This is a genomic window from Candidatus Enterococcus myersii (genome assembly GCF_017316025.1).
GTDB lineage: Bacteria > Bacillota > Bacilli > Lactobacillales > Enterococcaceae > Enterococcus_C > Enterococcus_C montenegrensis.
Map to the genome: position 1 here is coordinate 173,015 of NZ_JAFLVT010000006.1, position 49,336 is coordinate 222,350.

The 49,336-nt window shown below is 38.8% G+C and carries 40 protein-coding genes and 1 other annotated feature (1 of these 41 only partly in view); of the genes, 29 read left to right on the forward strand and 11 right to left on the reverse strand.

Features of this window, described 5'->3' with window-relative positions; translation table 11 throughout:
* Together JZO76_RS04710 and JZO76_RS04715 are read left to right on the forward strand one after the other, a co-directional pair.
* Window positions 1-4,970, forward strand: the 3' portion of a protein-coding gene (locus JZO76_RS04710) for a Spy0128 family protein (protein WP_206903019.1). The gene continues 886 nt to the left of window position 1, outside the view; the window shows 4,970 of its 5,856 coding nt (coding positions 887-5,856); its start codon lies beyond the left edge, outside the window; its stop codon occupies window positions 4,968-4,970.
* Between the two features lie 296 nt (window positions 4,971-5,266).
* The gene (locus tag JZO76_RS04715; RefSeq protein ID WP_206903020.1) at window positions 5,267-5,647 is read left to right on the forward strand and encodes a GNAT family N-acetyltransferase; all 381 of its coding nucleotides are present in this window, start codon (window positions 5,267-5,269) and stop codon (window positions 5,645-5,647) included.
* A gap of 203 nt (window positions 5,648-5,850) precedes the next feature.
* Here JZO76_RS04715 and JZO76_RS04720 read toward each other — a convergent pair whose 3' ends face one another.
* Window positions 5,851-6,891, reverse strand: coding sequence for a DHH family phosphoesterase (locus JZO76_RS04720; protein ID WP_206903021.1), 1,041 nt, complete (start codon window positions 6,889-6,891; stop codon window positions 5,851-5,853).
* A 258-nt stretch (window positions 6,892-7,149) separates the two neighbouring features.
* Here JZO76_RS04720 and JZO76_RS04725 point away from each other — a divergent pair, with 258 nt between their 5' ends.
* The 8 genes from JZO76_RS04725 to JZO76_RS04760 all read left to right on the forward strand — a co-directional run bounded on the left by JZO76_RS04725 (window position 7,150) and on the right by JZO76_RS04760 (window position 15,899).
* Window positions 7,150-8,682: an ABC transporter permease/substrate-binding protein gene (locus JZO76_RS04725; RefSeq protein ID WP_206903022.1), complete on the forward strand. Its 1,533-nt coding sequence runs from the start codon at window positions 7,150-7,152 to the stop codon at window positions 8,680-8,682.
* Window positions 8,679-9,617 carry an ABC transporter ATP-binding protein gene (locus JZO76_RS04730; protein WP_206903023.1) on the forward strand — a complete coding sequence of 313 codons (939 nt, stop codon included), beginning with the start codon at window positions 8,679-8,681 and terminating at the stop codon, window positions 9,615-9,617. The genes JZO76_RS04725 and JZO76_RS04730 overlap by 4 nt, the downstream gene beginning before the upstream one ends.
* Before the next feature lie 90 nt (window positions 9,618-9,707).
* Window positions 9,708-11,096 (forward strand): dihydrolipoyl dehydrogenase family protein, encoded by a 1,389-nt coding sequence (locus tag JZO76_RS04735; protein ID WP_206903024.1) that lies wholly within the window; start codon window positions 9,708-9,710, stop codon window positions 11,094-11,096.
* Between the two features lie 491 nt (window positions 11,097-11,587).
* Window positions 11,588-12,463, forward strand: coding sequence for a DegV family protein (locus JZO76_RS04740; RefSeq protein WP_206903025.1), 876 nt, complete (start codon window positions 11,588-11,590; stop codon window positions 12,461-12,463).
* Window positions 12,464-12,534: 71 nt separating this feature from the next.
* Complete coding sequence (locus tag JZO76_RS04745; protein ID WP_206903026.1) at window positions 12,535-13,179, forward strand: DUF998 domain-containing protein; 645 nt, start codon at window positions 12,535-12,537, stop codon at window positions 13,177-13,179.
* 78 nt (window positions 13,180-13,257) lie between these two features.
* Complete coding sequence (ade, locus tag JZO76_RS04750; RefSeq protein ID WP_206903027.1) at window positions 13,258-14,997, forward strand: adenine deaminase; 1,740 nt, start codon at window positions 13,258-13,260, stop codon at window positions 14,995-14,997.
* 187 nt (window positions 14,998-15,184) lie between these two features.
* Window positions 15,185-15,394, forward strand: coding sequence for a helix-turn-helix transcriptional regulator (locus tag JZO76_RS04755; protein WP_206903028.1), 210 nt, complete (start codon window positions 15,185-15,187; stop codon window positions 15,392-15,394).
* Window positions 15,375-15,899: a DUF3278 domain-containing protein gene (locus JZO76_RS04760; protein WP_206903029.1), complete on the forward strand. Its 525-nt coding sequence runs from the start codon at window positions 15,375-15,377 to the stop codon at window positions 15,897-15,899. The genes JZO76_RS04755 and JZO76_RS04760 overlap by 20 nt, the downstream gene beginning before the upstream one ends.
* 694 nt (window positions 15,900-16,593) lie before the next feature.
* On the opposite strand, the gene JZO76_RS04765 is transcribed toward JZO76_RS04760, so the two are convergent.
* Window positions 16,594-16,890 carry a bacteriocin immunity protein gene (locus JZO76_RS04765; RefSeq protein ID WP_206903030.1) on the reverse strand — a complete coding sequence of 99 codons (297 nt, stop codon included), beginning with the start codon at window positions 16,888-16,890 and terminating at the stop codon, window positions 16,594-16,596.
* 332 nt (window positions 16,891-17,222) lie between these two features.
* Between JZO76_RS04765 and JZO76_RS04770 the strand changes: the two genes are divergently transcribed.
* Window positions 17,223-18,755, forward strand: coding sequence for a zinc ABC transporter substrate-binding protein AdcA (locus JZO76_RS04770; protein WP_206903031.1), 1,533 nt, complete (start codon window positions 17,223-17,225; stop codon window positions 18,753-18,755).
* A 74-nt stretch (window positions 18,756-18,829) separates the two neighbouring features.
* Here the strand turns inward: JZO76_RS04770 and JZO76_RS04775 are convergent, their stop codons facing one another.
* Window positions 18,830-20,452: an ABC-F family ATP-binding cassette domain-containing protein gene (locus JZO76_RS04775; RefSeq protein ID WP_206903032.1), complete on the reverse strand. Its 1,623-nt coding sequence runs from the start codon at window positions 20,450-20,452 to the stop codon at window positions 18,830-18,832.
* 470 nt (window positions 20,453-20,922) lie between these two features.
* On the opposite strand from JZO76_RS04775, the gene JZO76_RS04780 reads away from it, so the two are divergent.
* Window positions 20,923-21,441, forward strand: coding sequence for an HdeD family acid-resistance protein (locus tag JZO76_RS04780; RefSeq protein ID WP_206903033.1), 519 nt, complete (start codon window positions 20,923-20,925; stop codon window positions 21,439-21,441).
* Between the two features lie 87 nt (window positions 21,442-21,528).
* A complete protein-coding gene (locus JZO76_RS04785; RefSeq protein ID WP_206903034.1) occupies window positions 21,529-22,350 on the forward strand; it encodes a ZIP family metal transporter in 822 nt (273 codons plus the stop codon).
* Between the two features lie 368 nt (window positions 22,351-22,718).
* Here JZO76_RS04785 and JZO76_RS04790 read toward each other — a convergent pair whose 3' ends face one another.
* Window positions 22,719-22,925, reverse strand: coding sequence for a hypothetical protein (locus JZO76_RS04790; protein WP_206903035.1), 207 nt, complete (start codon window positions 22,923-22,925; stop codon window positions 22,719-22,721).
* Window positions 22,926-23,216: 291 nt separating this feature from the next.
* On the opposite strand from JZO76_RS04790, the gene JZO76_RS04795 reads away from it, so the two are divergent.
* Window positions 23,217-23,648, forward strand: a complete 432-nt coding sequence (locus JZO76_RS04795) for a GNAT family N-acetyltransferase (RefSeq protein WP_206903036.1) — start codon at window positions 23,217-23,219, stop codon at window positions 23,646-23,648.
* An 89-nt stretch (window positions 23,649-23,737) separates the two neighbouring features.
* Here JZO76_RS04795 and JZO76_RS04800 read toward each other — a convergent pair whose 3' ends face one another.
* Together JZO76_RS04800 and JZO76_RS04805 are read right to left on the reverse strand one after the other, a co-directional pair.
* Window positions 23,738-24,484 carry a YibE/F family protein gene (locus JZO76_RS04800; RefSeq protein ID WP_206903037.1) on the reverse strand — a complete coding sequence of 249 codons (747 nt, stop codon included), beginning with the start codon at window positions 24,482-24,484 and terminating at the stop codon, window positions 23,738-23,740.
* Window positions 24,481-25,506 (reverse strand): YibE/F family protein, encoded by a 1,026-nt coding sequence (locus JZO76_RS04805; protein WP_206903038.1) that lies wholly within the window; start codon window positions 25,504-25,506, stop codon window positions 24,481-24,483. Before JZO76_RS04805 ends, JZO76_RS04800 begins: the two co-directional genes overlap by 4 nt.
* A 303-nt stretch (window positions 25,507-25,809) precedes the next feature.
* Here JZO76_RS04805 and JZO76_RS04810 point away from each other — a divergent pair, with 303 nt between their 5' ends.
* The 5 genes from JZO76_RS04810 to JZO76_RS04830 all read left to right on the forward strand — a co-directional run bounded on the left by JZO76_RS04810 (window position 25,810) and on the right by JZO76_RS04830 (window position 30,807).
* Window positions 25,810-26,289: a PTS sugar transporter subunit IIA gene (locus tag JZO76_RS04810; protein WP_206903039.1), complete on the forward strand. Its 480-nt coding sequence runs from the start codon at window positions 25,810-25,812 to the stop codon at window positions 26,287-26,289.
* 84 nt (window positions 26,290-26,373) lie between these two features.
* The gene (locus JZO76_RS04815; RefSeq protein WP_206903040.1) at window positions 26,374-27,207 is read left to right on the forward strand and encodes a PRD domain-containing protein; all 834 of its coding nucleotides are present in this window, start codon (window positions 26,374-26,376) and stop codon (window positions 27,205-27,207) included.
* Window positions 27,208-27,424: 217 nt separating this feature from the next.
* Window positions 27,425-29,029: a maltose/glucose-specific PTS transporter subunit IIBC gene (gene malX / locus JZO76_RS04820; RefSeq protein ID WP_206903041.1), complete on the forward strand. Its 1,605-nt coding sequence runs from the start codon at window positions 27,425-27,427 to the stop codon at window positions 29,027-29,029.
* Window positions 29,026-30,219, forward strand: a complete 1,194-nt coding sequence (locus tag JZO76_RS04825) for a MalY/PatB family protein (RefSeq protein WP_206903042.1) — start codon at window positions 29,026-29,028, stop codon at window positions 30,217-30,219. Before malX ends, JZO76_RS04825 begins: the two co-directional genes overlap by 4 nt.
* A gap of 180 nt (window positions 30,220-30,399) precedes the next feature.
* Window positions 30,400-30,807 (forward strand): DUF4809 family protein, encoded by a 408-nt coding sequence (locus JZO76_RS04830; RefSeq protein WP_206903043.1) that lies wholly within the window; start codon window positions 30,400-30,402, stop codon window positions 30,805-30,807.
* A 272-nt stretch (window positions 30,808-31,079) separates the two neighbouring features.
* Here the strand turns inward: JZO76_RS04830 and JZO76_RS04835 are convergent, their stop codons facing one another.
* Entirely contained in the window at window positions 31,080-31,229 is a 150-nt protein-coding gene (locus tag JZO76_RS04835; protein WP_173102006.1) for a hypothetical protein, read from the reverse strand.
* Window positions 31,230-31,628: 399 nt separating this feature from the next.
* Between JZO76_RS04835 and JZO76_RS04840 the strand changes: the two genes are divergently transcribed.
* Both JZO76_RS04840 and JZO76_RS04845 read left to right on the forward strand, forming a co-directional pair.
* A complete protein-coding gene (locus JZO76_RS04840) occupies window positions 31,629-32,828 on the forward strand; it encodes an MFS transporter (protein ID WP_206903044.1) in 1,200 nt (399 codons plus the stop codon).
* 340 nt (window positions 32,829-33,168) lie between these two features.
* Entirely contained in the window at window positions 33,169-35,712 is a 2,544-nt protein-coding gene (locus JZO76_RS04845; RefSeq protein WP_206903045.1) for an HAD-IC family P-type ATPase, read from the forward strand.
* On the opposite strand, the gene JZO76_RS04850 is transcribed toward JZO76_RS04845, so the two are convergent.
* Window positions 35,713-37,152, reverse strand: a complete 1,440-nt coding sequence (locus JZO76_RS04850) for a helix-turn-helix domain-containing protein (protein ID WP_206903071.1) — start codon at window positions 37,150-37,152, stop codon at window positions 35,713-35,715.
* 470 nt (window positions 37,153-37,622) lie between these two features.
* Between JZO76_RS04850 and JZO76_RS04855 the strand changes: the two genes are divergently transcribed.
* A complete protein-coding gene (locus JZO76_RS04855; protein ID WP_206903046.1) occupies window positions 37,623-38,825 on the forward strand; it encodes an MFS transporter in 1,203 nt (400 codons plus the stop codon).
* 56 nt (window positions 38,826-38,881) lie between these two features.
* On the opposite strand, the gene JZO76_RS04860 is transcribed toward JZO76_RS04855, so the two are convergent.
* Window positions 38,882-39,184, reverse strand: coding sequence for a hypothetical protein (locus tag JZO76_RS04860; protein WP_206903047.1), 303 nt, complete (start codon window positions 39,182-39,184; stop codon window positions 38,882-38,884).
* 299 nt (window positions 39,185-39,483) lie between these two features.
* Between JZO76_RS04860 and JZO76_RS04865 the strand changes: the two genes are divergently transcribed.
* On the forward strand, window positions 39,484-39,774 hold the full coding sequence (locus tag JZO76_RS04865) for a hypothetical protein (RefSeq protein WP_206903048.1): 291 nt from the start codon (window positions 39,484-39,486) through the stop codon (window positions 39,772-39,774).
* Window positions 39,775-39,887: 113 nt separating this feature from the next.
* Window positions 39,888-40,205 (forward strand): hypothetical protein, encoded by a 318-nt coding sequence (locus JZO76_RS04870; RefSeq protein ID WP_206903049.1) that lies wholly within the window; start codon window positions 39,888-39,890, stop codon window positions 40,203-40,205.
* A gap of 531 nt (window positions 40,206-40,736) precedes the next feature.
* On the opposite strand, the gene JZO76_RS04875 is transcribed toward JZO76_RS04870, so the two are convergent.
* Window positions 40,737-41,984: a glutamate-5-semialdehyde dehydrogenase gene (locus JZO76_RS04875; protein WP_206903050.1), complete on the reverse strand. Its 1,248-nt coding sequence runs from the start codon at window positions 41,982-41,984 to the stop codon at window positions 40,737-40,739.
* A gap of 200 nt (window positions 41,985-42,184) precedes the next feature.
* Entirely contained in the window at window positions 42,185-42,988 is an 804-nt protein-coding gene (gene proB / locus JZO76_RS04880) for a glutamate 5-kinase (RefSeq protein WP_206903051.1), read from the reverse strand.
* Between the two features lie 638 nt (window positions 42,989-43,626).
* Here proB and JZO76_RS04885 point away from each other — a divergent pair.
* The 5 genes from JZO76_RS04885 to gltX all read left to right on the forward strand — a co-directional run bounded on the left by JZO76_RS04885 (window position 43,627) and on the right by gltX (window position 48,892).
* Window positions 43,627-44,139 carry a dUTP diphosphatase gene (locus JZO76_RS04885; protein WP_206903052.1) on the forward strand — a complete coding sequence of 171 codons (513 nt, stop codon included), beginning with the start codon at window positions 43,627-43,629 and terminating at the stop codon, window positions 44,137-44,139.
* A 62-nt stretch (window positions 44,140-44,201) separates the two neighbouring features.
* Complete coding sequence (gene radA / locus JZO76_RS04890) at window positions 44,202-45,572, forward strand: DNA repair protein RadA (protein WP_206903053.1); 1,371 nt, start codon at window positions 44,202-44,204, stop codon at window positions 45,570-45,572.
* Window positions 45,573-45,706: 134 nt separating this feature from the next.
* A complete protein-coding gene (locus JZO76_RS04895; RefSeq protein ID WP_206903054.1) occupies window positions 45,707-46,945 on the forward strand; it encodes a PIN/TRAM domain-containing protein in 1,239 nt (412 codons plus the stop codon).
* Window positions 46,938-47,438, forward strand: coding sequence for a 2-C-methyl-D-erythritol 2,4-cyclodiphosphate synthase (ispF, locus tag JZO76_RS04900; protein ID WP_206903072.1), 501 nt, complete (start codon window positions 46,938-46,940; stop codon window positions 47,436-47,438). The genes JZO76_RS04895 and ispF overlap by 8 nt, the downstream gene beginning before the upstream one ends.
* A complete protein-coding gene (gene gltX / locus JZO76_RS04905) occupies window positions 47,435-48,892 on the forward strand; it encodes a glutamate--tRNA ligase (protein ID WP_206903055.1) in 1,458 nt (485 codons plus the stop codon). Before ispF ends, gltX begins: the two co-directional genes overlap by 4 nt.
* A 68-nt stretch (window positions 48,893-48,960) precedes the next feature.
* Window positions 48,961-49,161 (forward strand) — a binding site (T-box leader).
* Window positions 49,162-49,336 lie beyond the last annotated feature (175 nt).

Below are 49,336 nucleotides of genomic sequence, written 5' to 3' on the forward strand. Positions count from 1 at the left end.
CTGGAGTGAATCTAAGTGATCGCGAAGGGACAATTGATTTACAAACAGAGTTAAAACTTGTCACTGAAAATGAAGAAGTTGAAATTGTCACTGACATCAAAGATGACGATGGTGAAGAAATTAACATCACTATTCCAGTTGTTAAAGGTGATATTAACAAAACGGGCATGATCAATGCCGACAATACGGTATCTTGGACCATCATCGTGAATGAAGATCGTAAAGAATTGAGAAATCCAATTGTGACAGAACATTTTCCAGAAGGAATGAAGCTTTTATACCACAGTTATTTCGTGATGAATGATGCAGGGGTATGGGAGAAGTCGCCAGATGGTTTTATTCAAGGTTGGGAAGTTTCGGAAAAAAGGCAATACGTCTATAAATTATCAAAAGACATTATGAATAAACCAGTAAAAATTGTTGTTAATATGAAAGTTACCGATAAAGAAAAATTAGAGTTTTTAAACAAGGCGACAATTACTGGGGATAATTTTTTAGAAAATGCTGCAGAAGCTAGTGTTTCTTTTAACAATAAAGAAAATTACAAAATGTGTACAGATTATAATGTAAACACGGGTATCTTTAACTGGGAAGCAAAGACTACCTACTCGCAAGATGGTGGAATTTTTAAAGATTGGATGTATCAAAAGTATCAAGATCCTAGTACCGCCAATCACTACTTACTAAAAGATACAATTGAAGTTTATGATGAAAATAATGATTTGGTGACCAATTGGACTTATTCGGAAGAGCCGGATGATTCAAAAACAAAAGATGATAAAATTGTTCATTTTACACTGAAATTTGCTGATAAGGGTGTCTATAAAATCAAGTATACAACACAGTCATTTGTAGTACCTGTACCGATTCAGACTGAAATTTATAATACTGCAACGATTATTGATGGTGATGACTCAGAAGATGTTACCGGCGGAGAAAAGGTTGCTGTCGATGGTACGTTGGGCGTTGATAAGGGAATTAATACTAAGGATTTTGCAAATCATACGTTTGATTGGCAAGTACGCGTGAATAAAAACCGAATTCTAATGAAAGATGCGGTTATTGCAGATAAATTCACATCATTAAACGGTACGAATGTAAGCGCGATGCAGCTAATTGAAGATTCTTTAGAAATTACTGCAGAAAATGGAACAACGAAGAAATTAGTAAAAGGTACTGATTATACTTTAGAAAAATTAGCAGGAGATCCAGATTACAAAACAGGGTTTACCGTTAAGTTAATAAATAATTACGCCGCAACAACTGATTTAATCATTATGAAATATAAAACAAAATATTCGATTGATGAACAAAATAGTGAGACCAATGGTCCTGCCCGAATTAAATTTGATAATAGTGTTCTGGTTACCTACACAGGTGAAGATGGCCGTCCGCACACAGATGGTGATGAGTGTGCCGTATGGTTGCATAAAGATCTAAGTTATAATGGTTTGAAATTTGGGAAATACGTTCCAAAAGGCGGCGAAGTTGCAAGTGCGTATACTCATGAAAATCCTTTTTCAGAAACCATTGCCGAAAAAGACAGTGTTTATTGGACAGCATTGTTCAATACTTGGAAAAGAGAGCTGCCCAAAGATACGACAATTGAAGAAGCATTAGGTGAGGGCCAAACAGCTAGAGATATCGTGATCTATGATGTCAATATAAATCCAAGTGCAGTAATTGTCGCGAGTCTTGGAACAAAGTGGGTTGAAGATACGGATTATAAAATCGAAGAAAAAGATGGCAAATCGGTAATTACGTTATTGAAAGAGAAGAATAATCCTTTTGCAATTTTTGTCGCTGCGGATGCCGCTGAAGAAGTTTATAAATATAAAAACGTGGCAACTATGACTATTCCAGGTATGAAAGATCCATTAAAGGTAGAAGGAATGGCTGAAAAAAGCGATAAGGATGCGTGGATTGATAAAAGCGGCGTGCAAGGCACAGGTGACGATTATCGTAAAATTAATTGGTCGGTTGTATTAAATAAAGATGCCCATAAGATTGTTGAGCCATATATTCAGGACACAATCAGTGTGAACGACCAATCATTTATCTACGATGACGACAAAAATGTCGTAGTAAAAGTTTATAAAGCTAAATCCGATGGTAAAAACGGTTTTGTAAAAGATGGTGACGCACTCATCTTCGCTGAAGATGATAAACCTTATGTGTCAGTTGATGCAGTAAATGGAACACAAACATTGACGATTGACTTAGGCGAATCAATTAGTTCACCATATATTGTTGAGTATCAAACATTGCTTGATCCTGGAATTAAAAATAATGAAAAAATCAGCAATAGTGCGACTCTTTTTGGAAAAGATATTAGTATTCAAAATACTAGTAAGGAAGTTGTAATAAAATCGACAGATGGAGAAGGTACCTCAAGTGGTAAAAACGGATCCCTAACGATTGAAAAACTAGATAAAGATAATAATTTGATTACTAGCGACTCTGCTTTCTTTGATCTTTATCGCAAAGATAATGATGGAAATCTGGCACTCTTGTTCTCTGATATTGAAGTTAAAGGGGATAAGATTATTGAAGATGGTATAGAAGTTAATCAAATTTCAAATCTACGTTATGGAACTTATGTTATCGTGGAAAACACCGCACCAAATGGTTACGTGAAAAACGATCAGAAATCTGAATTTGTTATCTCGAAAGATCAAGTACACTATACGTTTAGTTTAGTTAATCAACGCCAAATTTTACCAGGCAGTGTACAACTAGAAGCGAAGAAAGAATTAAGCGGTCGCCCCTTAAAAGCAGAAGAATTCAGCTTTACCCTAAAAGGTGATGGAAACGTAAATGAAACCAAGAAAAATGACGAAGATGGTAAGATTTTATTTGATGAAATCAAATATGCCAAAGCAGGTACGTACGAATATACAATCACAGAAGCAACACCAAGCACACCAGAACTAGGGATTACGTACGATAGTACGCAATACAAAGTTACCGTAACGGTAACAGAAAAAGCTGGGAAGTTAGAAGCAGACGTAGTATATGAAAACGTCAAATCAGAAGAAGTCCCTGTCTTCAAAAATACGTACAAAGCCATACCAGGTAGTGTACAACTAGAAGCGAAGAAAGAATTAAGCGGACGCCCATTAAAAGCAGAAGAATTCAGCTTTACCTTAAAAGGTGATGGGAACGTAAATGAAACCAAGAAAAATGATGAAGATGGCAAGATTTTATTTGATGAAATCAAATATGACAAAGCAGGTACGTACGAATATACAATCACAGAAGCAATTCCAAGCACACCAGAACTAGGGATTACGTACGATAGTACGCAATACAAAGTTACCGTAACGGTAACAGAAAAAGCTGGGAAGCTAGAAGCAGACGTAGTATATGAAAACGTAAAAGCAGAAGAAATTCCCGTCTTCAAAAATACGTACAAAGCCATACCAGGCAGTGTACAACTAGAAGCGAAGAAAGAATTCAGCGGACGCCCATTAAAAGCAGAAGAATTCAGCTTTACCCTAAAAGGTGATGGGAACGTAAATGAAACCAAGAAAAATGATGAAGACGGCAAGATTTTATTTGATGAAATCAAATATGACAAAGCAGGTACGTACGAATATACGATCACAGAAGAAACACCAAGTACACCAGAACTAGGGATTACGTACGATAGTACGCAATACAAAGTTACCGTAACGGTAACAGAAAAAGCTGGGAAGTTAGAAGCAGACGTAGTATATGAAAACGTAAAAGCAGAAGAAGTCCCTGTCTTCAAAAATACGTACAAAGCCATACCAGGCAGTGTACAACTAGAAGCGAAGAAAGAATTAAGCGGTCGCCCATTAAAAGCAGAAGAATTCAGCTTTACCCTAAAAGGTGATGGGAACGTAAATGAAACCAAGAAAAATGATGAAGACGGTAAGATTTTATTTGATGAAATCAAATATGACAAAGCAGGTACGTACGAATATACAATCACAGAAGCAACACCAAGCACACCAGAACTAGGGGTTACGTACGATAGTACGCAATACAAAGTTACCGTAACGGTAACAGAAAAAGCTGGGAAGCTAGAAGCAGACGTAGTATATGAAAACGTCAAAGAAGAAGAAATCCCCGTCTTCAAAAATACGTATAAAGCCATACCAGGCAGTGTACAACTAGAAGCGAAGAAAGAATTAAGCGGTCGCCCATTAAAAGCAGAAGAATTCAGCTTTACCCTAAAAGGTGATGGGAACGTAAATGAAACCAAGAAAAATGATGAAGACGGTAAGATTTTATTTGATGAAATCAAATATGACAAAGCAGGTACGTACGAATATACAATCACAGAAGCAATTCCAGAAGTAAAAGATCCAAACATTACCTATGATGACACTGAATTTAAAGTAACTGTTAATGTGGAAGAGAAAGCTGGAAAACTAGTGGTGAATGCTAATTATTCAGTAAATGGTCAAAGCGTTGACAATCTATCTTTCAAAAACTCGTATACACCACCAAAAACAGTTAATAAAGGTGAGATTTTATTGAAGAAGGTCGATAGTAAAACTGGGAAAACTTTAGCAAATGCCGAGTTCAAATTATTGACTGTTGATGATAATCCAGTTGTAGGTTATGAAAAAATTGTCACTCGTGAAGATGGAACAATCTTTATCAAAGGTCTTGGAGACGGTAGCTATAAGCTAATCGAGACGAAAGCACCAGCAGGATACCAGATTGATGAAACGCCAATCAGATTTTCAGTAAAAAATAGTCAACCTAGTCAAAAAGAAATCAGCAAAGAAAATACAAGAATTCCATTGTCGAAGACACATGGTACAAATGAAAATAATGAAATTTCGACGAATTTAAATACTACTAGAAAAACAACTACTACCAAGCGTATGCCGGCAACTGGCAGTACAAGTAGTTGGAGCTTGATTTTAATAGGCATATTTTTCTTAGTTTCTTTTGGCTGTGTTTTATTGGGAAAATTAAGAAAGCATAGTTAAATATGTACCGATCCCCAGAAGTTAAATTAGCAAACTAACCTTTGGCGGTCGGTATTTTTATGACGAAATATAGTTTTGAATTAAAGTCGAAAATCATTCATGAGCCTTTAGAAGGCAAAGGAGATCACTGTTATCTGGTTGAGATTCTTGAAACCTCAAAATTTTCGAAAGCAATCTTTATGTATTGGCAAAAAGTGTGGCTTCCTTGTAGTGGTACTCTTAATCAATTTATATAACGGCTGGCAGATTGTGGTGGAATAAAAAATGGCAGGATAATACGTTTAAAGGAGCATTTAATGATAATAAAAAAATACACACAAGCAGATGAAAAAGCCCTCTTTGCACTAATTGAACAAGAAGGTGTCGAATGGGCAGAATATTATGATACTAAAAAAGAACAGTATCAAAAAGCACTGGCACATTCCATCACCTACGTATTATATGAAGAAGAGTTATGCGGGTATTGTCGCTGTCGTAATGATGATGGGTTTGGCATTTATATTTATGATTTACTGGTGGACAAAAATTATCGCGGGAAAAGCTATGGGCGCGCTTTGATGCAGCAGATCAAGCGGGATTATCCACAAGTGGCAGTCTATGTCATGAGTGATGTCAATTCCTATTATGAAAAGCAAGGATACGCGGAAGTAGGCACTATTTTTGCAGTAGAACTTTAGCGTTTTAATTTATAAGTGCAAAAAATAGCTGTAACAAAAATATTTCCCGATAATTTGCGAAAAAAATTTAGTTAGTAAAGCTAACCTAACCTTAAAAGCACTACGACGTCTAAAAAAAGACGCTCCTTTCTGATAGCGACCGCAAAAAGTCTAACTTTTTCGAGCGCTATAGTTTGAAAGGGCGTCTTTTTTGACGAATTAAATTAGCGTTTTACATCCAAAAATAAGTTCAATGGAGCGGCAGGATTTTCACTATCGGAAATAAAATATTGAATTTCAGCAAAGGCACCGCCGGAAGCACGCTTGTGGCCGCCGCCGTTAAAATAACGCGCAGCAAGGACAGATAAGTCGATATCGTCGTTATTGGTACGTAAAGAGACACCTTTACCGTTTAGGACCAAACTAAAATCAACTTCTTTTTTTGTTTCCGGATGTTCTAGCCGAGCCAACGCATTGCCTAAAACAGAAGTGTATTGTTCCCCAAAAGTGTAGGCAAAAGTTTTGCCGTCTAGGACGCCAAATTGGGCTTTTAGTGATTTGCTGCGGACATAATCAGCTTCTTTTTCCTTTAGAGCTGCGATGATTTCGCTGTAATCAAAAAGCAAGTTAAGACCTGCGGACATCACACTGCCCATTAGTTCAATGCGTTTGTCCCAACTGTAGAAGTAAAAAAGATTGTTAAATTCAGCAGCAGATTCTTTGTAAGCGGCATTGGGATTTAACTGCCAATCCCAGCAGTCATAGCAGCGAATAATATCAGCAACATTTGCCAAACGCTGCCATACTTCATCTTGAAATAGTTCGGTGGGCATTTTGCCAACTAAGACTTTAAATAACACACTAGTCGCAGAATGTTTTAAATTTGTCGCCTCGTCTGCCACGATAATAGAAGCATTTTTAGGATAGTTTTCATTAACGTGGACAGAAGTGATGTGGTGATCGAAAATATGCCAGCTAATTTTATTTTCAGCACAATAGGCCGCTAATTGCGCGATCACATCGTCGGAAGGACAAATATCGGTAATGTAAAGCTCTGTTACGGGGTCTTCATTTGTTTGGATAAAGTTTAACACGTGTTTATCAATCGTCCCGTCAGCACCAGGTTCAGAGTAACCCACGGGCAAATAATTTTCTGCCACGTAACCTTTTTGTTCTTGTAAAATGGCTTGTAATAATAAAGCGGACCCCACGCCGTCTAAGTCGGTATGGGAAAATTGTTTGATTAAAGTTGGTTTGTTTTCCATGCTAGTTGCCTACTTTCTTTCTTGATTCTTGCAACGTAATACTACACCATCGGGATAAGTTTTGATAGTAAGAGGAGCGTAAAAGTGATTCCAAAGATATAGGAATGTACAAAAATTATAGTTCAGTAGGTTAAAGATAATTAGCTGTTTTGTCATGCGTATCTTTCGAGTTATTTTCTCCCCTAAGCTACAATGAAAGTATGAAAAAGCTGTTGGCTAAAAATTTTTTTATTTTTAGTGGCAGGAAGGTGGGAAAATATGGAAGCGTTACGGCAAACGTTGATAGAGCGAAAGGGCGAATTGGTTTCAGCGCTAGTTGAGCATATTAGCATTTCGCTAGTCGCCTTATTATTTGCGATGGTAATTGCGATACCGCTAGCGATTTGGTTGGTTAAATATAAGAAGTTAGCAGAAATTATGTTACAAATTACTGGAGTCTTACAAACAATTCCGTCGTTGGCTCTCTTAGGACTATTGATTCCTCTAGTGGGAATCGGGACAGTGCCGGCGATTATTGCACTGGTGATTTACGCTCTCTTGCCGATTTTTCAAAGTACCTACATCGGTTTAAGTGAAATTGATCCTTCATTAGAAGAGGCAGCGGACGCTTTTGGGATGAGTCGGTTTCGCAAGTTGCGCAAAGTGGAGCTGCCGATTGCTTTACCGGTGATTATTTCTGGAATTCGTACGGCGTTAGTTTTAATTATCGGAACGGCAACACTGGCGGCGTTAATTGGCGCCGGCGGTCTGGGGACTTTTATTTTATTGGGAATTGACCGCAATGATACGAGTTTAATTATTATTGGCGCTGTGAGTTCTGCTTTATTGGCCATTATTTTTAGTACGGCTATTCGGCTGTTACAAAAAGTGCGGCCGCGGGTGATTATTACAAGCTTAGCGGCGCTATTTTTGGTAATCGGCGGTATTGGCTTGTCCCAATCAGCGCTTTTTCAACCTGAAAAAGTGACGATTGCCGGAAAATTAGGGGCAGAGCCGGAAATTTTGATTAATATGTACAAAGAATTAATTGAAGAAAATAGTGACGTGCAGGTGGAATTAAAGCCTAATTTTGGTAAAACGACCTTCTTATTCAGTGCTTTAAAAAATGATCAAATCGACATTTACCCTGAATTCACCGGAACAGTTTTGGAATCGTTGGTTCAAGTACCAAAAAAAGATACCGGCAAGCATTCGGCGGAAAAAACCTATACCTTAGCCAAAAATTTATTGGCTAAACAAGCGAAGCTAGAATTTTTAGCGCCAATGGCTTATGAAAATACTTACGCTTTGGCTGTGAAAAAGTCTTTTGCAAAAGAACATGATTTAAAAACAATTAGCGATTTGAAAAAAATCGAAAATCAGGTTCACGCTGGATTTACGTTAGAATTTAACGATCGTAATGATGGCAATAAAGGCTTGAAAGATGTGTATCAATTGCAGTTAAAGGTTAGTCAGATGGAGCCGGCTTTGCGGTATACGGCCATTAATAACGGCGATGTGAATGTCATCGACGCCTATTCAACCGATAGTGAAATTAAGCAATATGATTTAATGACCCTACAAGATGACGCGCATCTTTTTCCACCTTATCAAGGTGCACCTTTAATGCGGCAAGATTTTGCTCAAAAGCATCCTGAAATTGTGAAAAGTTTGAATCGCCTAAAAGGAAAAATTACCGAAGCTGAGATGGTGGCCATGAATTACGCTGTAAATGTTGAAGGGCAAAAACCAGCAAAAGTCGCCAAGGATTATTTAGTGCAAAATGGACTTTTAGGGGGCGAGGGAAAATGAGCGATTTAGTTGTTTTTGACCATGTAGGGAAAAAATTTGATGACAGTACAGCATTAGAAGATGTCACTTTTCAGATTAAAACCGGTGAAATTTTTGTCTTAGTAGGTTCTTCTGGCAGTGGCAAAACGACTTCTTTAAAAATGATCAATGCTTTACATGTGCCTACTAGCGGGGATATTTATTTCAAAGATAAAAAAATTAAAGACTACGATACACAAAAATTACGCTGGCAAATCGGCTATGTGTTGCAGCAGATTGCGCTTTTTCCTACGATGACGGTTTTAGAAAATATTGAAGTTATTCCTGAAATGTTAGGTTGGAGTAAAGAAAAGCGTAAAGAACGGGCCTTTGAATTACTAAAAGCCGTAGAATTGGACCCAGAAGTTTACGCCAAGCGTATGCCGGGAGAATTATCTGGAGGCGAGCAGCAACGAGTGGGGATACTGCGCGCGTTAGCTGCTAAACCAGATGTTATATTGATGGATGAACCATTTAGCGCCCTTGATCCGATTTCAAGAGAGCAATTGCAAAATCTCGTTTTAACACTGCACAAAGATTTGCAAAACACGATTGTTTTTGTTACCCACGATATGAAAGAAGCCATAAAACTAGGCGATCGCATTGCAGTGATGAAAGAAGGAAAGCTGATTCAATGCGATACTCCGGCAGAAATTGCGGCCAATCCGGCAAATGAATTTGTCGCCGAATTCTTTAAAGGGATAAAAGCAGTGGGTCAACCACTACAGACAAAATTAGAAGTTGTCGTAAAAGAGGGCTTTTATACAAAAGATGAAAAAGCTACTTATCCGATTGTGGCACTGGGGGAAACTGTGCAGGCAAGTTTACCGCTGTTAGCAAAAAATAATGTACGGGTGGCAGAGGATAAAATAATTACCCCCGCGGATATCCTCAATTTTTTAGCGGCTAATCCTTAAAAGGTTAACCTGACAAAAAGCACAATAAGATGCCTAAGTAGGCGTTAGCAGGTTTGGGACAATCATTAAAAATTAGTGGAGGGTGACAAGATGGAACATTATGATGTAGCAATTATCGGAGCCGGGCCGGCGTGTTTATCGCTAGCCTATGATTTAAAGGCAGCAGGAAAAACGGTGGCAGTAATAGAGGAAAATCTTTTTGGCGGAACGTGTCCGAATGCAGGCTGTGATCCAAAGAAAATTTTATTTGCAGTCGAAGAAGCCCGTAGTCGCGTTGCCCAATTTGTTGGCAAGGGCTTTTCTGAACAAGCTGTACCTAAAGTTGTTTGGGAAGATTTGATGGCCTATAAAAAAACATACACAGATCCTGTTTCTAAAGAAAGAATTGCGGGCTTTGACGCCAGTGGCATCAAGCATTTTCACGGACGAGCAACACTAGTATCTCAAAGTGAAATCGCCGTAACTGAGCAAAAAGAGCATACAATCGAAACAGACACGCAAGCACTTGTTTCTAAGACGCAGCATTTTACCGCTGAACAAATCGTTTTGGCTACTGGACAACGGGCATATCTGTTGGATATTCCCGGTAAAGAGCACTTTTTAACCAGCACTGATTTTCTAGCCTTGCCTCATTTACCAGCGGAAATGATTTTTCTTGGGGCTGGTTATATCAGCTTTGAATTAGCGGCAATTGCCAATGCCTGTGGCGCTAAAGTGACAATCTTACATCACAACGCCACACCACTGCGGGGCTTTGACCAAGACTTAGCCAAACAGCTCGTGACAGCGTTAGAAAAAAGCGGGATTCAGTTTATTTTTAATGAAAACATTCAACGTGTAGAAAAAAATGATGCCAAAATTTTGACAGTCACCACCGACAAAGCCACGTATCAAACCAATGCTGTCATTTGCGCCACCGGCAGAATAGCCAACGTGGAAAACTTAGGCCTAGAAGAGTTGGGCATTGAAGCGAGCCGTCGCGGCATTGTAGTGGATGGACAACTAAAAACAAGCCAGCCCAATATTTTTGCGATGGGAGACTGCATTGCCAAAAAAGAACCGAAAATGACCCCGGTGGCAGGTTTTGAAGGGCGCTATTTAAGTCAATTGTTGTTAGGAAAAACAAGTGAGGATATTGCCTATCCGCAAGTACCAACAGCTGTCTTTACCCTACCGACATTAGCACAAGTTGGTGTAACCAGTGAAGAGGCTGAAAATAAACCTGATTTGTACAAAACGGAATGGTTTGACATGAGCAAGTGGTACAATTATTTTCGTACCAATGATCCGGTTGCCTTGGCTAAAATTATTTACGCAAAAGACAGCGGTGAAATTGTCGGTGCGGCTACATTAAATCAAAAAGCCGACGAATGGATCAATCTGATGACACTCGTCATCAATCTCGGTATCAAAAAAGAACAATTACAAAATATCATCATGGCTTATCCATCTGTTGGTAGTGATTTGCAGTATTATTAAGTAGAAGTAGAATTAGAAAAAGAAGGTGTGACAAAAGTCTTGTCACACCTTCTTTTGAATATACGAAATTTTTCTAGCAATAAGTAAATCATACCCAAAATATGGAAGACTATTTGCGCATTATTCAAGTAATTGCTGTGAGCGACAGCAATTATTTTGACAGAAGGGATATTACCTACTTGGTTCTTAAAGCTAAATCTTTTTTCCCTTCATTTTTAATCAAGGGTGTGTCTTAGACAGTGAAAATCACGATTTTAATAAATAGAAAAGTTGCATTTTTAGTCTTTTATTCATGAAGACTACACTACTTTGTGAAATTCAATCGTACATAATAAGAAAATTTGTTATTTTAAAAGATGCTTTCTTTTAAAATTTTCAAAGGTAGTGGCAATATGGTAAAATAACAAAGTAGCTAGTTTAAAAACTTTTTTAAACTTTTTTGTCACAAAATATTTGTGAAGTTTTAAAGAGAACATTTAGGGGGTTAAGCCATGTTTCAAATCGTAACGGATTCTTGTTGTGATATTCCGTTTCAATTTTTGGATGAAGCTGGTATTGCATTTTTGCCGATGTTGGTAGAAATTAATGGCAAAGAGTATGAAGATGACTTAGGGAAGACATTTGATGTTGATTTTTTCTATCAAGCCTTGAAAGATAAACAAATGCCAACGACTTCGCAAATTAATGTGGGGCGTTATTTAGAGTTCTTTGAACCCTATGCAAAATCCGACACTCCTGTTATTTATTTGTCTTTTTCATCGGGAATGAGCGGCTCATATTACAGCGCCCTTCAAGCGGTGGATGTTTTAAAAGAAGATTATCCGGATGCCCAAATTGCCGTAGTGGATACCTTGGCGGCGAGCTTAGGGCAAGGCTTATTGGTGTTAGGTGCAAAAAAACAACAAGATGCTGGTAAAACTTTTGCTGAAGTCATCGCGTGGGTGGAAGAGCATAAAATGTTGCTGCAATCTTGGGTAACTGTGGATGATTTAAAGCATTTGGAACGCGGGGGCCGGATTTCAAAATCAGAAGCGGCTTTAGGCGGTTTATTAAAGGTGAAACCAATTATTCATGTGGATGAAAATGGAAAATTACAAAACGTTGATAAAGTGCGCGGCCGGAATAAATCGTTGCAAAAAATTGTAACTGAAACACTGAATAATCTGACTTCACGGGAAAATCAAATTGTTTATATCGCGTATTCGGGGGATGTTGCTGCGGCTGAAACAGTGCTTGCAACCATTGTCGAAGACGTAAGCATTGAAGATATCGCATGTCTGCCGCTGGGGCCGACAATTTCAGCCCATACCGGTTTGGGCTGTGTGGCAATTTTTACCTTTGGAAAAAATCGGAACGAAAAAGTATAACGAATAAAACTTTAGTCTGACAAAACAGGCTAGAGTTTTTTTGTAATTTTGTCTAAAAAGGAGCACAGTACATGAAATTTTATCGCAACTATGGCTGGATCTTACTGCTTTTATTTGTCCTCTGTGATGGCGGAATGCCCTATCTCTTAGGTGGGATGTGGTCACAATTTAGTCAAGCGCACCAAGTTGTTAGTGATTTGGGCAGCGTGACGAGTCCAGTTAAAAATTATTTTGAACACGGTTCAATTTTAACGGGCAGTTTACTGTTAGTTTCATTACCGGCGATTAAATTATATTTTGCTGCCCCAATTTTCCAAGCCATGCGGCGCGAAATTTTCTGGTTACTGCTTAGTATTGCCGCCTTTGCAATTGGTGATTGTATTTTTACTGGCGTTTTTTCCATCGATCATACAACGAGCGGTCTTACTTTAGCGACAATGATTCATGGTCTTGGCTCAGGAGCGGGAATTTTGGGCATGCTGGCAGCACCGTTATTGTTAGCGCGAATTTTTAAGCCAATCAATGCCACCTTTGCCAAAATTTGTGGCCTGATTTTTTTAGGTGCACTGCTAAGTGCAGGGGCCAATGGCTTATCCCAGCTTTTTGCCTTTAGTTATAAAGGAATTATCCAACGGGTTTCACTGGTGTTTTTATATTTACCCCTGGTAGCTTTAGCCCTTAAAATGCAGCAAAGATGGCCAAAATCACGTAACTAATTTCGCTGGTAACGTGTTATACTTTAAAACAATATTTAAAAAAATTGTTGTCACCAAGACCGATAAAGGAGCGAATTTATGAACAAAGAGGCACTAAAACGACTGATTGACACTGCTGCAGGAAGAAGACCGGCTGATTTAGTATTGAAAAATGCTCAAATAATTGATGTGTATCAAGCAGAAATTATGACAGGAGACATTGCACTTGTTGATGGCTTGATTGCAGGAATTGGCGCTGATTATGAAGGAATTAAGACAGTTGATTTAGCCGGCAAATTTGTAGCGCCAGGTTTTATTGATGCCCACATTCACGTAGAATCTGCTTATGTCACACCAGAGGAATTCGGGCGTTTATTGGTACCCCACGGCACAACCACAGTGCTAGCAGACCCCCATGAAATCGTCAATGTGCTGGGTTTAGCAGGATTGGATTACATGGTGGCTGCCGCCAAAAAAACGGCTTTGGATATTCGTTACAACATGCCTTCTTGTGTGCCGGCAACCAATATGGAAAATTCCGGTGCCGTCATTACAGCCGCAGGTATGCTGGCTTCCTTTGAAGAAAAAACAGTAACCGGTTTAGCCGAGTTTATGAATTTTCCAGGAGTAATTGCGGCTGATACTGCTGTTTTAGATAAATTATTAGCAGCTAAAAAATACGGTTTGCAAGTGGACGGACACGCGCCAATGGTAACTGGTAAAGCGCTAAACGCTTATATCGCAGCTGGGATAAAAAACGATCACGAATGTTCAACAGTGGCTGAACTAAAAGACCGCATTGCTCGTGGCATGTATGTTTTACTACGAGAAGGGACTGTCACGCAGAATTTACGTACCCTTTTAAAAGGAGTGACGGATACGAATTACCAGCGTTGTGTTTTAGTTGCCGATGATTTACAGGCTAAAGATATTTTGGCAAAAGGACATTTGGACAATAGCATTCGCATTTGTATAGAAGAAGGAATCACGCCAATTCGTGCCATTCAAATGGCGACAATTAATGCTGCACAATGCTGTCAATTATCCGATCGCGGTGCCATTGCGCCAGGTTTGCGGGGAGATTTGGTCATCTTTTCAGATTTACAGGCGCCAGTTATTGAAGCGACCTATATAAAAGGAGAACGCGTTGCTGAAAATAACACCTATCTTCCAGAAGTAAAACGGGTTGCAACTAAAACGGTTCAGTCTAGTGTTCATATTGAAAAATTTAAAAAAGAACAATTACAACTGCGCTTAACCAGTGATCGTGCGCGGGCGATTGAAGTAATTCCCCAAGAGGCGCTGACAAATGAAGCAATTGTAACCGTGAAACGAGCTGACAATGGTGAATTTGTGTATCAGCCAACAGAAGATGTGGTGAAACTGGCTGTGATTGAACGGCACAAAAATACCGGCAATGTTTTTGTCGGCTTGTTGAAAGATTACGGGTTGAAAAAAGGGGCAATTGGCATTTCAATCGCCCATGATTCCCACAATTTAATTGTCGCTGGCACAAATGACACAGATATGGAAGTGGCAGTTAAAGCCCTAAAGATTCAAGAAGGTGGCGTTGTCTTAGTCGAAGCTGGCAAAGTAATCGGGAGTATGGCATTGCCAATTGCAGGTTTAATGAGTGAGTTGACTGGCGAGGAAGTTGCCCGCCAAGAAGAAGCAATCAACCAATTGGCTCATGAAAAATTAGGCATCTCGCCAAAAGTTGACCCGATTATGACCTTAAGCTTTATGTCACTGGCTGTCATTCCTAACTTAAAGATCACCGACATTGGTTTAGTAGATGTAACCAAATTTGAAATCGTTCCTATTTCAGTTACAGAATAATTGTTTGACCTAGTTTTAAACGATGATGAAGAAGATTTGCACAGTATAATTGCTCACTGTGCAAATCTTTTTTTGTAAAAAATTCGGACATGTTAAATTAAAATGTCAAATATACTTGACGTTATAAAAGATAAGTTTATAATTATTGCTAATAAGTCATATATATATGACACGAAAGAGGAATGTCGTGAATCAAGTAAAAATATACCGTAAAAATATGCAGCTTTCACAATTGGACTTAGCCAATCAAGTCGGAGTGGCACGCCAAACAATCAATATGATTGAAAATGATAAATATAATCCTACGCTTGATTTATGCTTGAGGATTGCCTGGGCATTAGAATCAGATTTAAATACACTGTTTTGGAGGGATAATGATGAAAATAACGCGGGATAATGTAGTAAAGCACTTTTTTGGCATCGAAGGTACGCTGGATGAATATAAACGCAATGAAGCAAATCGCATTGGAAATAATGCGTTCATTGGATTGTATAGTTATCTTTTATTTTCTTCGCTGATTGCACTAATGTTTGGTCTAAATCATCCGGAAAATGCGCTGTATGCACTGCTTGCTTGTAATATTTTAACTGTTGTTTATGGTGTCGGCATCTATATTATGAAGGCTAGTAAAAGTGCTTTGCTGACGGAAAACGAAGTAACCAGCGCCAATGTTGCGAGCGTTCGTAAATACAATCGCAAAAAAGGAATTCAATCTGCAATTTATTTTGGGATTACGATTCATCTTTTACAAGCTGTTTTTTCATGGGTAGCTGGAGATGGTTTTCTGGCGTATATAATTTCACCGTTTGAGCTAATTATTTCCTGTGGTGCGGGCATTTTATTTGGCATAACGACAATTTTTATGATGAATGCCAAAATTAGTGATATTGGCAAAGGGTAGAAAATAAAATGATCAAACAAAAAGTGAAAAGTTATGTAAAGTCGTCTGCTTTTATTGTAGATAGTTGTGTTTTATCACATTATTAATTACCGTCAGGCCTTGGGTTAGTGGCAATCACCAGTTCTTGCGGGCTCTGGTATCCGTGGGGATACCAGCACTACTTGTCGCTCTTTCTTTTAAACGAAAAAAATAAAAACAGCTCTTTTCCAGTGGGGGAGTGGCAATCACGTAACCTTACTGAAAAGAGCTGTTTTTTTGTCGTGTAGTCCATTACATTTTTTGATCTGTCTTAAAGTTGGTGAGTTATGCGAGTGCATCAAGCTTTTCTAGGTGTCTAGCTTCACGAATCACCCCTTCGGCCATAAGCAAAAATTTGCGAAAATGAAAAAAACATTTTAGCAAATTTTAGTCTTATGTCTCAGAGGTATACGATTCCTTTCACTTTTCTATCTGTCTAGCTTCATGTGCCAACACTTTGGGAAAAATTCAAAAACTTAATTCTGATGAAGAGCATCAGAACATAAGTTTCCGATATTTTTCCAATGTGCTAACCGGCACCTTCAGCTTTTCTTCATGTCCAGCTTTCTGCACTAACTCTCGGCGACAATAAGTCAAAATCTTGAGAAATTTGAGGAACAATTTATCAAGCTTTCGTCTTATTGCTGGAGAGCTGACCGAGCGCATAAAGCTTTTCTTAATACCCGTAGCGAATTTCTGCTAGGCTGAGTAGTTTTTTGATCTGGTCGGAGGCTTCTTGGGAAAGTATAATTTTATTTTTAGTTATACAATTAGATACCGAAACTGCCATGCGGCTTAAGATATAGGGGACGGCTGTCACACCTTCGTTAATTTCTTGTGCGTAATCAAAAAGCAGCTGGCGCAATGGCGCAGTGTTTGTGTCGGCGGGGATCAAACCTAAAATTGTCGAAATGTCATTTAAGGCGACTTCTGCACGTTCGCTACCGCCGCTAAACCATTTTATTTCTTTCATTTTCTTTTCACTCCCTTTTTCACAGGGTACTCCTCAATCAAAACAAATGCAAGGCTATTCTAAATTTTTAAAATATTTAGCGGTGATAGATTTTTCATCTGTTTTTTTGTTATCAAATATATTTTCGTCTCGTTTGAAATCAGACTATAAAAGTCATTTAGATGAATGTATAATCATTTGAATAAAATTTCATGTTATTTTTTTATTGACAGCAGAAAAAAGTGTTGCTATTGTTATTGGAGTAAATCGTAATTATTTCGTTTTGATAAAGGTAAATCGTAATGGCAGCAAAAAGTTATCAGAGAGGTTAGAGAATAGAAAGGATTTGAAGCATGAAGAAATTGGGAATTGGTTTAGTAAGTATGGTTGTACTAGGAATGCTGGCTGCTTGTGGGACAAATGCCAAAAGTGCAGAAGAGACAGTTGAAACTAAAAAAGATAAATTGGAAATCGTTACAACTTTTTATCCAATCTATGATTTTACGAAAAATATTGTAGGCGATGAGGCCAACGTCAAATTGATGATTCCGGCGGGTTCTGAACCACATGACTATGAACCGTCCGCCAAAGATATGGCGGCAATTCATGATGCAGATGTATTCGTCTATCACAATGAAAATATGGAAACTTGGGTACCTAAAGCGAAAAAAAGTTTTGCCAAAGATAAGCCAAATGTGATAGAAGGTACCAAAAACATGATTCTTTTGCCTGGTGGTGAAGAAGAACACGATCACGATCATGCAAAAGAAGGACACCATCATGAATTAGATCCTCATACTTGGGTTTCACCTCATCGGGCGATGAAGGAAGTAACGAGTATTAAAGAGCAACTGGCTAAACTTTATCCGCAAAAAGCCAAAGTTTTTGAAACGAATGCGGAAAAATATTTAGCAAAATTAACCCAGTTGGATCAAGAATACAGCGACAGTTTAAAAGACGCAAAACAAAAAAGTTTTGTCACACAACATGCGGCGTTTGGCTATTTAGCTTTAGATTATGGGTTGACACAAGTGCCAATTGCCGGGCTTTCCCCAGAAGAAGAACCTTCTGCGAGTCGCTTGGGTGAGTTGAAGGAGTATGTGAAAGCTAACGACATTCGCTACATTTATTTTGAAGAAAATGCCAGCGATAAAATTGCCAAAACACTGGCAAATGAAGCAAATGTTAAGCTAGCAGTGCTAAATCCATTGGAAAGCTTGACCAAAGAGAAAATCGCTGCTGGTGAAGATTACATTTCCGTGATGAAAGAGAATTTGCAAGCGTTGGAAAAAACGACGAATGTTGCCGGTAAAGACGTGAAACCAGAAGAATCTCACAAGGCGGAAGTGAAAACTGTTGCCAATGGTTATTTTGCCGACAGCGCAGTCAAGGAGCGTAAATTAAGTGACTACACCGGTAAGTGGCAGTCCGTTTATCCATTGCTACAAGCAGGCGGGCTAGATCAAGTCTTTGATTACAAAGCAAAATTAAATCAAGATATGACTGCCACAGAATACAAAAAATATTACGATACCGGCTACAAAACCGATGTAGAAAAAATTGACATTACCGATAATACGATCGATTTTGTGGTAGACGGAAAACATCACAAGTATGAATATGTGGCCAAAGGATATAAGATTTTAAATTATGAAAAAGGTAATCGGGGTGTGCGCTTTTTATTTGAAGCAAAAGGCGCTGCTGGTCGTTTTAAATATGTGCAATTTAGCGATCACAATATTGCACCTGAAAAAGCAGTCCATTATCATATTTTCTTTGGTGGAAAAAGCCAAGCCAGTTTATTTGAAGAAATGCACAACTGGCCGACGTATTACCCAGATAATCTCACTTCCCATGCCATTGCCCAAGAGATGATGGCCCATTAAAAAAAAGCTGTGAAACCTATTTAGGTTTCGCAGCTTTTTTTGACTGTAAGACAAGGATAAAGGCTAAGGGCGATTTAAGCAAAAATCTCCGCCATCCGAGTTTTGACATCCGGGTTTTCTAAGAATTCATCGTAAGTTGTCTCAGAACGATCCACAACACCTTTATCAGAAATCGCAATGATGCGGTTTGCTAATGTTTGGATAAACTGGTGGTCATGAGAGGCAAATAATAATGAACCCGTAAAGGCCATTAAGCCATCATTTAATGCGGTGATTGATTCCAAGTCTAAGTGGTTGGTTGGATCATCTAAAACCAAAACGTTAGATTTAGAAAGCATCAATTTAGAAAGCATGCAACGTACTTTTTCCCCACCGGATAAAACATTGACAGGTTTTAAAACTTCATCACCAGAAAATAACATCCGGCCTAAGAAACTCCGTAAGAAAGTATTGTCGTCTTCTTCTTTTGAAGCGTATTGACGCAACCAGTCTAAAATTGTTAAGTTGCTGGCAAATTCACTGCTGCTGTCTTTTGGCAAATAAGATTGTGTTGTAGTTACGCCCCAACGAACGCTACCTGTATCCGGTGTGATTTCACCCATGATAACTTTGAATAACGTTGTTGTGACAATGTCATTATTAGCAACAAAAGCAACTTTGTCATCTTTGTTTAGTGTGAAGCTGATATTATCCAAGATTTTTTTGCCATCGATTGTGACGCTGACATTATCAACTTGCAATAGGTCGTTACCGATTTCTCGTTCTGGCTTGAAACCGACAAATGGGTAGCGGCGGCTTGAGGGTTTAATATCATCCAAAGTAATTTTATCCAACATTTTTTTCCGTGAAGTCGCTTGTTTTGATTTTGAAGCGTTGGCAGAAAAACGGGCGATAAAGTCTTGCAATTCTTTGATTTGTTCTTCTTTTTTCGCATTTTGTTGCGCTTGCAATTTCGTTGCCAATTGACTTGACTCCAACCAAAAATCGTAGTTTCCGACGTAAAGTTGAATTTTACCAAAGTCTAGGTCGGCCATGTGGGTGCAGACTTTGTTTAAGAAGTGGCGGTCATGGGAAACGACAATGACCGTATTTTCAAAGTTGATCAAAAATTCTTCTAGCCAATTGATCGACTGAATATCAAGTCCGTTGGTTGGTTCGTCTAGTAAAAGCACGTCAGGTTTACCAAATAGTGCTTGTGCTAGTAAAACTTTAACTTTTTGACCGGCTGTTAATTCTTTCATTTGCAAGTGATGCAAATCTTCAGCGATGTTTAACCCTTGTAGTAAAACAGCTGCTTCTGGTTCGGCTTCCCAACCGTTTAATTCAGCAAATTCTCCTTCTAATTCAGCCGCTTTGATACCATCTTCATCGCTAAAATCTTCTTTCATGTAAATGGCATCTTTTTCTTTCATTACATCATATAAGCGTTTATGCCCCATAATAACTGTTTCAATCACTGTATATTCTTCAAAGTCAAAGTGATTTTGGCGTAAAACAGCCATCCGTTCGTCTGGACCAAGGGAGACATTCCCGGTGGATGGTTGCAACTCACCAGATAAAACTTTTAAGAAAGTTGATTTGCCGGCACCATTTGCACCAATTAAGCCGTAGCAGTTCCCCGGCGTAAATTTAATATTCACATCATCAAAAAGTTTGCGGTCTGAAAAATGCAAACTTACGTCACTAACTGTAATCATAAAATAATCCTCCTAATCGATTCTACTCCCCAAAAATTGAGCGGGCAAAAAAAGATGCGGCCGCATAACTTTAAATTTTGGCTTCAGGTAAAGAATTACCTAAAAATTTAAAGGGGTCGCTGATGTTTTTAATTTTCCTACTATATATGTCAGATATATATGCAATCTTATAGCATTATATAGGCGCTGATGGGAAGTTGCAACCATATCTGGACATTTCCTGTTAAATTCAAAGTTTTTATTAGGAAATAGGTGGAAAAAATGGGCTAAAAAGCAAAAAATACAACGTAAAACTAAAAAATAGATGGCCTGTGCCTGTTTTTACTCAAAATCAATTCCCTGCAAAAAAAGCTTAACTTTTGACCGTTTCCAATCACAAGCGTAACATTATTAATGTAGATAAGCGATATGGTGCCGCAATTTTTGGTGTGGCGCTACATCTGGACATTAAAAAAGGAAGGTGAATTGTAATGGAAAAAAGAAGTTTTGACTGGGGTTCTTTGATCTTAGGTATTTTATTTATTATTGTGTCATTAATGTCTTTTCGTGATCCTGTTGGCAATCTCGTTGCAATTGTCATTGTCTTTGGTGTATTGGCAATTTTGAAAGGGATTTTTGAAATATTCTTGCGGAACCGGTTTAAAGATTTAACTGGTTATAAAGCAAAAATGCCCATTTTGGTTGGAGTATTAGATATTTTAATCGGAATTTTCTTGTTGTGGAATATGCAAGCCAGCATTTTGGCATTACCGTTTGTATTTGCGATTTGGTTTATCGTGGATTCGATTTTTGGTTTATTTGGTTTAGAGGCTGCCAGAAAACTGAACAACGGCTATTTCTGGTTTTCGCTAATTGTTAATATTTTGGGTGTCATCGTTGGTTTCATGTTATTATTTAATCCGGTTTCTTCTGCTTTAACGTTAAGTTTCCTAGTTGGTTTTTACTTTATGATGTGGGGTATCACGCATATTTTGTTGGCATTTCGCTAAGAGTAAGCAGTTTAGATGAATAGTAAAATAGTCGCTCTCCTGTTCTTTTTATGCTACAGTTAAATAAAAAGAACGGGAGGTTTTTTTGTGCTGAATTGGATTTTACAACTGCAACCCTGGCAACAAGCCTTAACGGGAACGGCCTTTACTTATTTTATGACAGCACTTGGGGCGGCGTTGGTTTTTTTCTTTAAGGAAATCAAAAAGGATGTTTTAAATTTGATGCTCGGATTTGCCTCTGGGGTAATGATTGCGGCCAGTTTTTGGTCATTACTTGATCCGGCAATTGCACGAGCAGAAGAAAACGGCTCGCAATTTCCTTGGTTAGTTGTAGCGATTGGTTTTGGGGCAGGGGGCTTATTTTTATACATAGCCGACAAGACGATTCCCCATATGCACTTTGGGCCAGATCATGAGCAAGAAGGATTGCCAACACATTTAAAACGGACTATTTTATTGGTCTTTTCAATTACGCTTCACAATATTCCAGAAGGATTAGCTGTAGGTGTGGCATTTGGCGCAGCGGCCAGTGCTGATAATCCAACAGCTGCAGTCTTAGCTGCCATATCCGTTGCTTTGGGAATTGGGATCCAAAACTTTCCAGAAGGCGCAGCCGTGTCAATTCCGTTACGGCAAGAAGGACTTAGTCGGACAAAAGCATTTATTTACGGACAAGCATCAGGGATCGTCGAACCAATTGCCGGGGTCATTGGCGCAATTTTAGTTTCAAGAATGACCGCCATTTTACCTTATGCTTTAGCTTTTGCAGCTGGTGCAATGATTTATGTCGTGGTAGAAGAACTCATCCCAGAAGCACAACAAGAAAGCTCCAGCCATCGCCATTTTGCGGTGTTTGGTACCATGTTAGGCTTTATGATCATGATGATTTTAGATGTAGCACTAGGCTAAAAATTTAATTCTTAAAAAAAGAGCGCCTCAAAACTAGGTTAAAGCCTAATTTTGAGGTGCTCTTTTTTTAAAGGGAGTAATATTTTTTTTCTTGTGAAAAAATATTGCTTTGATTTATTAGTACAAGCTGACTTTTCGAACTAGCTCCCTTCGGCCTTAAGCAGAAATTTCAAGAAATTTGAGAGACAATTTATTGAAATTCCGCTTTATTGCTTGAGAGTTGACCGAGCGCGAAAAGCTTTTCTAATTGTCTAGCTTAACGAACTAGCTCCCTTCGGCCTTAAGCAGAAATTTCAAGAAATTTGAGAGACAATTTATTGAAATTCCATCTTAATGCTCAGAAGCTAAACGAGTTCGTAAAGCTTTTCTTAGTAATAGCGGCGGTTGTTGCGTTTTGTAGAAGTGCCGGTTAAAAAGCGGACGATCACAATTGCAATTAATAACGGAATCCCAAAACGAAAGACCAATGCAATTAATGAACCTGCAATCCCCAACACTAAATTCAAAATGATCCCTGCGACAAAAAGGAAACCAATAAACATCAAAATGCGCATTAACATTGAATTATTTTCCATAATAACTCCTCCATTTATTTAAAAGCTTGCGTCAGCTGCCAAAAGTGATTCTAAAACCAACTTTTCCTGTTCGTAAGTAGCTAGCGGCTCTCTTTTTTTCTATGGATTTATCATAGCAAGGATAACGGTTGTTTTAATCGGCCAAAAGTCCGATATTTTCCTCAGACTATGTGCGGAAAATCTTAGTGCTGCGTTTACTTTAGTAAAAAGGAGTTAAATTTTTGCTTCGGCGTTTTTTTTGTTATGCTAAAGCTAAGCGAAAAAAATTACAAAAAGAAAGTAGGTTTTTTCATGGAACTAAAGCTTGGCAATGAAAACTTTCAACGGGCGGCAAGTTGTTTTATCCGCATGGAAGTCTTTGTTTTGGAACGAAATATTCCGTTAGCAGAAGAGTTTGACAATCTCGATACACCGGAACGTGTTTATGCGGTTGTCTACGATGAAAATTTGCCAGTCGCAACTGGTCGAATTGTTATTGAAGATGAAAAAACGATTCGTCCTACGCGAATCGCTACTTTAAAAGCGTATCGCAAACAAAATTTAGGAGCCAAGATCATGAAAGCAATCGAAGCTTATGGGGTGAAAAATGGCTATATTCATTCTTTGGTGCATGCCGAACAGACGGCGGTTGGTTTTTATCAAAAATTAGGCTACAAGATTTGTTCGGATATTTATTATGAGGATGGTGTACCTTGTCAATCATTGGAAAAAGCTTTGGTTTAAGTTTGATTTCAATTTTTGACAAGCTGGTTAAAAAGTGGGAAAAGCGGTGCTATCGGCTTTTCCCACTTTTTTATTTGACGCTGCTGCGGTTAGCGGGTAAAAAATTTTGCGCCAAAATAAGCAGTGAAAGGTAGTGTGGCCACTGTCATAATTCCAGCTAAAATACTAATCACAAGCTCTGCCACAAAAGCTTTGGCGTTAATGAGTGTTTCAAAAGAATAGTGCAAATCACTAAACCAAAAAATTAAAGCGAGGTTATTGGCGACAAAAGCAAAGAAGAGGGTATGAATACTGGAACCTAAAATTTCTTTAACAACTTTCATGCTTGATTGAAAAAGCGCAGTGGCAGATAAAAGCTGCCCTTGATAGCGTAACTCATAAAGTGAGCTTGCCACCGCCATGCTCGCATCGATCACAGCACCAGCCATACTCATAATAATTAAAACTGCCGTGAGAGCTTGATATGAAATGGGGACAGCAAAGTTCATCGTCGCCAGTTCGTCGATTTCTTCAGGCGTGAAACCAGCAATGGCAATGCTTTTTGTTAAGAGTGGAATCAGTAAAATCATCAACGTAAATGTTATGACCGAGCAGAAAAAAGCGAGTTTGGTCTTTGGATTAAAACCATTCGTATAAAATAAAATAATTCCCGTCAATGCTAGCAAAACGACAAGAAAAATCGGCAGAACAGCAAAGTTGCGACTGATTAAATAAATAGCCACTAAAAATAGACATAATGTCATAAAAATGCCGGTAATTAAGTAAAAAGCGGGTTTTCCTAAAATCAAAAAACTTAAGAGACAAAGAATAAAAAAGAGAAAAAGTAAAACATTCACGCTTTGCGCCTCCTTTCAAAAATAACACATAAAAGACTTGCGGGAATGGAAAGCAAGATGGTAAAGGCACCACAAAAAGCGCGCAATAATTCCAGGGATAAATGAAGCTGTAACGTCGCGACAAATGGCCAGCCATTTTTTAAATAAAAGACCAGCATGGGAATTGAACCGCTCAAATATGCAAATAATAAAACATTAATCATCGAAGATGTGACATCTTGGGCAATGCGCTGTCCAGAGCGTAACAATTCTTTTTGGGTGATGGTGGGTTGTTGATAGATAAGTTCTTTTAATGACGACACCAATGTCACCACCATATCAACAGCTGCGCCAATCCCACCAACAAGTAAGCTTCCATAAAAAACACCTAAATAAGGACGCGTTAAAAATTGCATCTCCTCAAAGCGGATGCCGTTGTTCTCAAAAGCCTTTAAAGCTAGAAAACAAATCAAAAAGCCCCCCAAGACAATGCCGCAAGTTGTGATGATTAAATCACTGCGAAAAGCCTTGATGCCGTAATTGGCCAAAAAGGTAATGATAATGGAGCAGACACCGTAAATAAACATCAAGCCTAATGTTGGTATCTGTAAAAACGAGGTATCTAATTTTAGTAAGGCAAAAAGCAATGCCAAGTTCAGTAATAGCCCTAAGAGTGCCCTCATGCCGGCTACTTCTCCTAAAATCAAAACAAAGCCCAAAAAAATCAATAAAAGACAGACAACGATCCCGTCTTGTTTTTCTGTAATTATTTCTTCTTTGTTGTGATTAAGTAAAAGCTGTTGCCCTTGTTTGAAATCAATTGTAAGGGCAGAAACGGCATTGGTATCCACTTTAATTGTGATATTTTCCTGGTGATGATTGACTAAACGGCCAGAGATCGTAAGCTGATTATCTTGTTTTTGAACATCTTTCACTTTTAAAATAGGCGCTTGATATAAAAGTCCACTATAGTGTTGCACGGCAATGCCAAGTGTAATCGCGCCAATGATCAGCAAAAGCAGTGCAATAAATTTCTTCTTCACAAAAATTTACTCCCTTCTTTTAAGGAATACTAAAAATATACACCTTGCAATTAGTGGTTACAAATGTCGCAATTGTCATTTGAATGAAGATACATGTTATTTTTCATGGGGTGAGTAGAAAATAGAGGTAAAGGACGAAAAAAATAGGAGCACGTATTCTTATATGCGTTATTTTTATTATTTCAACCCAATAAATCATGTTCTAGCAATCAAAATTAAAAAACACGAACCATTTTTATCTTGCATAATCTGAAACCGCATACTATACTTGTTACAAACTTTTTAGGAAAGTAGGAAATTGAAATGTTCTTCAATAAAAAGAAAAAAAGTGAAACAATTTATAATCCGATTAATGGTACTTTAAAAGAATTAGCACAGGTTAGTGATCCAGTATTCTCAGAAAAAATGATGGGGGACGGTTTTGCGGTAACGCCAAAATCAGGGGTATTATATTCACCAGTAAATGGGACAGTATCAAGTGTTTTTCCGACAAAACACGCTCTTGGGATCACCACTAAAAATGGTTTAGATGTCCTAATTCACATTGGCATTGACACAGTAGAGTTAAATGGCGCCCCGTTTGAAATTTTCGTAAAAGAAGGCCAAAGCGTTACACCAGAAACAAAATTAGCGACGATTAATTTGCCTCTTTTAGCTGAAAAAGAAAAAGAAAATGATGTGATGGTGATTTTTACTAACATGGATGCCATCAAGTCAATTGAATTAAAAATAACAGGAGATTCAAATTTTGCAACTGAAATTGGAACGGTGGTAACGAAATAACTGTACCAGTACAGTTATCAAAAAGATGTTGACACCGTTTTCAAATTCTGTTAAATTGAGCATGCAGAACAGAAAGGGACCGTCATGAAAGTTATTAAAGTACTGAACAATAGTGCGGCAATCGTCTTAGATGACGATCATGAAGCAATTGTGATTGGCAATGGCCTTTCTTTCGGCAAAAAAAGTGGTGATGAAGTTGATCCGTTAAAAGTTGAGCGGAAATTTGTTGCCAATACGAACCAAATCGACGAGAAATTCCAAAAACTATTTGAAAAGATCAGTTATGAAGAGTCAAGTCTGGCTTTTGAGATTATTGAATATTTCAAAGAACAATTGGATTATCCGCTAAATGATCTAATTTATCTTTCGTTAGCAGATCACATCAGCTTCGCTATTGAACGTGCCAAGACAGGTGTTTATCTGCCTAACGCGGTACTTCATGAAGTACAGATGTTTTATCCAGCGGAATATCGGTTAGGGGCGTGGGCAGTTTTGCTTTTGAATGAAAGGGCCCAAGTTAATTTACAAGCAGATGAAGCGGGTTTTATTGCGCTGCATATCATTAACGCTCGCTGGCAGGCAGACAAGACGCACTCCGAGCAAGATTTTAACAAAATAATTCGTGATTTGATCGCAATTCTAAATGAAACCTATCAACAAGATTTCAAGCACGACAGTATTAATTATCATCGCTTGGTGACGCATCTGAAATATTTCTTATTACGGGAATTTGGGATGCAGCAGCAGGCAAAAGTAGATGATTTCGGTTATTTTGATCAAGTCATTAATGATTTTCCCCAGGCTTATGCCGGGGCTGAAAAAATCGCCAAATATTTGGAGACGTTTTTTAACCACAAAGTACCAAAAGAAGAAAAGGTCTTTTTGACCATTCATATTAATCGCATTCTTCAAAACTAGAGTGTTACTATTCGGTAGGCAAGATCTAGTCAGAAGGGTTTCTAAAGCGCAGTGACGACTGCTGTCTTTAGGCTACCTTCTGACTAGGTCTTTTTATATTTCACTTTTTAAAGCGGTTACTTTTATTGTTGCATGCCAATTTTGAGTAAGTAAAAAAGTGGAAAAGCTGTTTTAAAAAATTTGAAAAAGTGAGCAATCAAAATTAGGAGGAAAGAAAATGAGCAACGCAGCGACAGTATCACGATCACTTAGGACGAAAGTTTTAAGCTTTTTACAAGAGTTGGGGAAAACCTTCATGTTCCCCGTTTCAACACTAGCTTTTATGGGGATTTTAGTCGGGTTAGGCAGTTCGGTAACTTCAGAGGCAATGATTGAAAAATTACCTTTTTTAGGTAATGATATTATTCAATTTATTTTTAGTTTTATGAATACAGTTGGTGGCTTTGGTTTTACTTATTTGCCAGTTATGTTTGCCATGGCAATTCCCTTTGGAATGTGCAAACGCAATAAAGGTGTAGGCGCCATTTCAGCTTTTGCCGGTTATGTGGCCATGAATTTATCCATTAACTTTTTGTTGAATTATCGCGGTGAATTAGCAGATGCTGCTAGTATGAAAATTGCCGGCCAAAACATGGTCTTAGGTATTCAAAGTATTGAAATGGGCGTTTTAGGTGGGATTATTGTTGGTCTAATCGTCTATCTATTGCAAGAAAAATTCCAAGATATTCGCTTACCAGATGCCTTTTCTTTCTTTGGCGGTATTCGCTTTATTCCAATTGTTAGCGTTTTAGTTTTGGGCTTGGTTGGCTTAGTGGTACCTTTTACTTGGCCAGTATTGCAATCGGGCATTGAAGCATTGGGCAATGGGATTCAAGGTGCGGGTATTTTCGGGCCGTTCTTATATGGGTTAGGCGTATTATTATTAAAACCTTTTGGGATGCATCATATTTTACTTGCATTGGTTCGTTTCACAGAAGCCGGCGGGACTCAAGTTGTTGACGGCAAGCCAATTTCAGGGGCATTGAATATTTTTTATGCCCAATTAAATGCAGGAGAAGCGATATCTCACCAAGCAACTGCTTTTCTTTCACAAGGTTTCATGCCAACCTTTATGTTTGGTTTACCTGCCATTTGTTTAGCGATTTATTTAACTGCCTATAAGAAAAATCGTCCGGGCATTAAGGGCATTTTAATTTCAGCAGTTTTAGTGGCGGTTGTTACCGGAATTTCAGAACCAACTGAATTCTTGTTCTTATTCTTAGCACCAGGATTGTATTTATTCCACTCCGTTATGTCTGGGGCAGCGTTGATGGTAATGAGTCTAATCGGTGTAAATATCGGCAACACCGACGGCGGGATTTTAGATTGGTTGATTTTTGGGATCATGCAAGGCAATGAAACAAAATGGTACTTGTTGATTCCAGTAGGGATCATTTGGTTTGCTGTTTACTTCTTTGTTTTTCGTTGGTACATTTTGAAACACAATTTAGAAACACCTGGACGGGAAAAAGAAGAGGAAGTTACGTTGGCAGATGGTGTCACAGCAAAACCCAAAACATTTACAAAAGGCAACGGGATTTACGATCCAGGTATTATTTTGGACGCTCTAGGTGGCAGTGCCAATGTTACCAGCTTGGATAATTGTGTTACGCGTTTACGCCTGCAATTAAAAGATAAGAGCTTGATGGATAAAGCAACCTTGAAAAAAGCGGGTGCTTTGGCAATTGTAGAATTAGATGATCACAATGTCCAAGTGGTTATTGGTGCCCAAGTACAGACGGTGAAAAACGGGATTGAAGAAATTATGGTGAGCCCAGCATGATGAAAGTTGACTATCAATTTGACCAAATGGCAGATCGCACCATTGACCACGCGAGAAAATGGGATCAAAAAATTATTCAAAGTAAATATCCTGGTACGCCAAAAGACTGTATTCCGATGTGGATTGCGGATATGGATTTTCCGGCAGCGCCAGAAATTAACGCAGCCTTTATGAAAATTGCACAAAATGGCGCATACGGCTACACCTATGCTTACGATGAATTTTATGAGGCGGTCATTAATTGGCATAAACGCCGCCACAATAATCAAGTTAAAAAAGAATGGATTACCTTATCTTATGGGACTGTTTCGACCATTCATTATTTGTATCAAGCTTTTTGCCAACCCAATGAGGCGGTGATCATGAACACACCTGTTTACGATCCATTTCGTTATGCCGCAGAGCATAACGGGAATAATGTGGTGGCCAACACGCTTAAAATCGTCAATGGGCAATATGAAATTGATTACACTTTATTAGAAGAACAATTACGCACCAAACGACCACGGGTTTTCTTATTTTGTTCCCCGCATAACCCCTCTGGTCGCGTGTGGCACATAGAAGAAATTGAAAAAGTGGCCAAATTATGTCGCCAATACGGCACAATTTTTGTCAGTGATGAAGTGCATTCAGAAATTATTCTAACTGGAAAATTTGTTTCGGCTTTGCAGCTGCCAAAAGAATACCACGATAATCTGATCGTGTTGACATCTCCTAACAAAGGTTTTAACTTAGGCGGTTTGAAAACTTCTTATTCCATTATTCCAAATGAAAAATTGCGGCAGGTATTTCGTCATCGTTTGGAAATGAATTCCATTACTTCGCCGAATTTATTCGGGATTGTAGGAATCATTACCGCCTACAATGAATGTGAAGATTGGCTGGAAGCTATGACGGACTACATTCGCGAAAACTACCGCTACACCAAAGCTTTTATTGCCGAAAATTTGCCGGGCTGGGAATTAATGGAAATGAGTGCTTCCTACTTGCCGTGGATTGATATTTCCAAAACCGGCAAAACTGCCTTAGAGATTGTCGAACCATTGGCAAAAAGCGGGGGTGTCATTATTGAACCGGGAACCAATTATGCCAGTGACGGTGAAAATTTTGTCCGCTTAAATATCGGCACACCAAGAGGAATTTTAGCAGAAGCGCTAGAGCGTATGAAAGTTTTTGTTGCGCAAAACTAAGCCACATATCTAAGCAAGATCCGTCTTTTAGTCGTAAAATTAGTTTAAAAACTGATTTTACGACTAAAAGCGGATTGTTTTTTTAGCGTGTAAGCAAACGAAAAAATCTGCTATTCAAAAAAATAAAGGGCGGTATAATAAAACAAAATTATCTGTATCAGTAAAAAAGGAGTAATGCACATGAAAGCAGTAATCACCAGCGAAGAGTTTTATACCCAAGGAGGCTGCAATGCTTGTCAGCCTTTTACCATGGCGACGTATGATTTAACTTTTGAAGATGGCACGATCACCTCGTTAGAAGAATTGGACATGGCGTCTTTAATGATGGCGTTGGCGCAAAAAAACCAGTGGCGGCAAAGCTATGTAGAGGATGATTTTGACGATATCCTAATTTATCAAAAAGGCGATAGGAAAATTGCGGTCAAAGAAACACCGCGAAAAATCACCTTTCAAACTCAGAAAGAAAAGAAAACTTTCGATAAAAAAAACTGCGATCTAACGGCTTTATTTGCTCAAGTCAACGAGATCTCTACCGGGCTTTTCAATTTGGAAAAAACAGAATTTGAAGTGAAGCCTTTAGAAAAATAAAAATAGCGACAAGACAAATAAAAAGGCTCTGGATTAGTAGTTGGGATTATCTTTATGTCTCAGCTGATAACCTAGAGCTTTTTGAGACTTAAAAAGATAAAATTTCACCCTTAGTCTGCTTGTTTGAAAGGTAGCCTGCTTTATTATCGAGTCGGCTTTTTTCCAAAGGGAACTTAGCAAATTTAAAATTTTAGACAACAAAAAAGCACCTGCACATAAATTTGCAGCTGCTTTTTAAGAATAACTGGAATCTTCCATGGGATTTGAACTCCTTATGCAGATTTTTGTAATTCTTGAACCGCTTGTTCAATCGTTACACCGGTAGCAAAGTGGTTACTGTTGCGTTGGTCAAAAACGATAAACAAGTTCAACTTGGTGTCTAAAGTTACCCGATAAGGTACTTGTGTGTTATAGAATGTCATATTCATTCTCCTTTCTTTTGTTTGCTTACGAAAGGCAACTAAGTTGATAACGAAATTCCACTGTTATCATACTGCCATTTCAGAAAATTTTCAAACTTAACGCTTGCATCCTTAAAGACACTGTTGAAAATGTGTACATGCTTTTTCTTTACGGTAAATCAAAACGTTGCAAATTTTTAGCGAAGCTAGCGAATCTTTTATTGCGTTTTTTATTAGTCACAATATTATGGCTGATGCCATGAGGATAATTTTACAAGCGCTGGCAAATAAGAGCTGACAGGATTTTTTACAAAAGCTAAGAAAGTCTTTTGCATTGCTGAAAGCTGTGCTACAGTCAAAGTAAGCGATTTTAAAAAAATGAAGTTCACGTGTCGTGGGAACTTTTGTCTAGGAGATCAAATGAAAAATTATCAACAAACGATTTACGCCTGTTTTTTGGCTTACATCGTGCAAGCGGTCGTCAATAATTTTGCCCCATTATTATTTTTAACTTTTCAAACACAGTTTCATATTCCCTTAACCCAAATTACGCTTTTGGTGACCTTCAATTTCTTATTGCAATTAATCATAGATTTTGCGGCAATCTTTTTTGTGGATAAAATTGGCTATCGCATTTCCATTGTGGCAGCACATCTTTTTGCTGGTGCGGGGTTAGTGGGATTGGCGCTTTTTCCAATAATTTTTGCCACACCTTTTATCGCGCTGTTGGCTGCGGTGAGTTTATATGCGATTGGGGGCGGCTTATTAGAAGTACTAGTGAGTCCAATTGTAGAAGCCTGTCCAACAGATCATAAAGAGAAAACCATGAGTTTACTGCATTCCTTTTATTGCTGGGGTGTTGTTGGCGTCGTGGGACTTTCCACTTTTTTCATTGCCTTTTTAGGGATTGAAAACTGGCCTTATTTGGCTGTGATATGGGCAATTTTGCCTTTTTGTAATGCGTTGTTTTTTACCAAAGTACCGCTTCGTCCTTTAGTAGCAGAAGGCGCGGGGCTCAGTATTAAAGCATTATTCAAGTTGAAAAGCTTCTGGTTATTTCTTGGTTTGATGGTTTGTGCTGGTGCAAGTGAGCAGTCGGTTAGTCAATGGGCCTCAACTTTTGCTGAAAAAGGGTTGCACGTTTCAAAAGTGGTGGGAGATTTAGCTGGCCCTTTATTATTTGCTTTTATGATGGGACTATCCCGCATTTTTTATGGGAAATATGGTCATAAATTAGCGTTGCAGCGTTTTATGACGATCAGTGGTATTTTATGTGTGGCATCGTATTTGTTAATCGGTCTTTCCACCAGTGCGCCTTTTGGCTTTTTGGGTTGTGCGTTAAGTGGTTTGGCAGTGGGCATTATGTGGCCGGGCACGTTTAGTTTGACGGCCAGAACGATTCCAAATGGCGGCACAGCTTTATTTGCCTATTTAGCTTTGGCGGGAGATTTGGGCTGTTCCATCGGGCCAACGGTAGTGGGCTTTGTTTCTGCTGCGGCGGACAATCAGCTGCGGTTTGGTATTTTAGGCGGCATTATTTTTCCGGTTGGTTTAGTGGTCGGCGTCTATTTATTAAGACAAATGTACCGACGGCGAAAGGTGATTGTCCTACAAGATTAACCTGAAAAGTTGGCGCAAAGTAGCAAGTATACTAAACTGTTTTTTTTAAGATCTGTGACCAACAGGGCGCAGGTCTTTTTTTGTTTGGGATCATTTTTTTTAGCTAACTTTCAGCAAAGGCTGCGGCACATTTTTTTCAGTTGCCACTGAAATTATCGGCGGTTTAAAAATTTTTTTCTCCCTATAATAAGGGTATCAACAAATAAAGCAGCAAAAAAAAGTGAGTTTTACTTGGCACAACTGCGATGAACTTGCCTAAAAAGAAAGGGCATCATAAAAGTCAGTCGGCTAGAACTTGCCATTAGCAAGTGCTTAAAATATTTATTAGGAGGATATGCCAATGAAATGGTATCAATTAACGACCCAACAAGTTTTACAAAAATTCAACAGTACCCCTGCTGGCTTAACAAAAAATCGCCAACAGCAGCTAGCAAAATATGGTGAAAACAAAATTGCAGAAAGTAAGCAGGTAAAACCTTGGCAAAAGTTTTTAAAACATTTTACGGATTTACTGATGCTCGTCTTGCTCTTTGCGGCAATTTTAAAATTTGTGACCGGCGACTATGTTGAAGGCAGCATTATTTTACTTGTCGTAGTGGTGAATGGTTTTGTCGGCTACTGGCAAGAGCGCAAAGCCGAAGAATCTTTGGATGGCTTAAAGCAGATGATGAGTCAAGAGGCAGTAGTTTTGATTGACGGACAAAAAGAAACGATCGCAACAACTTCCATTGTGCCCGGAGATATCGTCTATTTAAAAGCAGGGGATGTGGTACCTGCGGACTTACGCTTAGTGGAAGTCCATGAGCTCGTAGTAGAAGAAGCGATTTTAACCGGTGAATCTGAAGCAGTAGAAAAAAATGAAGACGCAATTTCCCAAGAAGTAATGGCGGGTGATCAAAAGAACATGGTCTTTTCTGGGACGTTGGTGCAAGCAGGATCGGCATTGGCAGTTGCGGTTGCAACCGGCAATGACACAGAAATTGGCAAAATTAATCAGGCGTTGCAGTCTGTTACAGGTACCACGACACCGCTCGTTCGAAAAATGCATCAGCTAAATAAGCAAATCTTCCGCGGCATTATGGTGTTGATTTTATTTCTAGTGTTCTTTACGACACTTCTATACGGTATGGAAATGAACATATTGTTTTCTGCTATGATTGCTTTAATTGTTGCCATGATTCCAGAAGGATTACCGGCAGTTTTGACGATGATTTTATCTTTAGGGGTAAAAGAGATGGCCGAAGAAAATGCGATCATCAAAAGCATGCCTTCAGTCGAAACATTAGGATCTATGACGGTGATTTGTTCAGATAAAACCGGAACGTTAACCAAAAATGAAATGACTGTAGTCAAAACCAGCAGCAATGATGAATCTTTACTCATGGAGATTATGAATAACTGTCAAGATTTGAAGTTGCAAGACGATCAAGCGGTCGCACAATTAAAGGGGAATCCTACTGAATTAGCTTTGTTGCAGTATGTGGCGGCTGAAAATTTGACTTTGAAAAAGCAAATTGGCAAATTACCCTTTAGCTCTAGCTACAAATATATGGCAACATTACATCCGTTTTCGGCAACAGAAAATATCGTCTTTGTAAAAGGCGCACCAGAAGTTTTACTGGCTAAAGCACAGTTACCGCAAGCAGATGTAACCGCGTGGCAAAAAAAGGCATCCAAATTGGCAAAAAAAGGGCAACGGGTCTTGGCCTTTGCGGCTAAAAAAATAGATGCCCAAATAGAATTGACCCACGAGGTTTTAACGAAGCTTGATTTTGTTGGCATTGCTGGGATCATCGATCCGCCAAAAGAAAGTGCCATTCGCGCTGTAAAAGAAACCCAAGCAGCAAAAATTACAGTTAAAATGATTACCGGTGATCACAAAGATACCGCCCAAGCGATAGGAAAAGAAATTGGGCTAAAACATACGGATCAAGTTTTAGAAGGAATTGAGATTGATCAATTAACCGATGAGCAATTGGCTCAAGTCGTGACAAAAGTGGATGTTTTTGCCCGCACTACGCCTAATCACAAGTTGCGTATTGTCACGGCGTTACAAAATAATGGTGAAGTTGTGGGGATGACCGGTGACGGAGTGAATGACGCGCCAGCCTTAAAAAAAGCGGATATTGGGATTGCAATGGGGATCAAAGGAAGTGAAGTCACAAAGCAGGCCGCGGATATGGTTTTAGCAGATGATAATTTCCATACGATTGCCAAAGCAGTAAAAGAAGGACGCCGTATTTTTGATAACTTGAAAAAAACCATCAACTTTTTCTTACCATCGGCCTTATCACAAGGGTTGATCGTCGTCATTGCTTTATTATTAAATCAGCCGTTACCCCTGACACCCGTACAGATTTTATGGGTCAATATGGTGACAACCATCACCCTTTCGTATGCATTAGGTTTTGAAAAAGCCAGCAAAGACACGATGAATCGTCCGCCGCGAGCAGCAAATGAAGGTATCTTAAATGGTTACAGTCTGTTTCGAATTGTGTATGTTTCCTGCGTGATCGTCCTGCCAGCCTACTTTATTGCTTTGCAATTTGAAGGGACCGCATTACAGCAGACGATTTTATTACAAACGATTGTCATGTCACAGGCGGTATATATGTTAAATTGCCGCGAATTGTTAAATCCGGCCATTAATAAAAGTATGCTGCAAAATAAAGCGTTGTTTATTTCGCTAGCCCTCTTGTTGGTGCTGCAAACAACCGTGGTCTTTGCACCATTTGCGCAGAATTTAATCGGTACAACCAGCTTGAATTTAACCCAACAATTACTCGTCTTAACAAACGTCGCTGTTTTATTTGGGATTGTTGAAATAGAAAAGTGGCTGACCAGGCGCTGGGTTAAAAGTTTCGCTGTTCAAGACGTAAGCTAACTATAAATAACTTTCATAAGTGAGCTCGGCTAATTGGCGGAGCTCATTTTTGGTTGGGGTAGTTGAGATATAAAAAACCGGCAGTGGCGCTTTATCTAAAGGGAAGTTAGAAACAATCAAATCTTTAAACCCAAAGTGTAAGATCTTTAAATCTGTTACTTCAATGGTTTTTAAAATAATACGCTTACCTAAATAGTTATTGAGTTCTTGTTCCACAAAGGTTTTCCAAGCCGGCTCACTTTGGAAAAGAAAATAAAGTGTTCGCGTTTTTTTATCCAGTGAAAAAAGAGCCTGTTGTTGCAAAAGGGCCATTAAATGAAGCAGGTAGGCCGGTTCTTTTTTTGCGGGCAATCCTTTTGTGTGTTGGTGTAGCAAAGCTAAATTTTCTTGGTACAAATTAGTAGTTGCTGTTATTTGTTTTGGCAGTGCTTTTTGATAATCTGATTCAAACTGAGCGGATAATTCAGGGGACTCGTCATATTTTAAAAGCAATAGTAGCAAGTTTTCTGCTAATAAAGTATCTTTTAGGGATGGTTCTTGTAATTTTAAGGCTAATTGCTGCACGAATTCTTTTATAGCTGTTCTTAAATTCGCGTAGTTTTCTTGCAATGTTTTCTTTAGCTTCACACCAAAGGTATTGTTATAATTCCAGCTTTCCAAAAAGCAGAAAAAAGCAAAAAATAATTCATTTTGTTGCAAATAGACCCCTTCTTTTTGATAAAGATCTTTTAACAAGGGGATATAAAGGGAAAATAAGGGATCGGTTTGAAAAGAAATTTGATTAATGGCACAGCCCGCTTTATTGCGGATTGTGTTAATGAAAAACCAGCAAACACCAAAAATTTCTTCTGTTTCAGCCTTAATCTGGGCTTTTGAAACGTGATTTAAAAAATCAAAATAATGGCTTTCGTGGACAGCATAATCGACAAAGAAATAATTATTATGGGTAAAAGGGACTAAGAGACGGTGATAAAAAAGGCGAATACTACTTTCTGCTCCCAGAAAAGTGGCCTGTGTACTAGTCAATTTAATTTGTAAGTGATAATCCTTTAAAGCGGTGTTTACTTTGCGCGTATGACGTTTTAGCGTTTCATAGGAGACACCGGTCTGGCGCAAAAAAGGTTTGACGGCTAAATCAGGCTGAAACAACAGTGCTTTAATGAATTGCACACTAATGGAATGAGGCAAGAAAACCTCCCACAGCTCATTTGTTAAGGCGTCTTTTTGAGGTTTTAAGGCGATGCCTGCACTATCTGTTTTAATTTGCCAATTGGCCGGTAAATTTTCCCGCATGATTTGTAAATCGGCAAAAACAGTTCGCTCAGTCGTGTCAATGTGCTGTGCCAATTTTTTAGCAGTGATTTGCGGCTGCTGGAGTAACTGCTCCAATAGCCGAATTTGGCGGTGCAAGTCCTTTTCAGTAATAATCTTTTTTAACATCGAATACATTTTCCCCACCTCCTTTTTTTAGCATACGGAGAAAAAAATGCTGCGTCAAGGTAGAGCAAAGAGAAGTAAATACCGCAGGAAAATCATTGTATAAATCTTCACAAACAAAGAAGAAAATCACTTGTTTTTTTATTAGAAGAAAAAAAGTTTAATGAGATTTTTGCTATGTGTAATTAAGGTTAATTTTCTGAAAGTTTTCTGGGGCAATGACGTAAACTGATTTACTTTAAAAAACAAAACCTAACATGGAAATGTCAGAAGCGCCTTGTTTTTCTGCCAAATAAGGGTAAAATCTTTTAAAAATCCCACGCACCTTCAGCCGTTTATGGCGCGTTAGAAAAATAATGATGTGAAAAAAATTGGCCGCGGTAAAACGCCACAAATTTTTTTTGCCCAAAATTCCTTCTACTGTCGTAAATAAATGCTAAATGTCAGCGTCGGATTTAAGAAAGGTGTTTTTTATGTCAAAATATCAACGAAAAGTATTGGTTTCTACCTCAGCGGGGATTGCTCTAGAAAATATGGATATCATGTTTTTATCCTTCTCCTTGTCGACTATGATTACAACTTTTGGCATCACAGGCACCCAAGCTGGCTTTATCTCTACGATTACCAATATTGGTATGTTAGTAGGGGGCATTATTTTCGGTATTTTAGCCGACAAATTTGGTCGCGTTAAAGTTTTCTCGCAAACCGTTATTATTTTTTCATTAGCTTCGGTATTAATGTTTTTTGCTTCAAATATTTATCTCGTTTATCTTTTCCGTTTTATTGCTGGTATTGGTGCCGGTGGTGAATACGGCGCTTGTATGTCACTTATTTCAGAGACTTTTTCGAAGAAACATCTGGGACGCGCAACCTCAACGGCTGCAATTGGCGCGCAAGTAGGGGCTATTTTGGCCGCCGTTTTAGCTTCTCTTATCATTCCACTGCTAGGTTGGAAAATGCTATACGTGATTGGGGTTATCCCTGTTCTTTTGGTTTTGGATATTCGCAAAGGGCTAAAAGAACCAGAATCATTTGCAGCGAGTCACAAAGATAAAAGCGCAGGAAAATTCTCACTTCTTTTTGCTGACAAAGCAACAGCCTGGCAAACAGTTGGTTTAAGTTTAATGGTCACAGTACAAATTGCTGGTTATTTTGGTTTAATGAACTGGCTGCCTTCTATTATGCAAAAGCAGCTGCACTTGTCTGTTTCTGGTTCTTCTTTGTGGATGATTAGTACAATTTTAGGCATGTGTCTTGGGATGATGACCTTTGGCACGGTGATGGATAAATTAGGCTCTCGTTTAGCCTATGGCGTATTTTTGATTTGCTCGTCTGCTTCCGTCTTTTTAATTGTTTTAGCCCACGATAAATGGACGTTACTAGCAGCAGCGGTAATTGTCGGCTACTTCATTAATGGCATGTACGGCGGTTATGGTGCGATTATCAGTAGCTTATATCCTACCACGATTCGGGCGACAGCCAATAATTTCATCATGAACGTTGGTCGGGCAATTGGTGGTTTTTCATCGGTTGTAATTGGCTTTTTGATGGATCACTATTCCTTGGTGACCGTGATTATTTTCTTGTCGGTCATCTATTTACTTAGTTTAGCCGTGATGCTGACGTTACCAGGCTTAAAAGCCATGCATTCACAAGCAACAGCACCAGAACATTAAAATAAATAGTCCGGCGTATCTGTCTACTTCAATAGTCAGCACGTCGGTTTTTTTATTCAGATTTTTTTCATTTTTTTAAAACGAAGCACAATTAAAGAACAAAAACTAATCGCGGCGACAATAAAGAAAATCGTTACCTGTTCCCTGTGACCGTGAAATGTAAAATACCAATCACTCCATTTAAAATGGAGGTCAAACCACCACCAAATCGTATCGAATACATAGCAGATAATTGTGACAGCTAATAAAAAGTAGTCTATTTTTTGAAAGGGAACTTTCCAGGTCAGTCCCAGTAAAAATCCCATTCCCACTAAAGTAATAAAAATCACAAATAGGCCTTCACTCACAGAATATGTCATTTTATTTCCTTTCTTATGCCTGTTAGTAAGAATTTGTTACGTTTAAGAGACAATGTTTCACATGAAACAATTGTAACCTCTTTTGCCTGCAATTACGAAAATTAGAAAAGAAATCGGTATTATTTTTAAAATCTGATTAAAGAAATTTATTGCTGAATTTTATTTTGTTTGCGATTAAATCAATATTTTTTATTTTATTTAAAATTTTGACAGCTGACAAATGAATTTAAGATTAGAAAAAGTCTAATCTTTTTGTTACAATAAATGAAGATGAATTTAAAAGTGAAAGGGGTGGTAGCATGAGTAAATTGTTAACGAGTTTTTTAGTGCTTTTCGCATTGAATATTGGTGGGAATTTTGTTATCCCAACCACACAAGTGCTACCAGAAGCTACAGTGTTGAACAATACAGTAGAGAATACTACTAATCCGACACTTAAGACGCCGCCGGTTTTATCCCCCCACGTTGAACCGAACCTAAATCAAAGAGCAGGCAGTAAATTTACGGGCAAAAGCTTGCGTAATATTTTTGCTTTTGGCTTAGGCAGCATTCTGGCATTATTAGCAATTTGGCGGCAACGTAAAAACTAAATTTTACCCCACCAAGGCAAAGAATTCGGGGAAACAAGGCAGATACGTTATACTCTGGCTAAATAATATTGGCTTGAAGGGTTAGTTGGGTCAAATAGAAAAGGGCTGCTGAAATGGATACGTTATATCAAAAATTAATTCAAATTATTGAAGAAGAATTGCAAGAAAAAGGTAAAACATACACCGTGGGCAAGTTTACTGGTTTGGGCTGGCTATTTCCGCTAAAAGCTGATGGCGTACCTAAAGTTTCTTTAAAACAGTATGAAAAGACGGTAAATTTGTATTTATTCCCTAAAGAAGCGGGAGAACCCTTATTACCCAAATATGAGGATGTCTTTAAAAAAAGCAACATGGGTAAAAGTTGCTTGCGCTTAAAAAAATTGGATGCAAAAAAAATTGCAGCCATTCGTAGCTTGTTGCAAAAGGTTTAAGCTTGAATTTAAAAATTAAAAAACACGAAAAATTTGTATCATATCCGCAAAAAGCAGCCTTTAAAGCTCACTTTTTGAAGGGTAGTACAATTTTTTCGTGTTTTTTGTTGAAAATCACAGGATTAAACTTAATTTTTGCGGACTAAACGCGTTTGTCTTGCTTTTTTAATCTAGTTTTTTAAACGAACTCCCTACGGCATTAAGTTAAAATCCCAAGAAATTTGAAGAACAATTTATTGGAATTTCATCTTAATGCTTGGCAGTTAAGCGCGTTTAAAAAGCCTTTTTATGTCTAGCAATACAAACTAGTCCTCTGCGGTATTAAGTCAAAATCTGAAGAAATCTGATAAGCGATTTATTCAGATTCTGCCTTAATACTTGCGGACTAAACGCGTTTGTCTTGCTTTTCTAATCTAGTTTTTTAAACGAACTCCCTACGGCATTAAGTTAAAATCCCAAGAAATTTGAAGAACAATTTATTGGAATTTCATCTTAATGCTTGGCAGTTAAGCACGTTTAAAAAGCCTTTTTTTATTCCCGGATTTGGCCGTCGCCGTAGATGATGTATTTGGTAGAGGTTAACTCTTCTAAGCCCATTGGCCCGCGGGCGTGTAGTTTTTGGGTGGAAATGCCAATTTCAGCACCAAAGCCAAAGACAAAACCATCGGTAAAGCGGGTTGAAGCATTCACATAAACTGCGGCTGCGTCTACTTCGTTTAAGAATTTTTGGCTAGCGAAGTAATTATCCGTGATAATTGCTTCTGAGTGTTTGGTATTGTAGCGATTAATATGATCAATGGCTTCATCGATGGAATCCACGACTTTAACAGCCATAATGTAGTCCAAATATTCTGTTGACCAGTCTTCTTCTTTGGCCGCAACGGCTTGTGGTAAGTAGGCGATTGCTCTTTTATCAGCGTGTAACTCAACGTTATGTTCTGCTAATTTGGCCGCAATTTTTGGCAAAAATTCGGCGGCAACGTCCTGGTGAATTAGTAAGGTTTCAGCAGCGTTACAAACAGAAGGTCGTTGTGTTTTGGCGTTGTCGGTAATTTTTATCGCCATTTCCAATTGCGCATCTTTATCCACGTAGATATGATTGTTTCCAGTGCCAGTTTCGATTACGGGTACTGTTGCTGTTTCTTTGACGCGGCGAATGAGGCCTGCGCCGCCACGAGGAATCAAAACATCTAAGTATTCGGTTAGCCGCATCATTTGGTTGGCGACATCATGGCTTGTGTCAGAGACAAATTGCACCGCATTTTCATCAACACCAGCACTTTTTAAGGCGTTTTGTAACACAGCTACTAAAATCTGGTTGGAATAAAAGGCTTCTTTGCCACCACGTAAAATCACAGCGTTGCCGGTTTTAAAACACAAACTCGCTGCATCGGTGGTCACATTTGGCCGTGATTCGTAAATGATGCCGATGACCCCTAAAGGCACTTTTTGACGCCCAATCATCAAACCATCCGTATTTTTCCACATTTTTTCCACTTCACCAATTGGATCAGCCAATGAAATAACTTGGCGGATACCGCTCGCCATTTCCTCAATACGCTGGCTAGTTAAGCGCAAGCGATCTTGCATCACAGCTGAGATACCGTTATCACTTGCGTTGTCCAAGTCTTTTTGATTGGCAGCTAAAATATCTGTCTTATTAGCCAAAAGCGCTTGTGCCATTAATTCCAATAATTCATTTTTGCGTGTTGTGGACATGAGTGCCAATTGCCGGGAACTTTTTTTAGCCTGTTGCCCTAAAACGGTTAAATCAAACATGTTTTTCCTCCTTTTAGCGTTTTTACAGCATGCCTTTTTATTTTTTGTCACGTAGATAGTCAAACTGTTTACTCGGTTGCCATTATTATAGAACCTTTTATGCAAAATGCGAGCAAGTTTACTTGAAAGCATAAGTTCTAGTAAAAAGAAAGTCGCAAAGGTAGTGTTACTAGCAGGATATTTTAGTTAGCCAATAAAGGTTAGGCCCGGCAAAAAAGCGTGCCGATTTGCTTGCCGGCTAAAATATCGAAAATAACTTGTGGTTTCTGGCCGTTAGCCAAAACCATGGCACTGTCAGTGGCTAAAATTCGCTTTGCAGCATTTAATTTACTGATCATACCGCCAGTGCCGAATTTCGAGCCCTTATCACCAGCGAAATCCCAAATTTCCGGTGTTATTTCGTGGATGGCATGAAATAAAATCGCGTTTTTATTTTTGGCAGGATTGCCAGAATAAAATCCGTCAATATCAGACAGCATCACCAATAAGTCCCCTTTAACAAGCTGGGTTACAATGGCTGAAAGCTGGTCGTTATCGCCAAATTTGGTTTGATGATCCAATTCATCAATAGCGACAGTATCGTTTTCGTTGATGATGGGAATAATCCCCATTTTTAAGAGCTGTTCCAAGGTGTTGACCACATTTTTGCGACTTTCGGGAAATTCGACAATGTCTCGGGTTAGTAACACTTGGGCGGTCTGCTGGCTGTAGGTCAAAAAACGCTGATTGTAAATGTTCATCAATTCTGCTTGCCCCACCGCGGCTACGGCCTGTTGTTCTGGAATTGTGGCGGGGCGTTCTTTTAGGTGAAGCTTATTCATCCCCACGCCGATTGCGCCAGAAGAAACCAAGACGACTTCTTTGTCTCTATTTTTTAAGTCCGTTAAAACAAAAGCCAATTGATCAATGCCAGCTAAATTAATATTGCCGTTGGGATAAATCAGGGAGCTGGTACCGATTTTAATGACAATCCGCTGAGCGGTTTTTAAAAATTCACGTTCCATATCATTACTCCTTGTGAAGTTGTAGGTAAAGGCAGTGTAGGAAAAAATTTTTGCCGCGTCTGCGTTGCGCTCTTATTTTAGCAACAACCAATTGCAAGTAGACGTAAGCTTGATTTAAAATCCTAATTTACCGCTAGTTTTTATTCATTGTACTTGGTTTTGTTAAAAATTTCACCTGTTGTTTTCCTAAAACGATCGTCTTTATGGGTCATTTTTGTTTTTTTCTCTCGGGATAAAAGCTAAATTTTACGATCTTAAAAAACGAATTTTTACAGATGAAAAATAAGAAAGAAATAAGTTTAAGGACTGATTTTTGAAGATTATATGGAATTTGCGAAATTTTTCGTATTATTGTTTTGAATTCATAAAAAAATGCGCTAATTATGCTAAAATAACGTTATGTAAAATAAGCAGATTTGCAAGAGGTTGGGACAGAAGTGTTCAGCTTTTAAACCAAGACGGGGATTTTTCAAAAATTGTTCCACAAATTTTTGTGAAATTTCCTCTTGTTGCCAAAAAAGCTATTTCTGGACCACCGTTTATCCGTAAATAGGGGCTGTAATTATATTAATGTCACAGCTTCCTGTAAAGATTAAAAAAATATTTTTCATTTGATTGCAATTTTAGGAGGTACTCATTTGCGTACACGAGGTTTTGAAGTAGTTTCACATTTTTTAGATCAAGATATTTCCTTGCCAAAGCGGGCAACCAATCATGCGGCAGGTTATGATTTTGAAGCGGCCCAAGATGTTGTCATTCCAAGTATTTGGCACGAAGGTTTAGTAAGCGGGCTAAAAGCCTTGAAAGCTGCTAAAGATGGCGGCAAATTTTTGAAGCCTGTTTTAGTTCCGACCGGAATTAAGGCTTACATGGGACAAGAAGAATTTTTACAGTTGGCTAATCGTTCTAGCAATCCGTTAAAACGCTTTTTGGTTTTAACCAATGGTGTCGGGGTTATTGATAGTGATTACTATGATAATCCTGATAATGAAGGGCATATTATGTTTCAATTCACTAACTTTGGTCTATCAGATGTCGTAATTAAAAAAGGCGAGCGAATTGGGCAGGGGATTTTCTTGCCATTTCTAAAAGCTGACCAAGATGACACTGCATCTGTGCGTACGGGTGGTTTTGGTTCATCAAATAAGTAAAAAGACACGTTTAGTACAGGGGGAATGCCTCTGGTATGCTAAAATAAAATGGAGGGATGATTGTGGCTAAAAAGCCAAAAGTCCAATTTGAATGTCAACATTGCGGCTATATCTCACCAAAATATCTCGGTAAATGTCCCAATTGCGGTAGTTGGAATTCAATGGTGGAAGTGGTCATCCAAGATACAACAGATCGCCGCGTGCGTACCAGTTTAACTGGTGAGAAAACGAAACCTACGAAAATTGCCGATGTTATCCCCAAAAAAGAACCACGGGTTAAAACGAAATTAGCAGAATTAAACCGTGTTTTAGGTGGCGGTGTGGTGCCGGGCTCGATGGTGTTAATCGGCGGGGACCCCGGCATTGGGAAATCAACGTTGCTCTTGCAAGTTTCGCAGCAGTTGGCAGAATCAGGTGGAAAAGTGTTATATGTTTCCGGTGAAGAAAGTGCCGAGCAAATAAAAATGCGGGCCGAACGTTTGGGCTCCATTAACACCGAATTTTATTTGTACGCGGAAACAGATATGCACGAAATTTCCCGCGCGATTGAAAATTTAGCCCCAGATTATGTCATCATCGACTCGATTCAAACCATGACACAGCCCGACGTGACCAGCGTGGCCGGAAGTGTCTCACAAGTGCGGGAAACAACGGCTGAATTGTTAAAAATCGCCAAGTCCAATGGTATTGCTATTTTTATTGTTGGTCACGTGACAAAAGAAGGCTCCATTGCCGGGCCCAGAATGTTAGAGCATATGGTGGATACCGTTTTGTATTTTGAAGGCGAAAAGCATCACACGTTCCGCATTTTGCGGGCCGTAAAAAATCGTTTTGGTTCCACCAATGAAATTGGTATTTTTGAAATGCATGAAGATGGCTTGCATGAAGTGGCCAATCCTTCCCAAGTTTTCTTGGAGGAGCGTTTGGCGGGCGCCACAGGTTCTGCGATTGTGGTAGCGATGGAAGGCAGTCGTCCAATTTTAGTTGAAATTCAAGCACTGGTCACACCGACGATGTTTGGCAATGCCAAGCGCACCACTACCGGACTGGATTTCAATCGCGTTTCCTTAATCATGGCTGTTTTAGAAAAACGCGCCGGACTATTGTTGCAAAATCAAGATGCCTACTTGAAAGCCGCCGGTGGTGTGAAATTAAATGAACCAGCCATTGATTTGGCTGTTGCAGTAGCAATTGCATCTAGCTACAAGGAAAAAGGCACCAGCCCAACGGAATGTTTTATTGGTGAGATTGGTTTAACCGGTGAAATTAGACGGGTATCCAATATTGAACAGCGGGTCAAAGAAGTACAAAAGCTGGGCTTTACCAAAGTTTACTTGCCTAAAAATAATTTAAGCGGTTGGGATGCACCAAAAGGTATTCAAGTTGTCGGTGTTGCAACACTAGCAGAAACATTAAAAAAAGTTTTTAGTTAAAAATTGTTATAGTCTTCTTTCTGGCTGCAAGTTAAGAAAGTCGCACTGATTTTGAAAAGGTAGGCAGATGAGATTGCTTTTTCATCTTTTTATCTTTTCTAATTCAGTAGCAAAAAAATCGGAGGAGTTTTGTTATGCAACGACGGATCATTATCTTATTAATGATCGTAGCTGGCGCAAGTTTGGGAGCTTCATTTTTACCCATGGCGTGGGATACGATCGGAATGACCGGCAATCAGTGGCTCAACAATCCCTTTACCAACATTTTGATTGGCGCAATTATTTTCTTTTTATTCGCGTTGGTATTGGAGCGTTATATTTCTGCTGGCTTGTCTTATATTGAGAAAAAATTAAGTGAAATTAGTCTAACCTATCTGCTTTTTGGTGCGATTGGGACGATTATCGGCTTGATGATTGGGATGATTATTTCAATTCCTTTGTACAATTTGAATATTCCTTTTGTGACGAGTTTCTTGCCGTTTTTCGTGATGATTTTACTGGGTTATTTTGGTTTTCAAGTGGGGGTAACACGAATTGACGAGTGGAAGAAAATTTTCACACCGAAATCCAAGAAAACAGAAGAAACCCAACAACAAATTTTAGAACGTAAAGCAGGGGATACTTTTCATCGCTATAAGATTTTGGATACAAGTGTCATTATCGACGGTCGCATTTACGACATTGCCAAAACCGGATTTTTAGAAGGGACACTTTTAATTCCTAATTTTGTTTTATACGAATTGCAATATATTGCCGACTCTGGTGATAGTCTAAAACGGGTGCGGGGACGCCGCGGCTTGGATATTTTGAATGCTTTACAAAAAGAAGAAGATATTTCAGTTGAGATGTATGATGGTGACTTTGAAGATATTCAAGAAGTTGACAGCAAATTGATTAAACTAGCTAAACTTTTGGATGGGGTCGTAGTCACAAATGATTACAACTTAAACAAAGTCGCTGAGTTTCAAAATGTTCCGGTTTTAAATATCAATGCGTTAGCCAATGCGGTTAAACCAGTCGTTATTCCAGGGGAAACAATGGATGTCTTGTTAGTTAAAGCCGGCACTGAGCGCCAACAAGGGGTTGCGTATTTAGATGACGGCACGATGGTTGTCGTAGAAGATGGCCAGCACTATATGAATGAACGAATCAAAGTCGTGGTCACAAGTGCCTTACAAACGGCCGCTGGTCGCATGATTTTTGCTAAACCGGCACATTCTGGTCGTGGTATTGATGACGTGAAGCCAGAAAATGCAGCCGAAGCAGAAGATGCAGCTAACACAAATAACAATCCGACAAATAATGGCAGTCAAAATCAAAACAGTCAAAATGGCAATCAAAAAAATCGGAATAAAGGCCGCAAAAATGCTTAGAATTGGGCAAGGCTATGATTTACATCCCTTGGTGAAAGGACGGCCGTTAATTTTAGGTGGCATCCAAATTACCCACCCGCAAAAGCTCGGTTTAGCTGGGGTGACCGATGGGGATTGTTTGACCCATGCGATTATTGACGCACTTTTAGGAGCGACAGGTTTAGGCGATATCGGTCAGATGTTTCCTGCTAGTGATCCTACAGTAAAAAATGCCGCTTCCACCAAACTATTGACGATAGTTTTGCAAAAAGCGTGGTCGCTTGGCTTTACTATTCACAATATTGATTGTACAATTCTAGCTGAACAGCCGAAACTTGCGGACTCTATTCCCAAAATGCGGCAAGTGCTTTGTGAAATTTGTCAGTTAGAAGAAAATCAGCTTAGTATTAAAGCCACAACAATGGAACAATTAGGGCCTGTTGGTCGCAATGAAGCGATTGCGGCGCTGGCTGTTACCCTACTTGAAAATAACTCGAAGGAAGCGATTAGATGACTAAAATCCGCGTGCGTTACGCACCAAGCCCAACTGGACACTTACACATTGGTAATGCCAGAACAGCGCTATTCAACTATTTATTTGCCCGCCATAATGGTGGAGATTTCATTATCCGCATTGAAGATACGGATACAAAGCGTAACATTGCAGACGGCGAAAAAAGCCAATTGGATAATTTAAAATGGTTGGGAATGAACTGGGATGAATCTCCAGCAAATCCGGGGGAATACGGCCCTTATCGTCAATCAGAAAGAGCCGATATTTACCAACCGCTAATTGATCAATTACTTGCTTCAAACCGGGCGTATAAATGTTACTGTACCCCTGAAGAATTAGAAGAAGAAAGAGAAGCGCAACGTGCTCGTGGCGAAATGCCTCATTACTCTGGTAAATGTGCAAACTTAACGCCAGAAGAACAAGCAAAAAAAGAAGCAGAAGGTTTAAAACCAGTTATTCGTTTCCGCGTACCCAAAAATACTGAATATCAATTTCACGATATGGTGAAAGGTGAAATCACCTTTGAATCGGATAATGTCGGCGGCGACTTTGTTATTCAAAAACGTGATGGCATGCCAACTTACAACTTTGCCGTTGCTGTGGATGATCATTTGATGAAAATCACCCACGTTTTACGGGGGGATGATCATATCGCCAACACACCAAAACAATTAATGATTTATGAAGCATTTGGCTGGAAAGCACCAGAATTTGGCCATATGACCTTAATTATTAATTCTGAAACTGGTAAAAAATTAAGCAAACGGGACGAATCGATTCTACAATTTATCGAACAATACCGTGAATTAGGCTACTTGCCAGAAGCTATGTTTAACTTTATTGCTTTATTAGGTTGGTCACCAGTAGGCGAAGATGAAATTTTTAGCCAAGACGAATTGATTAAAATGTTTGATCCAAATCGTTTGAGCAAATCGCCAGCAGCTTTTGATGCCAAAAAATTAGAATGGGTCAACAACCACTACATTAAAGCAATGGACTTAGACGTTTTAACAGATATGTGCCTACCTTACCTTAAAAAAGCTGGACGTATAGCAGAAGATCTATCTGCTGAAGACATGGAGCGGGTGAAAAAAATCGTAGCCTTGTATCAACCACAAATGAGTTATGCTGCGCAAATCGTTGAATTGTCTGAATTGTTCTTTACAGAACATCCTGTTTTAGACGATGCTGCAAAAGAAGTTTTAGCAGGAGAAACAGTACCACAAGTACTGACAGCCTTTAAAGCAAAACTTGAAGCAATGGCTACTGTGGATGCACCAAGTGTCAAAGCAGCAATTAAAGAAGTACAAAAAGAAACTGGTGTAAAAGGTAAAAATCTATTTATGCCAATCCGAGTTGCCGTTTCTGGTCAAACACATGGTCCAGAATTACCAGATACTGTTGAACTTTTAGGTAGAAAAAAAGCGCTAGCACATTTACAACAAGTTTTATAAAATAAACTTTTAGCCTGCGGGATGCAACTAGTTAATCCCAGGCAGGAAAGTGCTCGTTTCAGTTGAATAATAGTGCGTTGATCAGACGAAGTACTGCGGAATTTTCTAAAGAGAGGCTACAACTGGTGGAAAGTAGCTGAAATGAGGCAGGAAATGCACCTGGGAGCAAGCTTTAAGCCGTTTTGTGGACGTTACCCACCGATAAGGAACAAAGTGTAGGCATTCCTTTGTTCAAATGAAAGTGGAACCACGCCAAAAGCGTCTTTTAAGTAAGGAAACTTATTTAAAGGGCGCTTTTTTTACGATAAGAAAAGTATAAAAATTTCAGTTGGCTCATTTTCTAAACGAGCTATTAAAACATCTAAAAAACGAGTTCAAAACAACCTGCTAGCTCGGCAGTAAGAAAAATAGTTTCAATGATAAAAAACATCATTGCATCTATTT

What these genes read in the sequence shown, in the direction of transcription:
- JZO76_RS04715 (WP_206903020.1), top strand. Translation starts at nt 5,267, where the DNA reads ATGATAATAAAAAAATACACACAAGCAGATGAAAAAGCCCTCTTTGCA.
- JZO76_RS04720 (WP_206903021.1), bottom strand. Translation starts at nt 6,891, where the DNA reads ATGGAAAACAAACCAACTTTAATCAAACAATTTTCCCATACCGACTTA.
- JZO76_RS04725 (WP_206903022.1), top strand. Translation starts at nt 7,150, where the DNA reads ATGGAAGCGTTACGGCAAACGTTGATAGAGCGAAAGGGCGAATTGGTT.
- JZO76_RS04730 (WP_206903023.1), top strand. Translation starts at nt 8,679, where the DNA reads ATGAGCGATTTAGTTGTTTTTGACCATGTAGGGAAAAAATTTGATGAC.
- JZO76_RS04735 (WP_206903024.1), top strand. Translation starts at nt 9,708, where the DNA reads ATGGAACATTATGATGTAGCAATTATCGGAGCCGGGCCGGCGTGTTTA.
- JZO76_RS04740 (WP_206903025.1), top strand. Translation starts at nt 11,588, where the DNA reads ATGTTTCAAATCGTAACGGATTCTTGTTGTGATATTCCGTTTCAATTT.
- JZO76_RS04745 (WP_206903026.1), top strand. Translation starts at nt 12,535, where the DNA reads ATGAAATTTTATCGCAACTATGGCTGGATCTTACTGCTTTTATTTGTC.
- ade (WP_206903027.1), top strand. Translation starts at nt 13,258, where the DNA reads ATGAACAAAGAGGCACTAAAACGACTGATTGACACTGCTGCAGGAAGA.
- JZO76_RS04760 (WP_206903029.1), top strand. Translation starts at nt 15,375, where the DNA reads ATGAAAATAACGCGGGATAATGTAGTAAAGCACTTTTTTGGCATCGAA.
- JZO76_RS04765 (WP_206903030.1), bottom strand. Translation starts at nt 16,890, where the DNA reads ATGAAAGAAATAAAATGGTTTAGCGGCGGTAGCGAACGTGCAGAAGTC.
- JZO76_RS04770 (WP_206903031.1), top strand. Translation starts at nt 17,223, where the DNA reads ATGAAGAAATTGGGAATTGGTTTAGTAAGTATGGTTGTACTAGGAATG.
- JZO76_RS04775 (WP_206903032.1), bottom strand. Translation starts at nt 20,452, where the DNA reads ATGATTACAGTTAGTGACGTAAGTTTGCATTTTTCAGACCGCAAACTT.
- JZO76_RS04780 (WP_206903033.1), top strand. Translation starts at nt 20,923, where the DNA reads ATGGAAAAAAGAAGTTTTGACTGGGGTTCTTTGATCTTAGGTATTTTA.
- JZO76_RS04790 (WP_206903035.1), bottom strand. Translation starts at nt 22,925, where the DNA reads ATGGAAAATAATTCAATGTTAATGCGCATTTTGATGTTTATTGGTTTC.
- JZO76_RS04795 (WP_206903036.1), top strand. Translation starts at nt 23,217, where the DNA reads ATGGAACTAAAGCTTGGCAATGAAAACTTTCAACGGGCGGCAAGTTGT.
- JZO76_RS04810 (WP_206903039.1), top strand. Translation starts at nt 25,810, where the DNA reads ATGTTCTTCAATAAAAAGAAAAAAAGTGAAACAATTTATAATCCGATT.
- JZO76_RS04815 (WP_206903040.1), top strand. Translation starts at nt 26,374, where the DNA reads ATGAAAGTTATTAAAGTACTGAACAATAGTGCGGCAATCGTCTTAGAT.
- malX (WP_206903041.1), top strand. Translation starts at nt 27,425, where the DNA reads ATGAGCAACGCAGCGACAGTATCACGATCACTTAGGACGAAAGTTTTA.
- JZO76_RS04825 (WP_206903042.1), top strand. Translation starts at nt 29,026, where the DNA reads ATGATGAAAGTTGACTATCAATTTGACCAAATGGCAGATCGCACCATT.
- JZO76_RS04830 (WP_206903043.1), top strand. Translation starts at nt 30,400, where the DNA reads ATGAAAGCAGTAATCACCAGCGAAGAGTTTTATACCCAAGGAGGCTGC.
- JZO76_RS04835 (WP_173102006.1), bottom strand. Translation starts at nt 31,229, where the DNA reads ATGACATTCTATAACACACAAGTACCTTATCGGGTAACTTTAGACACC.
- JZO76_RS04840 (WP_206903044.1), top strand. Translation starts at nt 31,629, where the DNA reads ATGAAAAATTATCAACAAACGATTTACGCCTGTTTTTTGGCTTACATC.
- JZO76_RS04845 (WP_206903045.1), top strand. Translation starts at nt 33,169, where the DNA reads ATGAAATGGTATCAATTAACGACCCAACAAGTTTTACAAAAATTCAAC.
- JZO76_RS04850 (WP_206903071.1), bottom strand. Translation starts at nt 37,152, where the DNA reads ATGTTAAAAAAGATTATTACTGAAAAGGACTTGCACCGCCAAATTCGG.
- JZO76_RS04855 (WP_206903046.1), top strand. Translation starts at nt 37,623, where the DNA reads ATGTCAAAATATCAACGAAAAGTATTGGTTTCTACCTCAGCGGGGATT.
- JZO76_RS04860 (WP_206903047.1), bottom strand. Translation starts at nt 39,184, where the DNA reads ATGACATATTCTGTGAGTGAAGGCCTATTTGTGATTTTTATTACTTTA.
- JZO76_RS04865 (WP_206903048.1), top strand. Translation starts at nt 39,484, where the DNA reads ATGAGTAAATTGTTAACGAGTTTTTTAGTGCTTTTCGCATTGAATATT.
- JZO76_RS04870 (WP_206903049.1), top strand. Translation starts at nt 39,888, where the DNA reads ATGGATACGTTATATCAAAAATTAATTCAAATTATTGAAGAAGAATTG.
- JZO76_RS04875 (WP_206903050.1), bottom strand. Translation starts at nt 41,984, where the DNA reads ATGTTTGATTTAACCGTTTTAGGGCAACAGGCTAAAAAAAGTTCCCGG.
- proB (WP_206903051.1), bottom strand. Translation starts at nt 42,988, where the DNA reads ATGGAACGTGAATTTTTAAAAACCGCTCAGCGGATTGTCATTAAAATC.
- JZO76_RS04895 (WP_206903054.1), top strand. Translation starts at nt 45,707, where the DNA reads ATGCAACGACGGATCATTATCTTATTAATGATCGTAGCTGGCGCAAGT.
- ispF (WP_206903072.1), top strand. Translation starts at nt 46,938, where the DNA reads ATGCTTAGAATTGGGCAAGGCTATGATTTACATCCCTTGGTGAAAGGA.
- gltX (WP_206903055.1), top strand. Translation starts at nt 47,435, where the DNA reads ATGACTAAAATCCGCGTGCGTTACGCACCAAGCCCAACTGGACACTTA.